Source organism: Flavobacterium cupreum (assembly GCF_003996965.1).
Taxonomy (GTDB): domain Bacteria; phylum Bacteroidota; class Bacteroidia; order Flavobacteriales; family Flavobacteriaceae; genus Flavobacterium; species Flavobacterium cupreum.
The window spans coordinates 1-56151 of sequence record NZ_QWDM01000014.1; the positions used below are offsets into that span (position 1 = coordinate 1).

65 protein-coding genes (1 of these 65 only partly in view) are annotated in these 56151 nt (G+C 36.0%); 20 read left to right on the plus strand and 45 right to left on the minus strand.

Translation table 11 applies throughout. The annotated features are described in order from the left end of the window. Positions 1–83: 83 nt before the first annotated feature. Complete coding sequence (locus tag D0817_RS18780; protein ID WP_127339900.1) at positions 84–374, minus strand: AraC family transcriptional regulator; 291 nt, start codon at positions 372–374, stop codon at positions 84–86. A 363-nt stretch (positions 375–737) separates the two neighbouring features. After that, a complete protein-coding gene (locus D0817_RS18785) occupies positions 738–2198 on the minus strand; it encodes an FAD-dependent oxidoreductase (protein ID WP_127339901.1) in 1461 nt (486 codons plus the stop codon). 135 nt (positions 2199–2333) lie between these two features. Between D0817_RS18785 and D0817_RS18790 the strand changes: the two genes are divergently transcribed. The 4 genes from D0817_RS18790 (at position 2334) to D0817_RS18805 (ending at position 4520) form a co-directional block, all read left to right on the plus strand. After that, entirely contained in the window at positions 2334–2582 is a 249-nt protein-coding gene (locus D0817_RS18790) for a redox-active disulfide protein 2 (RefSeq protein ID WP_127339902.1), read from the plus strand. Positions 2583–2640: 58 nt separating this feature from the next. Continuing rightward, positions 2641–3210 carry a Crp/Fnr family transcriptional regulator gene (locus tag D0817_RS18795; protein WP_127339903.1) on the plus strand — a complete coding sequence of 190 codons (570 nt, stop codon included), beginning with the start codon at positions 2641–2643 and terminating at the stop codon, positions 3208–3210. 80 nt (positions 3211–3290) lie between these two features. Beyond that, a complete protein-coding gene (locus D0817_RS18800) occupies positions 3291–4028 on the plus strand; it encodes an SDR family oxidoreductase (RefSeq protein ID WP_127339904.1) in 738 nt (245 codons plus the stop codon). 48 nt (positions 4029–4076) lie between these two features. Next, positions 4077–4520 (plus strand): VOC family protein, encoded by a 444-nt coding sequence (locus D0817_RS18805; RefSeq protein WP_127339905.1) that lies wholly within the window; start codon positions 4077–4079, stop codon positions 4518–4520. Between the two features lie 58 nt (positions 4521–4578). On the opposite strand, the gene D0817_RS18810 is transcribed toward D0817_RS18805, so the two are convergent. From D0817_RS18810 to D0817_RS18825, 4 genes are read right to left on the minus strand one after another with little or no spacing between them, the layout of a single operon-like run. Further along, the gene (locus tag D0817_RS18810) at positions 4579–4902 is read right to left on the minus strand and encodes a nucleoside triphosphate pyrophosphohydrolase family protein (protein ID WP_127339906.1); all 324 of its coding nucleotides are present in this window, start codon (positions 4900–4902) and stop codon (positions 4579–4581) included. Between the two features lie 3 nt (positions 4903–4905). Further along, the gene (locus tag D0817_RS18815; protein WP_127339907.1) at positions 4906–5820 is read right to left on the minus strand and encodes a helix-turn-helix domain-containing protein; all 915 of its coding nucleotides are present in this window, start codon (positions 5818–5820) and stop codon (positions 4906–4908) included. Positions 5821–5830: 10 nt separating this feature from the next. Beyond that, complete coding sequence (locus D0817_RS18820; protein WP_127339908.1) at positions 5831–6154, minus strand: hypothetical protein; 324 nt, start codon at positions 6152–6154, stop codon at positions 5831–5833. Positions 6155–6166: 12 nt separating this feature from the next. Further along, a complete protein-coding gene (locus tag D0817_RS18825) occupies positions 6167–6973 on the minus strand; it encodes an SDR family oxidoreductase (protein WP_127339909.1) in 807 nt (268 codons plus the stop codon). Positions 6974–7158: 185 nt separating this feature from the next. Between D0817_RS18825 and D0817_RS18830 the strand changes: the two genes are divergently transcribed. From D0817_RS18830 to D0817_RS18840, 3 genes are read left to right on the plus strand one after another with little or no spacing between them, the layout of a single operon-like run. After that, positions 7159–8058, plus strand: a complete 900-nt coding sequence (locus D0817_RS18830; protein WP_127339910.1) for an NAD(P)H-binding protein — start codon at positions 7159–7161, stop codon at positions 8056–8058. Positions 8059–8070: 12 nt separating this feature from the next. Beyond that, positions 8071–8808, plus strand: coding sequence for an SDR family oxidoreductase (locus D0817_RS18835; protein ID WP_127339911.1), 738 nt, complete (start codon positions 8071–8073; stop codon positions 8806–8808). Positions 8809–8838: 30 nt separating this feature from the next. Beyond that, on the plus strand, positions 8839–9753 hold the full coding sequence (locus D0817_RS18840) for a helix-turn-helix domain-containing protein (protein ID WP_127339912.1): 915 nt from the start codon (positions 8839–8841) through the stop codon (positions 9751–9753). 80 nt (positions 9754–9833) lie between these two features. On the opposite strand, the gene D0817_RS18845 is transcribed toward D0817_RS18840, so the two are convergent. The 13 genes from D0817_RS18845 to D0817_RS18905 form a co-directional block, all read right to left on the minus strand. After that, positions 9834–10400: a DUF4256 domain-containing protein gene (locus tag D0817_RS18845; protein WP_127339913.1), complete on the minus strand. Its 567-nt coding sequence runs from the start codon at positions 10398–10400 to the stop codon at positions 9834–9836. Positions 10401–10419: 19 nt separating this feature from the next. Then, positions 10420–10797: a DoxX family protein gene (locus tag D0817_RS18850; RefSeq protein WP_127339914.1), complete on the minus strand. Its 378-nt coding sequence runs from the start codon at positions 10795–10797 to the stop codon at positions 10420–10422. A 7-nt stretch (positions 10798–10804) separates the two neighbouring features. Beyond that, the gene (locus D0817_RS18855) at positions 10805–11272 is read right to left on the minus strand and encodes an SRPBCC family protein (RefSeq protein ID WP_127339915.1); all 468 of its coding nucleotides are present in this window, start codon (positions 11270–11272) and stop codon (positions 10805–10807) included. A gap of 4 nt (positions 11273–11276) precedes the next feature. Continuing rightward, complete coding sequence (locus tag D0817_RS18860) at positions 11277–11594, minus strand: ArsR/SmtB family transcription factor (RefSeq protein WP_127339916.1); 318 nt, start codon at positions 11592–11594, stop codon at positions 11277–11279. Positions 11595–11713: 119 nt separating this feature from the next. After that, a complete protein-coding gene (locus D0817_RS18865) occupies positions 11714–12289 on the minus strand; it encodes a YdeI/OmpD-associated family protein (RefSeq protein ID WP_127339917.1) in 576 nt (191 codons plus the stop codon). 24 nt (positions 12290–12313) lie between these two features. After that, on the minus strand, positions 12314–12727 hold the full coding sequence (locus D0817_RS18870) for a DUF1761 domain-containing protein (RefSeq protein ID WP_127339918.1): 414 nt from the start codon (positions 12725–12727) through the stop codon (positions 12314–12316). Between the two features lie 228 nt (positions 12728–12955). Continuing rightward, positions 12956–13321, minus strand: a complete 366-nt coding sequence (locus tag D0817_RS18875) for a hypothetical protein (RefSeq protein WP_127339919.1) — start codon at positions 13319–13321, stop codon at positions 12956–12958. A 184-nt stretch (positions 13322–13505) separates the two neighbouring features. Then, a complete protein-coding gene (locus D0817_RS18880) occupies positions 13506–14438 on the minus strand; it encodes a transglutaminase-like domain-containing protein (protein WP_127339920.1) in 933 nt (310 codons plus the stop codon). An 18-nt stretch (positions 14439–14456) separates the two neighbouring features. After that, positions 14457–15308, minus strand: a complete 852-nt coding sequence (locus D0817_RS18885) for a substrate-binding domain-containing protein (RefSeq protein WP_127339921.1) — start codon at positions 15306–15308, stop codon at positions 14457–14459. 136 nt (positions 15309–15444) lie between these two features. Then, positions 15445–15918: a DUF4265 domain-containing protein gene (locus D0817_RS18890; protein WP_127339922.1), complete on the minus strand. Its 474-nt coding sequence runs from the start codon at positions 15916–15918 to the stop codon at positions 15445–15447. Between the two features lie 118 nt (positions 15919–16036). Further along, entirely contained in the window at positions 16037–16906 is an 870-nt protein-coding gene (locus tag D0817_RS18895; protein WP_127339923.1) for a nucleoside phosphorylase, read from the minus strand. A gap of 94 nt (positions 16907–17000) precedes the next feature. After that, positions 17001–17333 carry a translation initiation factor gene (locus tag D0817_RS18900; protein WP_127339924.1) on the minus strand — a complete coding sequence of 111 codons (333 nt, stop codon included), beginning with the start codon at positions 17331–17333 and terminating at the stop codon, positions 17001–17003. A gap of 115 nt (positions 17334–17448) precedes the next feature. Then, positions 17449–18399, minus strand: coding sequence for an isopenicillin N synthase family dioxygenase (locus tag D0817_RS18905; protein WP_127339925.1), 951 nt, complete (start codon positions 18397–18399; stop codon positions 17449–17451). A gap of 350 nt (positions 18400–18749) precedes the next feature. Here D0817_RS18905 and D0817_RS18910 point away from each other — a divergent pair, with 350 nt between their 5' ends. Then, positions 18750–20726: an alpha-ketoacid dehydrogenase subunit alpha/beta gene (locus D0817_RS18910; protein WP_127339926.1), complete on the plus strand. Its 1977-nt coding sequence runs from the start codon at positions 18750–18752 to the stop codon at positions 20724–20726. A 47-nt stretch (positions 20727–20773) separates the two neighbouring features. Further along, positions 20774–22516: a DUF885 domain-containing protein gene (locus D0817_RS18915; RefSeq protein ID WP_127339927.1), complete on the plus strand. Its 1743-nt coding sequence runs from the start codon at positions 20774–20776 to the stop codon at positions 22514–22516. Positions 22517–22637: 121 nt separating this feature from the next. On the opposite strand, the gene D0817_RS18920 is transcribed toward D0817_RS18915, so the two are convergent. Further along, on the minus strand, positions 22638–23039 hold the full coding sequence (locus tag D0817_RS18920; RefSeq protein ID WP_127339928.1) for a glyoxalase: 402 nt from the start codon (positions 23037–23039) through the stop codon (positions 22638–22640). A gap of 70 nt (positions 23040–23109) precedes the next feature. Between D0817_RS18920 and D0817_RS18925 the strand changes: the two genes are divergently transcribed. Then, positions 23110–23493 carry an acyl-CoA thioesterase gene (locus tag D0817_RS18925; protein WP_127339929.1) on the plus strand — a complete coding sequence of 128 codons (384 nt, stop codon included), beginning with the start codon at positions 23110–23112 and terminating at the stop codon, positions 23491–23493. A gap of 52 nt (positions 23494–23545) precedes the next feature. Further along, positions 23546–23986 (plus strand): hypothetical protein, encoded by a 441-nt coding sequence (locus D0817_RS18930; protein ID WP_127339930.1) that lies wholly within the window; start codon positions 23546–23548, stop codon positions 23984–23986. A gap of 173 nt (positions 23987–24159) precedes the next feature. Here D0817_RS18930 and D0817_RS18935 read toward each other — a convergent pair whose 3' ends face one another. Together D0817_RS18935 and D0817_RS18940 are read right to left on the minus strand one after the other, a co-directional pair. Next, entirely contained in the window at positions 24160–25416 is a 1257-nt protein-coding gene (locus tag D0817_RS18935) for a mechanosensitive ion channel family protein (protein ID WP_127339931.1), read from the minus strand. Beyond that, positions 25409–25696: a DUF3817 domain-containing protein gene (locus D0817_RS18940; RefSeq protein ID WP_127339932.1), complete on the minus strand. Its 288-nt coding sequence runs from the start codon at positions 25694–25696 to the stop codon at positions 25409–25411. Before D0817_RS18940 ends, D0817_RS18935 begins: the two co-directional genes overlap by 8 nt. A gap of 103 nt (positions 25697–25799) precedes the next feature. Here D0817_RS18940 and D0817_RS18945 point away from each other — a divergent pair, with 103 nt between their 5' ends. The 4 genes from D0817_RS18945 (at position 25800) to D0817_RS18960 (ending at position 30770) form a co-directional block, all read left to right on the plus strand. Beyond that, positions 25800–26330, plus strand: a complete 531-nt coding sequence (locus tag D0817_RS18945) for a DUF6155 family protein (protein WP_127339933.1) — start codon at positions 25800–25802, stop codon at positions 26328–26330. Between the two features lie 111 nt (positions 26331–26441). Next, on the plus strand, positions 26442–27980 hold the full coding sequence (locus tag D0817_RS18950) for a DEAD/DEAH box helicase (protein WP_127339934.1): 1539 nt from the start codon (positions 26442–26444) through the stop codon (positions 27978–27980). A gap of 110 nt (positions 27981–28090) precedes the next feature. After that, on the plus strand, positions 28091–29425 hold the full coding sequence (locus D0817_RS18955; protein WP_127339935.1) for a DEAD/DEAH box helicase: 1335 nt from the start codon (positions 28091–28093) through the stop codon (positions 29423–29425). Positions 29426–29510: 85 nt separating this feature from the next. Continuing rightward, positions 29511–30770: an NAD(P)/FAD-dependent oxidoreductase gene (locus tag D0817_RS18960; RefSeq protein ID WP_127339936.1), complete on the plus strand. Its 1260-nt coding sequence runs from the start codon at positions 29511–29513 to the stop codon at positions 30768–30770. 215 nt (positions 30771–30985) lie between these two features. Here the strand turns inward: D0817_RS18960 and D0817_RS18965 are convergent, their stop codons facing one another. Continuing rightward, positions 30986–32215 carry a multidrug effflux MFS transporter gene (locus D0817_RS18965; protein WP_127339937.1) on the minus strand — a complete coding sequence of 410 codons (1230 nt, stop codon included), beginning with the start codon at positions 32213–32215 and terminating at the stop codon, positions 30986–30988. Positions 32216–32359: 144 nt separating this feature from the next. Between D0817_RS18965 and D0817_RS18970 the strand changes: the two genes are divergently transcribed. Both D0817_RS18970 and D0817_RS18975 read left to right on the plus strand, forming a co-directional pair. Then, a complete protein-coding gene (locus D0817_RS18970) occupies positions 32360–32779 on the plus strand; it encodes a hypothetical protein (protein WP_127339938.1) in 420 nt (139 codons plus the stop codon). A gap of 89 nt (positions 32780–32868) precedes the next feature. Continuing rightward, positions 32869–33252: a hypothetical protein gene (locus tag D0817_RS18975; RefSeq protein WP_127339939.1), complete on the plus strand. Its 384-nt coding sequence runs from the start codon at positions 32869–32871 to the stop codon at positions 33250–33252. A gap of 20 nt (positions 33253–33272) precedes the next feature. On the opposite strand, the gene D0817_RS18980 is transcribed toward D0817_RS18975, so the two are convergent. From D0817_RS18980 to D0817_RS19045, 15 genes are all read right to left on the minus strand, one after another. Beyond that, positions 33273–33695 (minus strand): helix-turn-helix domain-containing protein, encoded by a 423-nt coding sequence (locus tag D0817_RS18980; protein WP_127339940.1) that lies wholly within the window; start codon positions 33693–33695, stop codon positions 33273–33275. A gap of 651 nt (positions 33696–34346) precedes the next feature. Next, positions 34347–34754, minus strand: coding sequence for a hypothetical protein (locus tag D0817_RS18985; protein ID WP_127339941.1), 408 nt, complete (start codon positions 34752–34754; stop codon positions 34347–34349). 127 nt (positions 34755–34881) lie between these two features. Next, complete coding sequence (locus tag D0817_RS18990; RefSeq protein WP_127339942.1) at positions 34882–35109, minus strand: hypothetical protein; 228 nt, start codon at positions 35107–35109, stop codon at positions 34882–34884. Continuing rightward, positions 35102–35959 (minus strand): hypothetical protein, encoded by an 858-nt coding sequence (locus D0817_RS18995; RefSeq protein ID WP_127339943.1) that lies wholly within the window; start codon positions 35957–35959, stop codon positions 35102–35104. Before D0817_RS18995 ends, D0817_RS18990 begins: the two co-directional genes overlap by 8 nt. A gap of 5 nt (positions 35960–35964) precedes the next feature. Beyond that, complete coding sequence (locus tag D0817_RS19000) at positions 35965–36486, minus strand: hypothetical protein (RefSeq protein WP_127339944.1); 522 nt, start codon at positions 36484–36486, stop codon at positions 35965–35967. A gap of 157 nt (positions 36487–36643) precedes the next feature. Further along, the gene (locus D0817_RS19005; RefSeq protein WP_127339945.1) at positions 36644–37189 is read right to left on the minus strand and encodes a hypothetical protein; all 546 of its coding nucleotides are present in this window, start codon (positions 37187–37189) and stop codon (positions 36644–36646) included. After that, a complete protein-coding gene (locus D0817_RS19010; protein WP_127339946.1) occupies positions 37182–37379 on the minus strand; it encodes a hypothetical protein in 198 nt (65 codons plus the stop codon). The genes D0817_RS19005 and D0817_RS19010 overlap by 8 nt, the downstream gene beginning before the upstream one ends. Positions 37380–37395: 16 nt before the next feature. Then, positions 37396–37797, minus strand: a complete 402-nt coding sequence (locus D0817_RS19015) for a hypothetical protein (protein WP_127339947.1) — start codon at positions 37795–37797, stop codon at positions 37396–37398. Between the two features lie 111 nt (positions 37798–37908). Continuing rightward, complete coding sequence (locus tag D0817_RS19020; RefSeq protein ID WP_127339948.1) at positions 37909–38415, minus strand: hypothetical protein; 507 nt, start codon at positions 38413–38415, stop codon at positions 37909–37911. Between the two features lie 2 nt (positions 38416–38417). Then, positions 38418–39137 (minus strand): hypothetical protein, encoded by a 720-nt coding sequence (locus D0817_RS19025; protein WP_127339949.1) that lies wholly within the window; start codon positions 39135–39137, stop codon positions 38418–38420. A 110-nt stretch (positions 39138–39247) separates the two neighbouring features. Next, positions 39248–39418: a hypothetical protein gene (locus D0817_RS25705; RefSeq protein WP_158286334.1), complete on the minus strand. Its 171-nt coding sequence runs from the start codon at positions 39416–39418 to the stop codon at positions 39248–39250. A gap of 3 nt (positions 39419–39421) precedes the next feature. Further along, positions 39422–40615, minus strand: coding sequence for a hypothetical protein (locus D0817_RS19030; RefSeq protein ID WP_127339950.1), 1194 nt, complete (start codon positions 40613–40615; stop codon positions 39422–39424). 85 nt (positions 40616–40700) lie between these two features. After that, on the minus strand, positions 40701–41192 hold the full coding sequence (locus D0817_RS19035) for a hypothetical protein (protein ID WP_127339951.1): 492 nt from the start codon (positions 41190–41192) through the stop codon (positions 40701–40703). Further along, the gene (locus tag D0817_RS19040) at positions 41189–41515 is read right to left on the minus strand and encodes a hypothetical protein (protein ID WP_127339952.1); all 327 of its coding nucleotides are present in this window, start codon (positions 41513–41515) and stop codon (positions 41189–41191) included. The genes D0817_RS19035 and D0817_RS19040 overlap by 4 nt, the downstream gene beginning before the upstream one ends. A 2-nt stretch (positions 41516–41517) precedes the next feature. After that, positions 41518–41826: a hypothetical protein gene (locus D0817_RS19045; protein WP_127339953.1), complete on the minus strand. Its 309-nt coding sequence runs from the start codon at positions 41824–41826 to the stop codon at positions 41518–41520. A gap of 294 nt (positions 41827–42120) precedes the next feature. Between D0817_RS19045 and D0817_RS19050 the strand changes: the two genes are divergently transcribed. Further along, entirely contained in the window at positions 42121–44037 is a 1917-nt protein-coding gene (locus tag D0817_RS19050; protein ID WP_127339954.1) for a DUF294 nucleotidyltransferase-like domain-containing protein, read from the plus strand. Between the two features lie 3 nt (positions 44038–44040). Beyond that, complete coding sequence (locus tag D0817_RS19055) at positions 44041–44637, plus strand: 3'-5' exonuclease (protein WP_127339955.1); 597 nt, start codon at positions 44041–44043, stop codon at positions 44635–44637. Positions 44638–44807: 170 nt separating this feature from the next. Here D0817_RS19055 and acs read toward each other — a convergent pair whose 3' ends face one another. From acs to D0817_RS19090, 7 genes are all read right to left on the minus strand, one after another. Beyond that, on the minus strand, positions 44808–46718 hold the full coding sequence (gene acs / locus D0817_RS19060; protein WP_127339956.1) for an acetate--CoA ligase: 1911 nt from the start codon (positions 46716–46718) through the stop codon (positions 44808–44810). Between the two features lie 505 nt (positions 46719–47223). Beyond that, entirely contained in the window at positions 47224–48693 is a 1470-nt protein-coding gene (gene ilvC / locus D0817_RS19065; protein ID WP_127339957.1) for a ketol-acid reductoisomerase, read from the minus strand. A gap of 44 nt (positions 48694–48737) precedes the next feature. After that, positions 48738–49259: an acetolactate synthase small subunit gene (ilvN, locus tag D0817_RS19070; RefSeq protein ID WP_127339958.1), complete on the minus strand. Its 522-nt coding sequence runs from the start codon at positions 49257–49259 to the stop codon at positions 48738–48740. Positions 49260–49346: 87 nt separating this feature from the next. Next, a complete protein-coding gene (gene ilvB, locus D0817_RS19075) occupies positions 49347–51035 on the minus strand; it encodes a biosynthetic-type acetolactate synthase large subunit (RefSeq protein ID WP_127339959.1) in 1689 nt (562 codons plus the stop codon). 160 nt (positions 51036–51195) lie between these two features. After that, positions 51196–52869, minus strand: a complete 1674-nt coding sequence (gene ilvD / locus D0817_RS19080) for a dihydroxy-acid dehydratase (protein WP_127339960.1) — start codon at positions 52867–52869, stop codon at positions 51196–51198. Positions 52870–53136: 267 nt separating this feature from the next. Beyond that, positions 53137–54255: a 3-isopropylmalate dehydrogenase gene (gene leuB, locus D0817_RS19085; RefSeq protein ID WP_127339961.1), complete on the minus strand. Its 1119-nt coding sequence runs from the start codon at positions 54253–54255 to the stop codon at positions 53137–53139. Positions 54256–54377: 122 nt separating this feature from the next. Then, positions 54378–55553 (minus strand): 2-isopropylmalate synthase, encoded by a 1176-nt coding sequence (locus tag D0817_RS19090; RefSeq protein WP_127339962.1) that lies wholly within the window; start codon positions 55551–55553, stop codon positions 54378–54380. A 155-nt stretch (positions 55554–55708) separates the two neighbouring features. On the opposite strand from D0817_RS19090, the gene D0817_RS19095 reads away from it, so the two are divergent. Next, on the plus strand, positions 55709–56151 hold the beginning of the coding sequence (locus D0817_RS19095) for a hypothetical protein (protein WP_127339963.1). The gene runs 1102 nt beyond the window's last position; the window shows 443 of its 1545 coding nt (coding positions 1–443); the start codon lies at positions 55709–55711; its stop codon lies beyond the right edge, outside the window.

Below are 56151 nucleotides of genomic sequence, written 5' to 3' on the forward strand. Positions count from 1 at the left end.
AAATATAGTTTTTAATCAAAACGGAGGTGCTCACTTTGCACCGGAATTAGGTGGTCATTTTGAACTGGAATCAGGTGCTCACTTTAAAACGGAATGGGGTGATCAATATAACCGGAATTTGCACCATGCTGCAAAGAAAGCTCAGAAACTGACACTTCTCTTTGATGCAAAAGTACGGCTGCCGTTTTTTCTACTCTTTTGCGTGTAATGTATTCGTTCAGGGTTTCGCTGGTAATGGCCTTGAAAATTCTGTGCATATGAAATGGCGAATAAAATCCAATCGCGGCAAGGGTTTCCAGGTTCAGTTCCTGGTCTAAATGCTCATCAATAAAGAGGAATATGTTGTTAATTCGTTTGATGTAATCTTCTTTCATTTATGCGGCGTTAGAAATAGTGCTTAATTAGCAGATAACTGCTTAATTTTTAATTATCCAATCACTTAGCTGATTAACCTAAATGATTTTTGCTCCTGCTAATATAAAATTATTTTTTATTAGAAATAGTACATTCAGTTTTCTGTCAAACGGTGACAAAATTTTAACCGCAAGGCACGCAAAGGTTTTTTGTTTATAGGATTCTATATAAACGCAAAGTTCGCAAAGCTATAACACATAAAGCTTTGCGAACTTTGCGTTTGTAAGCACACTAACAGGATAAAAACCTTTGCGTGCCTTGCGGTTAAATCAATATGTAACGCAAGTCAGAAGTTTGGAATTTGGAATTTTTTTATTTGGAATTTATTTCAGACACCTGCCACGCGGTTCATCACCTTCATGAAGCACAATATCGGAATGCAGGAATTCTGCCGCCTCAGCTGAATCTTTGACTTTAACAGCGCTGCGTTCCAGCATTTCCGATTCAAAATCCCGTAATACACTTTCTCTTATTCCCGTTTTTCTCCATTCTGATAAAGGCCTGCATCCTTTTGAGATTCCACGGGCGAGTGAAAGCGCATCCAGTACCGCCTGATTGGCTCCCTGGCCTTTAAACGGACTCATAGGGTGGGCTGCATCTCCAATTAGTGTGACCTGGTTTCCTTTCTCGAGCAATTCGGAGCGAAGTAATTCACGGTCATAAACCGGATAACCGGAAACCTGAGCTGCGAGCGTTGCGGCCATAATCTGCGGAATCGGATCGTGCCACTGCGTTCTCCGACACGCTTCTTCCTTCAAAGCCTCAGGTCCCTGAGCGCTTAGTATTTTCGCTTCTTCTTCGGACATTGGAAAACTGAGCTGCCACATCACGGAATCAGACGTATAAGGCATCATATAAATACGTTCGTTACCATTGGCGGTTTGAAATACTGTAGCCGAATCCAGCAAAGGACTTTTTATACCTTCAAGGCCTTTCAACGGACAAATGCCCAATATTACAATACAACCGAGGTAGCGTAAAGGCGTAACGTCGTCACCAATCAACAATCGGCGTACCGAACTGCGAATACCATCGGCTCCCACCACAAGATCTGCGTGGAAGTGCTTGATTTCCCCGTTCACCTGAAAACTCAGGTCAACGCCTTTATCTTTATTTTCCTTAAAATCGATTAACTGGTGTCCCCATTGTATCCTATTATCATCGCCAAGCTGCTTCAGCAGTGCTAAGCGTAAAGATTGCCGTGCGATATGTATATTGGAACGTTTCGTAAAATTTTTCACCTCTGACGGTATCCATTTTCTGACTCCCCATTCGCCGATCACTTTTCCGTCGGTGGTGTGAACGAGATGTCTTGTTGAAATCACGCCTTCTCCTAAAGAGAAAATACCCAATCCTTCGATTGCTCTACTGGCTTGCTGCAAGGTGAGTCCATAACCCTGAGACCGGGCTTCAAAGTCAGTATCGCGCTCAAAAAGCGTAAAAGGAATTCCGCGGTGCAGACAGGCTACAGCCAGCGCCACTCCGCCGATACCGCCGCCAATGATAGCAACGTGCGGGTAATTTTCGGTGTCAGCTACAGGGAAACTATCTGAAGGAATTAATCCGGAACCCGAACAGTCCGGACAGGAGTAGAGGTTAGCTTTAGGTTTTATTGGAGGAGTTCCTTCGCCATTTGTCTTTTCAAATTGATCTAATGCGATCTGATAAAGGAGCCGTACTTTTTTGCTGAGTCTGCGGCTTTTTTTACCGCGTCCCTGACATTCGGGACAAATAGTCCAGCTGTTTTTTCCATTTCCTGATTTTTCCAATTCCTCTAACTTCATTCTGATGCTGTGTATAAAAACTTAGCCGTTTGTAACAACTGCGCAAATTTAGGATAAAAGATATCCAGTTTAAAACTACTTTAGAATTTTTGGGCAAATTCTTTTACCTTTAACGGCAACTATACCTATTAACAAATGAAAAACGAAGGACTAAATAAAATGAGTGACGAACAATTACTCAAATACCAGAAAACATTAAGAGTCGTGACTTATATGCTTCTGGTCGCCATCCTGGCCTTACTGGTAATCAATATTTTGAAAGCTATAGAAAAAGGAGTTAATTCTTTCAGTATTATTCCCATTGCATTAGTTCCTATTGCCATCGTCAATTTTAATACGCTCAGAGAAATAAAAAAGGAAATAAAGGTTAGGAACTTAAAATAAAAGACCTTTTTTGTCATAGGACAAATACCTTATAAAAAGATATGCTTAACTTTCCGTCATGAAAGAACTAGTACAATATATTTTGCAGTTTGGCAATTTAAATCAGCAGCAGATTGATTTAATCTCAAAGAAAGCAACCGAAATAAACTTTGGCAAAGACGAATATTTTTCTGAAGCAGGAAAAGTCTCGGTTCAGGTTGGTTTTATTATCGACGGAATCATGAGGGTTTGCTACTACAACAACAAGGGTGAGGAAATCACCAAATACTTCATAGAAGAAAACAATCTGGTCGTAGATCTGGAAAGTTTTAATAACAGCGTTTGCTCTTCGGCATATGTCCAGGCCGTTACAGACTGTACGCTTATCGTATTTTCCAAAGCCGACTGGGAAGAACTTCTGGCTACCATTGTGGGCTGGGACACCATCGTACATAAAATCATTTCAAGGGCCTTAATGCAAAAAGTAGACCGAAGAAGCCCTTTGGTTTCAGAAGACGCTACCACCCGTTATCTGTCTTTTATGGAAAAATATCCGAAAGTTGTTAATCGAATTCCGCTATCTTATCTGGCCTCATATTTGGGAATTACACAATCTTCCTTAAGCCGGATTCGAAAAAACATTCGCTAAAATCGCTTTTTGCCAAATGGCAAATGGTTTTGTTTTTTATCGCTGCAACTTTGTAATCAATAATTTAAAAAGATAACAAAATGAAATCAGCACTAATTACAGGAGCCAATAGAAGCATCGGTCTGGAAACAGCCAAACAGCTTTCAGAAAAAGGATTGTTCGTTTACATCGGGAGCCGTGACCTTGCAAAAGGGGAGGAAGTCGTAAAAGAATTAATACAAGACGGTTTTCAAAACATCAAAGCCATTCAGATTGATGTTACGGATCCCGAAAGTGTTCTGGCTGCCAAAAACATGGTCGAAAAAGAACAGGGAAAATTAGACCTTCTTATTAACAATGCCGGTGTCTTGGGTGCTTTACCTCAGGAACCCTCTACGAATTCGATAGAAAGTATTCAGCAAACCTTTGACACCAACTTTTTTGGAGTAATCACCGTTACCCAGACTTTTCTGGAGCTGCTTAAAAAATCAGACAGTCCAAGAATCAGCAACATCACTTCGGGACTTGGTTCGCTTACTTTGCACAGCGATCCGACCTGGAAATACTACGCTATAAAAGCACTTTCTTATGTTTCATCAAAAGCTGCCCTAAACGCTTTTACGGTTACACTGGCATACGAACTGAGGGATTTACCGTTTAAGGTCAATGCCATCGATCCGGGTTATACTGCAACGGATTTCAATCACTTTAACGGTCCGGGAAGTGTAGAAAGTGCCGCAAGTTTTATTGTAAAACATACTTTAACAGATGAAAATGCGCCTACAGGAAAATTTTTCAGCAACGATATCGAAGACGAAAGCGAAGAAAGTCCGTGGTAAATAAAACGTTCTTTACAGTATGCTTTTCTAAATAAAAAATACATTAAAATGGAAAATCAAATCACGCCCCTAACATTTCCGGAAAAAAATACGGCCAGCGTTTTTAGTGATCTTAAAGCAGGTCACGTGGGGATCCGAACTACAAAATACGATGAAATCCTGCGATGGTATACAGAAAACCTGGACTTCCGCATCATTCATAAATGGACTGTAGGCGATATTAAACTGGCCTTTATTGCTCCGCCAAACGACGATGACTTTATTATCGAAATTATTTGTTACGACAATACTGAAAAGGGCAGCACCGAAGAGAAATCAGGTTACAACCATTTGTCTTTTAGCGTCGATAATTTAGACAAGACGATAGAGCACCTTACAAAGAAAAATATCACGATTAACCGGAGTTTTAGCGTTCCGGCAATTGGCCTGCGGGTGGCTTTTATCGCTGATCCTTTTGGCAATACTATTGAATTTTGCGATGAACTTACATAGTTCATCAGATTAAACCAAAAAACCTCCAAAGTCAGATGATTTTGGAGGTTTTTTACTTTTAATTGCCGATTAATTTTTCTGTTTTGGACAGGAAGCCTTCAACCGCTTCTTCAATATCAATGTTCATTCGTTCTGACAACACCACAAGCCACCAGATCGATTCACCCAGTTTATGGCGTAGTTCTTCATCTGTATTTGTTTTGGGCCATCTTCCTTGTTGTGACATCGTAAGTCTTCCCACCAAACCGGCATCGGTCAGGAAAGCCAAGGCATCTTCTTCTACGGTCCATTCGCTGCCATGGTGCTGCAGTTCTAATTCGTGGTATTGTTTTCTTATTGCCAGGGAGCGCTGTTTTAGCTCTTCTAAATTTATTTTTGCCATACTTTAATTTTTATGAAAGGATTGTTGAAAGGCTATCGGTGTACTGTTGGTTTTTTGTTTGAATAATTTATTAAACGACTGCGGATGTTCAAATCCTAATTTATAAGCAATCTCGGCTATCGAAAAAGTTCCTTTCATAAGGTATTCTTTCGCTTTTTCGATGAGTTTGTCGTGAATGAAGTGCTGGGTGTTCTGTCCGCAGAGATTTCGCAGCAAATCACTAAGGTATCTTGGCGAAAGATTCAATTGTTCGGCTACAAAAGCAACCGTTGGCAAGCCTTTTAATAAGGCTTCTTCATCATTGAAATACGTGTTTAACAAATTTTCCAGCTGGGCCAGGACATCATTGTTTACGGCTTTTCGCGTTATAAACTGACGGTTATAAAACCGGTTACTGTAATTGAGCAAAAGTTCGATCTGCGAAATAATAACATCCTGGCTAAAAGAATCAATCCGTTCCTTCAGCTCATTCTGAATACTGGTATAAACGCCCAAAATCGTGTCTTTTTCATTTTCGGACAAATACAAAGCTTCAGATGCCGTATAATTGAAAAACCCATATTGTTTGATGTTGGCATTTAAAGCATAGGGGCGAATGAAATCTGGATGAATGTGCAAGGACATTCCGCTGTAATCGGCTTCTTCTTCCTGCATTTTCAGGAGTTGACCCGGCGCCACAAACGACATTCCGCCTTCTTCAAAATCGTAAAAACCATGCCCGTATTTGATTTTTCCGTTAAAACTCGTTTTAAAAGATATTTTATAAAAATCCAGCATAATGCCCTGTTCAAAATCCTTCGGATCAAAAACAGCTTCTCCGTAATTGATAATACTGATAAGCGGGTGCAGGGGCTTTGGCAGTTCCATGGCTTTATGCAACTCAGAAAGGGTATGGAATATTTTAGGCTGATTTTTCATGGCAATGATTTTAAATCCCCGATGGATTGAGTTGCAAACTTACGAAATGTTCTATTGGCGCAATATTCCAGCTCACGGTTCGCTGATCAATCATATCGTGTACCACAGAATCGCTCAGTTCGTCCATTAGTACATGCATGGCGTTGGTTCCCTCTGTGGTGCTGTCCCAGACCAGCATATCGTATATGGTACCTTTTAACTCGAAGATTGTTCTGGAACGAAAGCCTTGCTGACGTTTCAAAAAAGCATCAATTTCGGCATTGGCTTCTATGAATTCTGTAATTGTAAACCCTTTTAGTTTAAAGGTAGTCAGTTCTATAGCGTGATTTTTCATCCTTTTATAAAATTAAAAAGTAAACATTGCTTTTATATTGTCAACCTGAACTTCCGCTCCTGATTGAATACGTTCGTTGTATAAGGCTATGGCATCGTTTCCGGCTATATAGCGCATTTGATTTTTACCGTCGGTAGCCGCGTCGTATACAATTTTGGCAACATCTTCCACTTTGGAATAACTGGCCAGTTGTTCTGCGCTGTAGCCTTTGCTGACTTCTGCTGTTAATTTCTCATAAGCGTCGTGCTGGCCTGTTTCCATAGAGCGAATAGCAAAATCAGTCTGCATGCCTCCCGGAGCAATCACTTTGACCTGAATTCCAAATTGCACTAATTCTGACGCCAGACTCTCCGAAAAACCATCAACGGCAAATTTTGTAGCACTGTACACCGAACAGGTCGGGAATCCCATTAATCCAAATGTCGAAGTGATATTCAGAAACATTCCGCTTCTTTTTGCACGGAAATGCGCTGTAAAGGCTTTTGTAACTCGTATAACTCCCATTAAATTCGTTTCGATCTGACGAGAAATCTGTTCATCCGTTAACGCTTCCAGCGCGCCAATTAATCCGTAACCTGCGTTATTCATAACCACATCGACCGTATATTTTTCAGTTACACTTTTTATGGTCTGATCGATTTGTGTAGCATTCGTCACATCTAACGGAAGTACAATTACATTTTCTAATGTATTCAGTTCGTTTTCCTTTTCCGGATTACGCATGGTAGCAATGACCTGCCATCCTTTGCTTTGAAATAAAAGTGCTGCAGCTTTTCCTAAACCTGCTGATGCTCCCGTGATAAAAATTGTCTTTTGCATTTTTTTGTTGTTTTAAAATGATACTGCAAAGTTGTGCCGAAATGCAAAGAGGGAAGTAGCCGATTTGCCTATTGTCTGCGCCAAAATGACGGTTTTCTCAATTTGGCTTTGCATTTCCTCAATTAGGCTACATCGCAACAATAGGGTCTGCTGACCTTTGTACTATAATTCTAAAAACATAAAAAATGAAAATAGTACTAACGGGTTCCTTAGGGAATATCAGCAAACCCCTAACGGAAGAATTAATACAAAACGGACACACTGTAACCGTAATAAGCAGTACATCCGAAAGAAAATCCGCCATTGAGGCATTGGGTGCAAAAGCGGCTATTGGTACGATGCAGGACGTCCATTTTCTGTCGGAAACCTTTAAAGGAGCTGATGCCGTTTACCTGATGGAAACACTGAACCACAGCACTTTTACGGATCCGGATATCGACATTATAGCCGAGATTGCCACAATTGGCCAGAATTACAAACAGGCTATTGAAAATTCAGGTGTAAAACGTGTCGTGCTTTTAAGCAGTGTCGGCGCGCATACCAACACAGGCAATGGAAATCTCGTCATGCATTACAATGTAGAAAACATCTTAAGGGAGCTGCCGGAAGAGGTTAATATAAAAATCATGCGTCCGGTTGGTTTTTTTACGAATATCTACAGATCCATAACAACAATCAGAGAAAAGGGGATTATCATTTTCAATTATGGCGGGGATCAGAAAGAACCCTGGGTATCGCCTTTAGACATTGCGGCTGCAATTGCCGAAGAGTTGGAAAGGCCTTTTGTTGGCAGAGAAGTGCGCTACATCGCCAGTGACGAGGTTTCTCCTAATGAAATCGCAAAAGTTTTGGGTGAAAGTATCGGAAATCCGGAGCTTAAATGGCTTAAAATTTCAGACGAGGAATTACTAGGCGGAATGCTGGCTTTTGGCATGAATCCTCAGATAGCACAAGGTTTTACAGAAATGTATGCCGCTCAGGGAACCGGAGCCTTATATGAAGATTTTTACCGCCATAAACCAATATTAGGCAAAGTAAAACTGGCTGATTTTGCCAAAGAATTTGCTCTTTTTTATAACAAGTAAATAACAGACAAAATGAAAAAAGTACTCATTACCGGAGCCAATAAAAGTATTGGCTTTGAAACGGCCCGCCAGCTTTTACAAAACGGCTATTACGTTTATCTGGGAAGCCGTGATTTAAAAAAAGGCGAGGAAGCCGTAAATCAACTCAAGACAGAAGGTTTTACAGCAGTGGAAGTCATTCAACTGAATGTTTCCGACGCGGAATCTGTAAAAGCAGCAAGAATTGAAATAGGAAAAAAAACAGCCGTTTTGGATGCGCTCATCAATAATGCCGGTATTCATGGCGGAATGCCACAGGCTGCCCTTGAAGCTACTATAGACCAGTTTAAGGAAACTTTTGAAACAAATGTTTATGGTGTGGTGCGAATGACACAAGCCTTTTTTGATTTATTAGAAAAAGCAGAACAGCCCCGTATCGTAAATGTATCTTCCAGTGGCTGTTCGCTCACGCTGCACAGTGATCCTTCCTGGAAATATTATACCCACAAAGCAGCAGTATATCCCGCTTCTAAGGCTGCCATGAATATGTATACGATTGATCTGGCTTACGAATTAAGAGACACTCCCTTTAAAGTAAATGCTGTTTGTCCGGGCTTTGTAGCCACCGATTTTAATAATCACCGCGGAACCGGAACCGTACAGGAAGCCGGTGCAAGAATTGCCAAATACGCGATGATTGGTCCTGATGGCCCGACAGGGAAATTTATCAGTGAAGAACATAATCCCGAAACAGGAGAATGTCCGTGGTAAAATTCAGCTTAATTAATTTAACTTTACAAGATGAAAAAGGAAGAGAATTTACCTCGAAAATTTGAATCTTTATCTGACTTTCACAGGGTGTTCGGACTGCCAAAGCCTTTGCACCCCATGATTAGTTGTACAGATATGAAAGAGATCAATATTGTTCCCAATGAACTGGGCCATTCCTTTATGCTGGATTTTTACAAAATTGCCTTAAAGGAGAATGTTTGTGGTAAAGCCCGTTATGGTCAGAATTATTATGATTTTGGCGAAGGCGGCCTGGTATTTTCGGCACCCGGTCAGTTATTTGAATCTCCTCCTGAAAAAGGAACCTCAGGTTATTTGGTACTGATTCATCCGGATTTATTCCTGGCGTATCCTTTAGCGAAAAAAATCAAACAGTATGGTTTCTTTTCGTATGCTGCGAATGAAGCATTGTATCTATCCGATAAGGAAAAAACGACCATTATTTCGATTTTCAAAATAATTGAAGACGAACTGGAAAGCAGAATAGATGATTTCAGTCAGGACGTTATCATATCGCAGATCGAATTAATACTGAATTACAGCAATCGCTTTTACAAACGTCAGTTTATCACACGAAAAAGCGTAAATAATGATTTGCTGCAAAAATTAGAAGAAATTCTGGACGATTATTTCAACAACGAAAAAACATCCCTAAACGGAATTCCGACAGTGCAGCAGCTTTCGGAACTATTAAATTTATCTACAAGTTATCTCAGTGATATGCTGCGGGCGCTGACAGGCCAGAACGCACAGCAGCACATTCATGCGAAACTTATGGAAAAAGCGAAAGAATTATTATCCACAACCAATTTAACGATAGCAGAAATTGCGTATCAGCTGGGTTTTGAGCATCCGCAATCGTTTAGTAAATTATTCAAAACAAAAGCTGCTGTATCACCACTGGAGTTTAGAAACTCTTTCAATTGATGATTGCAAATACTTTAAAAGCTAAAACCTCCATTATAACTAAATGGAGGTTTTTTTATACTGTTTTGCAAATGTTATTTCTAAACTTTCAGCATACCGCGAAATCCTCTGGCCGCATAATAAGAATCGGCACCGTTATGATACACAAAAACGGTATTATATCGGAAGTCCGAAAAAAGGGCGCCACCCAATTTTCTGATGTCTGCAGGTGTTTTGATCCAGCTCGAGGTTTTGGTATCAAATTTTTCTAATTGCTGTAATTCGCGATATTGTTCTTCGCTTAATATTTCAATTCCCATTTCTTCGGCCATATTAATAGCGCTGTCTTTGGGTTTGTTTTCTTTTCTTTTTTCCAGCGCTTCATGATCGTAACAAATGCTTCTGCGGCCTTTTGGACTTTCCGGAGCACAATCGACAAAAATGTATTCGTCTGTTTTTTTATCATAGCCAATTACGTCCGGTTCGCCTTCGGTTCTTTCCATTTCGTCCAGCGATCCTAATTTTTGAGGATTAGCTTCTAATTTTGACTGGATTTTGTTCCAGTCCAAGTCTTTATGACGATGCGTATTTTCCTCAAATCGCTTTTGCAATACAGTAAGCAACGCTTCCTGCTGATCTTTTGACAACTTATTTTTAGTAGTGCTCATGTTATTTCTAATTTTATAATTATCTGGAAATTATTTTCCGGTCTGCCGGTCTGAAATACCAGGACAGAAGAGTCAGAATAATCAATAATAACGGACCAAAAAGTTCTTTTGCTCCATCACCGGAGAAAAGATGGGAAAAAACAGCTCCCGACATGGCAAAGAAAAACCCTGCGTAAGTCCATTCTTTCAATAAAGCAAATTTAGGAATAAGAATAGCAATTACTCCTAAAATTTTCCAGACACCCAAAATGGTTAAAAAATAGAGCGGGTAGCCCAGGTGTCTCATCATTTCCGTTTCTTCTTTCAACGGAATCAATTGTACAATTCCCGTCGATGCCATTCCTAAAGCAAGCCAAAGTGTGGCAATCCAGTAGATTATTTTGTTTCTCTTTGTCATCCTGTTTTTATTTTAGTTTATTTACAATATCCTGCAATCTGTCGTGGGCCATGTTCAGGCCTTGTGCAAAAGGTAATTTCAGCAGTTGATCTCTGAGGGCAACAGATTTATAAACAATGTGCATGGTGAGTTTACTGGTTTCCGAAGTGCATTCTTCAAATTCCAAAAACTCAAGCTGAACAGGGAAGGGGCTGTTTTCCATTTCAAAAGTGCGCGTAATTTTCTGGTTGGGAACAAATTCATGAATAACGCCATTCGCCTTAAATACCACATTCCCTTTAGGATCACTGGTTTCAAACTGCCAGCTGCCATGCTTTTTATTTTCCAGTTTTATGACTTTTGTTCCCATCCACTGAGCTACAATTTCAGGCGCTGTATACGCTTTGAAAAGTAACTCCAGAGGAAGATCAAATTCCCTTGTAATGATAAGTTCCTGTTTATTGTCTTCCGCATTGATTTTGGTCTTTCTTTCCATGTTCTTATTTTTTATAATTTTTCATGATTGCTTCCAGTTTATTAAAACGTTCGTCCCACATTTTCCGGAAAGGTTCAATAAAACTGTCTATTTCCTTGATCTTTTGAGGATTTAAATGATAATAAATTTCCCTTCCATTTTGGCTTTGATGCAGTAATTCACATTCATTCAAAATCCTGATATGTTTTGAAATGGTTTGCCGTGAAGAATCAAAATTGGCTGCTATTGCACCGGGTGTCATGGCTTGCAGGGCCACTAAGCTTAAGATGGCTCTGCGGGTTGGGTCGGCTATTGCCTGAAAAACATCTCTTCTAATTTCCATTATGCAGTTATTTGACTGCAAATATAATGCAGTTATCTGACTGCGCAAATTTATTTAGCATTATTTTCAATAAAACATTCAAAAAGAATACTTTACGGTTGTCTAGTAGGGTAGTATATTTAAATAATGTGCTTTGGTTTTAAATTTTGGGAGGCAAGTACGGCTACCTCATGGATTCGGTTTTGTCTCGTTTCGGGGCGTTTGGCAGAAACGACCCAGTAGAGGATCATCTTTTTGACCGATTTGCTTAAACCTAAAAAATAGTCTTTCGCACCCGGATTTGCTTCAAAAGCAATTTCCAGGTCTTCCGGTATAAATAATTCCTCTACAGTATCTAAAATAGTCCACGAGCCATTTTGTTTTGCGCGTTCGACACTTTCAAGTCCGGCCTGAAACATAAGGCCTTCGCTAACGAGCCGTTCAATTTTTTCTTTATTTATTTTTGACCAGTTGCTGTTGGGTTTGCGTCTGGTGAAAAATTGTATGAATTTATCAGCATCAATAGATTTGCGCGTGCTGTCAATCCAGCCGAAGCAGAGGGCTTCATCGACTGCATCGCTCCAGCTGATTGTGGGTACATTCACCTTCTTTTTATAACAAACCAGCCAGATTGATTGTTTCACCGTATGGTTTTCTATGAGCCATTCTCTCCAGTCCTGCTTGCTTGTCGGATAAAAAGTTTCTATATCCTCCATTAGTTTTTTTTTGAAAATTATATTTTATTTCATTGAAATTAAAATTGTACTGACGATCAGAATTCCAATTAAATGATACGTGCCGGTTATAATTCCGTATAGTATTGGCCGTGGAATATTCGGGTTAATCGCAATATTTACAGTGTTCGCAAATAAATATCCGATACCGATAAACAAAGAAAACTCCCAGGCACTGCTTATTGTTTGTATCTGCAGCGTGTTAATAAGAACTGCCGTTGCTATTGTAATAATGAGCGAGCATACCGCCGGACCAATAATAAAGATAGGTTTATTTTCTAAAATTTCATTTTTTCGGCCCAGGGAAATTTTATAGGGTTTGCTAAAGAAAGCGGTAAACCAAAGGGCCCCGAGCAAAAAATAGGCTACAAACGCAAGTAAAACACTAATCCAGTTTAAATTTTGTAATTGATTCATCATAAATTGATTTTTAAAAGTTTATACCGCAAAGCTACCCGGGTCGTGTGACAACGGTATGTCAGCAGTAAAATCCTAAATCAAATAAACTGAAAAACCGAAATAAATGTAAAAAGTTCTAATGTTGTATTGTTCTATGCCTTAAGGAGTAAGCATAAAAAAACTCCTTAAAATTAAGAAGTTTTTATTCTTTTGGTGTGGTATTTATTCTAAAGTGTATAAAAACAGGAATTATATTTTCTTAAGTGTCAACTTCATTTCTTTGCTGTCCAGTATCAGTTCATCACTCGTGATGGTGCTCTCGTAAGGATAGGGAGTACCGGTTTCGTCCTTAATAACCAGGCTTTTTCCTCCTTTTGTCAGGGCGTACGTACCGTTTGATATTTCACCCTCCAAATACCCGTTCACGTGCCCGTCTGCTGTAAATGTTAATTTACCCTGGTTCAGAATTACATTTTTAGCCGAATCGGAAAGAGACGCTTTGGCTTCTACTGTCGTAATTTTCCAGGAATTAATCAATTTATTCCGACCCTTGCACGAAAACAAAACTATTGCAGCCAGCGTAATCCCAAAAATAAATAATCTAGATTTTTTCATGATTTTTTTGATTAAAAGTTAAACATGAAACAAGTTACAAAAAAAACTATACCAAAATACTTATAATCAGTTATTTAGAAAAAATGGAATGATTTTGAAGTTTTAACCTGAAAAATTTCAGTCTTTGTATCATTATTGTTAAAAAGCAACCAATCAGCGACTTACTTTCTATTTGCAAAATATATTAATTAAGGGTCAGCGCTCCCAAAATCTCTTCATACATAAAAGGTCCGCCGGGGTATTTGGCGGTATAATCAAGATTCATCCAGACCTGGCCGCGTTCGTCTATATGATAATGCAAAGTCTGTTTATAGCTTTCTTTCACAAAAAGTACATTCTTGATCAGATAGTTGACTTTTTCGAGGTCGATTAAGGATCCAATTAAGATTTCAGGGTAAATATGTCCCTTCGTGTGGATAAGCCTTGGCGTTCCGCCGATAGCACGGATGGCAGCTGCCATCAAAATTGAATGATCGTCACAATCACCGGAAAAATATTGTAAAGATTCGCTTGCCGTTGCAATATAATCGCCCTCCTTCGGGTCATTTACATAATTCCAGCGGCTGTTTATTTCTTTAAAAACGGCAAAACACTGGATGGTTGTCCTGTAATCTGAATATCCTTTTAAGCCTTTAAAATGTTTGGTTGTGGCCATAATGGCAAAATTCCGCACTTTTGGATTCTCATATTCGATAGCGCTCAGAATCTTTGATTTATTCGGAAACGGAAGCAGTTTGGCAACAATAATATCCTGCGGAAAGGGGTTATCCGACATGGTATAAATCATCGAATTGTAGTCCTCCGAAATTTCAGTAAAGCCATAATTGCCTATAATACTTCCGTAAAACAAAACCAGTAAATAGATCACAATGCAAACAATAATAATGGTTCGCAGCAGCATAAGAAGCATGAAAACAGCAATAAAGACAAATATAAAGATGAATACGCGATCTAAATTAAAGGGCCACCTTAAATCAATCAGGTTTTGATGCAGTATGATAAAAATCGGAATCGTAATTAAAAGACTCAACAGCATAATAATAATCCTGTCCCAGGGTGATTTCACCTGTAATCTGGATTTTAATTGCGGAAAGTCGATTTTAGGGAATTTTATCATAAGAATCAAAAGCAGTTTTTATAGTGCTTTTACCGTTTCTACAAAAGTACTTTTTTTATCAATAATTCCCAGATCAAATAATTGATTTTGAATTTTAATAAACGCTTTTTCAGTTAAATGTTTCTGGGACCACTGTGTGAGTTTTAACCATTCCTGAATATCTTCGAGTTTTTGATGAAAAAGCTCCGATAATCTTTTGTCGATATCCGGGATCTGGGTAAAATCGTGTGTGGTTTTGTTGATGATTTCAAGGATTTTCTCCACAATCTTCGGGTTCTTTTTCAAAAACTCATCACGAACCGTAATGACAAAGGAAGGCCAAGGAGTAGGGCAGTCACCAACTCTTCTGAAAATACCGCTGTCTACCAGTGGTTTGGTCATAAAATGTTCCCACATAAAATAATCTGCGGTTCCGTTTGTCAAAGCTTCGACAGCACCATCCAGCGTATTTATAATTTCAAATTGTAAATCATCTGTTTCCCAGCCCTGTTCATTTGCATTGACATAAGCCATAAGCTGCGATCCTGAACCTAATCTGGAAATAGCCACTTTTTTGTTTTCGAGGTCTTTGATGCTCTGGAAATCTGATTTTGCTGCCACATGAATTCCCCAGATCAAAGGGGATTGTACATAAATCTGAACAATTTTACTCGGATTTCCGGCTACAATATCTTTTACAATTCCTTCCGTCAGAATTACGGCCATATCCGCTTCGCCATCGCGGAGCATCTGACACATTTTACCGGTACCTTCAGGAATATTTTTCCACTGCAAATCAATATTTTCTGCTTCAAATTCACCATTTTCAATGCATAGATGCCATGGCAAATTGAAGTGCTCAGGAACACCTACAATTTTTACGGTTTTCATTATAGTTTAAGTTTAAGTTAAGTTTGGTATGCTGTTGTAAGTTTGTTGTTTATGGTCTATTGTTTATGGTCTATTGTTTATTGTTTGTTGTCTATGGTTTGTTGTCTATGGTTTGTTGTTTATGGTTTGTTGCTGATTAATTTTTTAGCAAATCTGCTCTGTGTTTATCTGACAGGCAGGGTTCTCCATAATCGATCACGGAAAGCTCTGCATATTCATCTAATATACTTTTTACGAAAGAATAATCTACTGCTTTAGTTACTTCTACAGCAAAAAGGGTTTCATTCATGCCTTCGGATTCGCAATTGATTTCTTTCAGTTTTTCTCTTATAATTTCCTTATCAAATCCTTTTTCTATGATTACAACCTGCACAATTGAATTTCCTGACGTTTCAATCGTTTCCCTGTAGGTAAGTTTTTCTTCTTTATCATCATATTCGGCAAGGAAAATATCGTCTGTTGCGATCAAAGGCCCGAAAAACGGAATATTATCTAATTTAAAAATTCCCTTCTCCAAATCTATAATTTCTGCCCACATGGTTTCTACAACTGTATCTTCCAATAAATCGCTATAATATCTGAAAAGGATTTTTTTGTGTGTTTCTGCCATTATTTATTTTACATTGGTACACTTAACACATCGTACTTACAATTGAATTAAATGTACCATTAAATTATTTAGTAAAGTCTTAAGGATTATCTAATTTTCAAATTGAAAAATTATCCAATTAATTCCCCGCCAGTTTATTCAACGTATAAGTAATCAATTTGTCTACAGCTCTGTACGGATCCTCACTAAAAGTTCCGGAAGCACGGTTGGCGATAATAGCATTTAATGATAATGCTTTATGCCCTAAAAGTGCCGAAAGACCATAAATAGCCGCGGTTTCCATTTCCAGATTTGTGATTTGGCTGTCATTGAACGTAAAATTATCCATTTTAGCATTCAGTTCCTCATCCTGGATATTTAAACGCAGTACACGCCCCTGCGGACCGTAGAATCCTCCTGCTGTTGCTGTAATTCCTTTGAAAATCTTATCGGATTCGATAATTTTTTCCAGTTCCTCCGAACAGGCAATCGCGTAAGGTCTTCCTTTTCGGATGTCCCAGTTGGTATGTGCAATAAAAGCGTCTTCGATAGCCGCATTCGAAACTTCATCAATTAAGTAGGAGCGAAGCATATTGTCTAATCCTAATCCGAATTTTGATAGTACAAAACTGTCTACCGGAATGTTTTCCTGCAAAGATCCCGAAGTTCCGATCCTGATAATATTCAGGGAAGTCAGATTTTCTTTTGGCTGACGCGTTTTCAGGTCAATATTGACTAAAGCGTCTAATTCGTTGATAACGATATCAATGTTGTCAGGTCCGATTCCGGTTGACATTACCGAAATACGTTTTCCTTTGTAAATCCCGGTTTGGGTTTTGAATTCTCTTTTTTGAGTTGAAAATTCGATGGAATCAAAAAACTGGGTAATTTTTTCTACTCTGTTCTGGTCGCCGACAAAAATTATATCGTTGGCTATGTGTTCCGGAAGAAGGTTTAAGTGATAAACACTTCCGTCAGGGTTTAGTATTAATTCTGATGCTTGTATCATTTTTTTTGAGGTGCTAAGGTTTTGAGGTGCTAAGGTGCTGAGTTTTTTTCTGAAATTTTAAATCTAAACTCTAAAATCAGAAATCTAAAATCTCCTATCCTCCAACTCTTTTGGTTTTAAATCCTTTTTCTTTTAAAATGGCCATAATCTTATCGCGATAATCCCCCTGAATAATAATGGAATCATCCTTGAAGGTGCCGCCGACGCTTAGTTTCGTTTTGATTTCTTTCGCTAAAATTTTAAAGTCCTCGTCACTGCCTTCATAACCTTCGATTATGGTGGTTGCTTTTCCTTTTCTTTTTTCGAATTTGCAGATCATGGGCTCTTTCTGAACATAAAGCACGTGATCTTCCTGCTGAACTTCTTCCGGTTCAGTGGATTCGATATGATCGGGAAACAAATTTTTTAACTGATCTTGTAAATCCATAAATTTTTTATTGTAAAAAAATAAACTTCAACTATTAAGGTTTTTAAAAATTAAATTCCAAATTCCAATGGAATCTTGGAATTTGGAATTTTAATATTGGAATTCATTTAAGTTTTTATTTTTTAATCAAACCTAAATCTACTAAACGTTCATATAAGTAGTCTCCTGCCGTAATATCTTCAAATTTCTTGGGATTTTCAGCATCAATGCAATTTTCTAAACAATCCAGGCGCATATCGCTTACAGGATGCATAAAAAACGGAATCGAGTAACGTGAAGTGCCCCATAATTCTCTTGGCGGGTTCACCACCTGATGAATAGTCGATTTTAATTTGTTATTAGTATGCCTAGAAAGCATATCTCCAACATTGATCACTAATTCATCATCCTGCGCGATAGCATCAATCCATTCGCCATCATGATTTTGAACTTGTAATCCTTTACCCTGGGCACCCATTAAAAGTGTGATCAGGTTAATATCTCCGTGAGCCGCAGCACGAATGGCATTTTCAGGCTCGGAAGTAATAGGCGGATAGTGAATTGGTCTTAAAATAGAATTTCCCTCTTTCGCATACTGGTCAAAATAAAACTCATCCAGACCTAAATGCAAAGCCAGCGCTCTTAAAACATAAACACCTGTTTTTTCAAGCATTTGATAGGCTTCTTTACCCACTGCATTAAAACGAGGTAATTCTTTTACTTCTACGTTATCCGGATATTCTGAAGCGTATTTGGAATCTTTGTCAACGTATTGACCAAAATGCCAGAACTCTTTTAAATCTCCCTCTTTTCGCCCTTTGGCATGTTCTTTTCCAAAAGAAACATAACCTCTTTGGCCACCAATTCCGGGAATTTCATAATTATGCTTGGTTGCTACTGGCAAGGCGAAAAATTTTCTTATTTCACCATAAAGTTCGTCTACTAACTGATCATCTAAGAAATGACCTTTTAAGGCTACGAAGCCAATGTTCTCAAATGCACTGCCGATTTCATTTACAAATTTTTGTTTACGTTCCGGGTCGCCCGAAAGGAAATCACGTAAGTCTACACTAGGAATGTTTTGCATACTTTACATTTTTTATTTAAAGATAAAAGACATAGAAAAGTCTTTCAATAACAAAGGTAGATAATATTTTATATTTCAATTTTAAATTTTTAGATAAAATTCATTTGTTTATTTGATTCCGAATATATCCATGCCTCGTATTTCACTGTCTAAACAGTACATTTGAATACCAATCCTGTGATTAAGAATAAAAAATGTACTTTTCTAAAGAAAAAGAATCCGGCAGTTATTAAATTTTATATTTTTATTTCTGCTAAACAAAAACTTTAAAAATATTTAATTATTTAACAAATACTGTTAAAATTGTTATATTTTTATATATTTGAAGACTATAAAAAACACCCTGAAAAATGATCTTTTACAGACAAAACTTAACCGATTCGCAACTTTTAGATTTATATAAAAAAATACTAAAACCGAGATTGATAGAAGAAAAAATGCTCATCCTGATCCGTCAGGGTAAAGTATCCAAATGGTTTTCCGGAATAGGGCAGGAAGCAATAGCCGTAGGAGTTACCGCTGCTCTGGATGAATCAGAATATGTATTGCCGATGCACCGTAATCTGGGTGTTTTCACGACCAGAAATATTCCGTTGTACCGACTATTCTCGCAATGGCAGGGAAAAGCAAACGGTTTTACCAAAGGAAGAGATCGCAGTTTTCACTTCGGAACCCAGGAATACAATATTATTGGTATGATTTCGCATCTCGGTCCGCAATTGGGGATCGCAGACGGAATTGCACTGGCCGACAAACTTAAGGACAACAAAAAAGTAACCGCCGTTTTTACCGGTGAAGGCGCTACAAGCGAAGGGGATTTTCACGAAGCACTGAATATTGCAGCCGTATGGAAGTTACCCGTAATGTTTATAATTGAAAACAATGGTTACGGTCTTTCTACACCAACCAATGAACAATATCTTTGCGAAAATCTCGCCGACAAAGGCATTGGTTATGGCATTGAAAGTTATATTATCGACGGTAATAATATTGTTGAAGTCTACAATAAACTGACGCAGCTTAAGGCTGAAATGATTGAAAACCCGCATCCGGTTTTACTGGAATTTAAAACCTTCAGAATGCGCGGCCACGAAGAGGCGAGTGGTACCAAATATGTTCCTCAGGAATTAATGGACGAATGGGCTGCGAAAGATCCGGTGGCCAATTACAGGGCTTATTTAACAGAAGCCGGGATTCTGACAGCCGAATTTGACGAAGCTTTGCACAGCGAAATAAAACAGGAAATAGACGAAAATCTGGCTATTGCCAATGCAGAACCTGAAATTGTACCTACCTATAGCGGAGAATTAGATGATGTTTACAAACGGTATCAACATGAGGAAGTTAACCCGTCATCTTCCTCTGAAAACATCCGCTTTATTGATGCCATACGCAATGGTTTGAATCAATCCATGCAGCGTCATAAAAACCTCGTTATTATGGGGCAGGATATTGCAGAATACGGCGGGGCATTTAAAATTACAGATGGTTTTGTAGAACTCTACGGAAAAGGACGCGTCCGTAATACGCCTATTTGCGAAAGTGCCGTAGTTTCGGCCGGAATGGGATTATCGATTAATGGTTATAAGGCCATTGTAGAAATGCAGTTTGCCGATTTTGTTTCAACAGGTTTCAATCCAATAGTCAATTTACTGGCAAAATCGCATTACCGCTGGGGAGAAAATGCCGATGTAGTGGTTCGTATGCCTTGTGGTGGCGGAACTCAGGCAGGACCTTTCCATTCACAGACCAATGAAGCGTGGTTTACTAAAACTCCGGGATTAAAAGTGGTGTATCCGGCTTTTCCTTATGATGCCAAGGGTTTATTAAATACTTCGATCAATGACCCGAATCCGGTTTTGTTTTTTGAACATAAACAATTGTACCGCAGCGTTTATCAGGATGTTCCGGAAGATTATTATACAATTCCGTTAGGAAAAGCAGCATTATTGAAGGAAGGAAGTGCCGTTACGATTATTGCTTTTGGAGCTCCGGTACACTGGGCTTTGCAGACGTTGGCTCAAAATCCTGAAATACAAGCCGACCTAATCGATTTAAGAACTTTGCAGCCGTTGGACACTGAAGCTATTTTTGCATCTGTTAAAAAGACCGGAAAAGTAATTATTTACCAGGAAGATACTTTGTTTGGCGGAATTGCAAGTGATATTTCAGCTTTGATTATGGAAGAATGTTTTGAATATCTGGATGCTCCGGTAAAAAGGGTAGCAAGCCTTGATTCTCCTATTCCTTTCACAAAGGCTCTTGAAGATCAGTTTTTACCTAAAAATCGTTTTGAAGAAGTTTTATTGGCATTATTAGAATATTAAACTTATTTTACAGCACCTTAAACCTTAGTATTACCAAATAATAAATTATGAAAAAACTGCTTATTCCACTTTGCGCTGTAACATTACTGGTTTCCTGTAATAAAAGTGCAAATAGTACTGCCGATACTTCTGTAGATAAAAAATTCGATCACTATAAAGATGGTTTTGTCAGCGCATTATGGGAAGTATACCCAGGCTGGGCATCGAGCGTAGGCTACCATAAACTGGATAGTGTTTTGGTCATTCCGGATAGTAAAGACGAAAAAAAGCAACTGGATTTTGTTGCTGCGCAATTAGATTCCTTGAAACAATATGACATTGACGATTTATCCGATAAGAATAAAACGGATTTCTACATGATCAAGAATCAAATGGATGCTATTATTTTCAGTACAAAAAAAATGAAATCTTCCCAATGGAATCCTTCTGAATATAATGTCTGTGGTTCTTTTGCGGAAATACTGAACGGAAGCTATGATACCCTGGAGATTCGTTTGAAAGCTTTTAATACGAAGATGAACGGAATTCCTGCCTACTATGAAGCTGCAAAAAAGAATATCAAAAACCCAACCCTGGAGCACACGGAACTTGCCATAGCACAAAATTTAGGCGGATCGTCTGTTTTTGAAGGTGAACTGAACGCTGCTCTGGATAAAAGCAAACTGACTGCTGCCGAGAAAAAAGAAATATTGGACAAAGCCAAAGTTTCCGTTAAAGCAATTGCAGATTATGTAGACTGGCTGAAAAAATTACCGAACAAAACACCGCGTTCTTTTAGATTGGGAACGGAATTGTATGCTGAGAAATTCGATTTGGACATTCAGTCGGGTTACAATGTAGATCAGATCTATAAAATAGCAGTTGACCATAAAAAAGACCTGCACGACAAGATGTTCGTACTGGCAGATAAACTTTGGAATAAATACAAAGGAAGTGCGCCAAAACCAGCGGACAGGTTAGATTTAATCAAACAGGTTATTGATAAAATTTCATTGCAGCATACAACACCTGAAAAGTTCCAATCTGAAATTGAAAAACAAATTCCGGAACTGACCGCTTATGTAAAAGCAAAAGATTTACTGTACATCGATCCGTCAAAACCACTTGTAGTGCGAAAAGAACCTGCATATATGGCGGGAGTAGCAGGAGCATCGATCTCTGCACCGGGACCTTATGACAAAAATGCGAACACCTATTATAACGTAGGAAGCATGTCGGGCTGGACAGCAGAGAATTCTGAAAGCTATTTACGTGAATACAATGATTATATTCTTCAGATCTTAAACATACACGAGGCAATTCCGGGACATTATACCCAATTAGTCTATAGCAATCAATCGCCAAGTATTATAAAATCAATTTTAGGAAATGGCGCAATGGTAGAAGGATGGGCGGTTTATGCCGAAAAAATGATGCTGGAAAGCGGTTACAAGAATTCAGATGAAATGTGGCTGATGTATTATAAGTGGAATTTAAGAACTACCTGCAATACCATTTTAGATATCAGTGTTCATACCAAAAATATGTCCAAAGCAGACGCTCTTGATTTATTGACTAAAGAAGCCTTCCAGCAGCAGGCTGAAGCTGATGGCAAGTGGAGACGCGTTACCTTATCACAGGTTCAGCTTTGTTCCTATTTTACCGGATACACTGAAATCTATAATTTAAGGGAAGACCTTAAAAAGCAACAGGGAAAAGACTTTAACCTGAAAAAATTTCATGAAAAATTCCTAAGTTTCGGAAGTGCTCCCGTGAAGTACATTAAGGAACTGATGCTGTCTAAAGAGTAATTTTTCCAAAAAAAAAAAGAGGCTTTTTCCGTAGTGGAAAAGCCTCTTTTTTTTTTAGTATTCAGTCTCAGTGTTAAACTTGAAACTTGAAACCTGAAACCTGAAACCTGAAACAAAAAAACTACCCCGCCTGCACTTCAAACAACTGCACCTGGCTTTTCAAACGGTCGATCAGTAAATTCATCATTCTTTTGTTCAGGCTTGATGAATTCTGAATATAGGTATTGTATTCTTCAACAGTAAAAAGCGCTATTGCCATTCCTTTAAGGGAATTTCTGAATTTAATGTCTTTCTGGATTGAATTTTCGATGGTTTGTAATTTTTTTTCAACGGTATACGAATAGAAATCGGCTTTGTTTTTATTGGCATAGTTGATAAAAGCGGCGATAAAGAGGTCATTCTGAAGTTTTAAAACCGGTCGGATCGTCTGATTTTGGAACAACTCATCTGCCGAAGACTGAGCACTTACAGTTCCTAAAGTTTCGCCTCTGAATTCTTTTAAAAAAGTGTCTCTGTCTGTCATGTTTTTTCTTTAAAATTAAAGAAAAAATCCCATAGTAAAAACCTATTTTTGTTTTATATAAAATAAAAATATGCGATTTCATACCAGAAAGTGGGTTAAGCCTCAGGACTTAAATCCAAACGGAACTTTATTTGGCGGACATTTATTGTCCTGGATTGATGAAGAACTGGCATTGTACAGTATTATTCAGTTGCAGAATCAAAAGGTGGTGACCAAATACATGTCAGAGATTAATTTCAAAAGTTCCGCCAGACAGGGAGACATTGTTGAAATCGGAATTGATGTGGTAAAATTCGGCAACACTTCCCTGGTACTCAAATGTGCCGTGAGAAACATGATGACACGTGAAATTATTATTACAATTGACAACGCTACAATGGTCAATTTAGATGAAAGCGGCAAACCGCTCGCACACGGAAAAACACAAATTGAATTTGTAAAAGACCGTTTGTAAACGTTAATGCTTCTTTAAGCGTAAATTGTTTTAAAAAACAACAAAAGTAAAAATGCAAAAAGTCCTTACAACTATACTTTCGTTTATCCTCTTCATTATTATATTTTCCTGTAATTCCAAAGAAGGAAAAGAAAAATACCAAAGGGCTTTATACCGTGCCGTGAATCAAAAAGACACTGCCATTCTTGAAATCAATATAAACGACAAACGTTTTTTTGGCCGATATGAAATCTCGCATTATGGAGTAGGGAAGGACTCCGGAGAGGTACGTGGGGACATAAAAGGCGATACTTTACGCGGAGATTACCATTACCTGACTTTCGGAGGAAGCTGGAAAAGAGTGCCGTTAGCGCTCCTGAAAAAAGACAGTAAATTATTTTTGGGAAAAGGGGTGGTGGGAACCTATTTTAATCTTCCGTGTTTTGTTCCGGACGTTCCCATAGAATACCATAATTCAGCCTTCATCTTCGAAGAAATCAAAACTGAAAAATAAAAATAAACCATATAAGGGATTTAAGTTCATGTAAGTTTTATTTTATATGCACTTAAATTACTTATATGGTAAAAAAATATTCCAATGGGTCAATTAAAACTAAGAAACAAACCACACAGCCAGTTTAAAGCAAAGCTTAAATGAACTCAAATGATTTATATGATAAAAAAAAATCAATCCAATCGGCCAATTTGCGATGGCAGTTCAAATATATCGAGATCAAAATAGATCACTGAAGCCATTACATGATCAAAGATATCGGCCATGATGTATTCGTAGTTTGCCCACCGTTTATCACTTGAAAAAGCATAAATTTCCAAAGGCACTCCGTGTTCTGTTGATTGTAACTGACGGCACATGATATGCATATCCTTATTCAATCCCGGATGCGTTAACAAATACTGCATGATATATTTTCGAAACAGGCCCAGATTGGTCATATTTCGGCCATTTAGAGCCAGTGATTTATCAATTCCCCGCAAATCGTTGTATTTTTCAATTTCAGCCTGCCTGCTTTCTATATAGGAACTGATAAGCTGCACTTTTTTCATCAGATTCAGATCTTCGTTATTTAAAAAACGAATGCTGCTGCTTTTTATCAAAATGTGCCTCTTAATACGACGCCCATCCGATTTTTGCATACCGCGCCAGTTCTGGAAAGAATCGGAACTCAAAGCATAGGTTGGAATCGTGGTAATCGTATTGTCAAAATTTCGGACTTTTACTGTCGTGAGGTTAATTTCGATGACATCTCCGTCCGCGCCAAATTTATCCATCGTAATCCAGTCGCCAATTCGGACCATATCATTTATGGCCACCTGTACGCTGGATACAAATCCAAGAATAGTATCCCTGAAAATTAAAATTATAATAGCTGAAAGCGTTCCTAAAATAGTTAACAGTTCGCCTTGCTTGATACCGAATAATTTGGATATAATAATGGCAACACCAAATATCCAAAGGATAATCATGATAACCTGAACGAAACTGTCGATAGGTTTGTCGCTGTATTCCGGTTTCTGTTTTAAATAATCGCGCAAAGAATTAAAAATCGTACGGACAATCCATAATCCAAGCAAAACAATATAAACACCTACTATTTTTCCAAAAATCAGTTCCCAGTATTCATATTTGTCCAAAATCACCGGAACCGCTTTGTAAATAAAGAAAAACGGAATTAAATAAGCCGTATATCGGGTGGTTTTATTCTGAATCAGGTAATCATCAAATTTTGTTTTGGTACGTTGTGCAAAAACAGCCGTCAACGTCACCAGCAGAAATTTGGCGGCATAATAAATAATATACGCCAGGGCGATTAAAATGGCAATATTGAAAATCAGGCTGAAATAAGATGCAAAATTACGGCTCATGCCCCAATCCCTGAAAACCGGATACAAAAAGTTAAATATTTTATCCAAAAACTTATGCATTAGTCTCTAAGTATTTTTTCTCGATGTAAAAAGTTCCAAACGGAATAAGGGAAGCGATTAAAATGATTCCAAAAGTTTTTAAATCCCAGTTTTGAGATTTTTTCAGTAAAAAAGCCAGTACAATATACCCAATAAACAATACGCCGTGCGTCATTCCTAACGGACGCAATAAAGTATGATAAAGTTCCGGATTGTTGGTTTTAATAATAAGCATATTAGCAAATAAAACTAAGTATGAGATTCCTTCTAAAATTGCTGTAACTTTAAAAATCTTGAGCATGTATTTATTTTTTGAGTTTATAGCCGCAAAATTAAGTATTATCGACGGCATTTTGAGTATGAATGCCAAAAGTAATTTACTTTTGTAATCTTAAACTTTGATAATGAGTAAGCGCGATTTAAAAAAATATTTAGCCCAATTAAATAAAGAACAGCTCGAGGAACAAATTATCGAATTGTACGAAAAATTTAGTCCGGTAAAAGTCTATTATGATTTTGCCTTTAACCCGAAAGAAGATAAACTTTTGCAGGAATGCAAGGTGAAGATATCACATGAGTATTTCCCCATTAAAAAGCCCGGTTCAAAATGGCGTCCGAAAGCAAAAATGCGCCGCTCTGTGGCTCAAAAATATATCAAACATTTTATTTCACTTGGAGTCGATCCATTTGTCATTGCCGACGTCATGTTGTTTAACCTCGAAATTGCCCAGACCTTCTCGTCTCAAAACTTCATAAAGCAGGAATTGTTCTACAAAAGCATGCTTAATTCTTTTGAACAGGTCGTAAATTTTACCATTTCAAACGGAATTTTAAATGAATTTAAGGAAAGAATACTGGCTGTTGAACAACAAACAATTCAACAAAAATGGAAAAACAGGTATGATTTTGAAACAATTTTAGACAAAATCACCTAATTAAAACACTTCCCTTAAAAAATCTTATTAAAAAGAATCATTTATTTTAGGTTAAAATAAGACGAATAACTGTTTTTTAGGTGTACTTTTGCAAAAATCCAAAAATTTACAATGTCTCAAAACACTTTAGAAATAGAAAGAGAAGAGAAAAAAGAACTTTATGCATACCAAAAAGGCGACATTGACGCCATTTTTGATCGTTTAGACAATGCTCCAGCTCAACATCATTTATTATATCAACTACCAACCGGTGGAGGAAAAACAGTTATTTTTTCCGAAATCGTTCGTCGTTATTTAGCTAATAATGACAAAAAAGTAGTGGTATTGACGCACCGCATCGAACTTTGTAAGCAAACTTCAAAAATGCTGAAAGGTTTTGGTGTTTCTAATAAAATAATCAATAGTAAGGTAAAAGAATTACCGGATCAGAACGAGTTCTCTTGTTTTGTGGCCATGGTTGAAACTTTAAAAAACCGTATCAATGATGAAAAATTACATCTGGATAATATCGGTTTGGTTATTATTGATGAGGCGCATTACAATTCATTCCGTAAATTATTAAACTCATTCAAAAATGCCTTTATTCTTGGAGTAACAGCAACACCTTTGAGTTCGAATATAAAATTACCAATGCACCAAAGTTATGATGAACTTATTGTAGGAGATACAATTAGTTCCTTAATTGACAAAGGATTTTTGGCGCGTGCTACAACCTACAGTTATGATGTGGGCCTAACCTCACTGAAAGTAGGTATTAACGGGGATTATACCGTAAAATCATCAGACGATTTATATACGAATACCATCATGCAGGAAAAACTGCTGCATGCTTATACAGAACGTTCATTAGGTAAAAAAACACTGATTTTCAACAATGGTATCCATACATCTTTATATGTATATGAAACCTTCAGGGAAGCCGGTTACGATATCAGACACCTGGATAACACCAGCAGTGCCGAAGAACGTAAGGATATTTTGCAATGGTTCAAGAAAACTCCCGATGCGATTTTAACTTCGGTTGGAATCTTAACCACTGGTTTTGATGAACCTACTGTGGAGACTATTATCTTAAACAGAGCGACGAAATCATTAACTTTATACTATCAGATGATTGGTCGCGGATCTCGTAAATTACCTGGTAAAGATGAGTTTACAGTGATTGATTTAGGAAATAATGCCGCACGTTTTGGATTGTGGAGCGAGCCGGTTAACTGGCAGCACATTTTTAAATCACCGGAATTTTATTTAGAAAATCTTCGTGATGATACTGAAATCGAATTGTACTTCAAATACAGCATGCCACCGGAATTACGTGCCAAATTCAGTAAAACTGCCGACGTTACTTTTGATGTGGATGAAGAACACAAACTTATTATTAAACAAAATTTACGTTCTAAAGTGGTATTAGACAAATCATTAGAGCAACATGCCGCAATGTGTGTGGATAATACTGAAACGTTACAAGAAGCTAAATCTCTTGGTAAAGAACTGGATGATGATATCGAATGCCGCATCAAGCGTTATGCAAAGTGCCTGAGCCAGTGCAGTAAAAATTACCGCGAATGGCTTGTCGACGATTATAAATTAAAAATGGTTCTGCTAATCGGTAAAAAATACCGTGAGAAAATCATGAACGAGCCGGATTGATCCCAGAAAGAGTAAAAAAGTTTCAGGTTTCATGTTTCAGGTTATTGGAAGCTACATCTGACTTGAAACATCAAACCTGAAACAAAAAAAAATAATAACAAAAACAAAAAATGTCTAAACCATTCTCAGCATTAGGAATTTCAGCACCCATTTTAAAAGCGTTAAGCGAATTAAACATTGTTGAACCAACAGAAATTCAACAAAAAACAATTCCGCTTCTTTTAGCTGAGACTCATGACGTAGTAGGTTTAGCCAAAACAGGAACCGGTAAAACAGCAGCTTTCGGATTGCCTTTACTGCAATTAATCAATACAGAATTACCAATTGTGCAGGCCATTATTCTGGTTCCTACCAGAGAACTTGGACAGCAGATTTTTAGAAATTTAGAAGATTTCGGAAAACATATTCCAAATATCTCCATTGCTTCCACTTGTGGCGGTATTCCAATAAAACCGCAAATAGAACGCCTTACACAGCCCACTCATATTGTGGTTGCGACTCCGGGACGTTTAATTGATTTGATTCAGCGTAAAGCCATCGATTTAAAACAAACTGAATATTTGGTTTTAGACGAAGCCGATGAAATGGTTTCTATCCTAAAAGAAAGCCTGGATGAGATCGTCGCTGAACTTCCTAAAAAACACCGCACTTTATTATTCTCCGCTACTTTGCCGGGAACTATCAAACAATTGATTCAGAATTACTTAGACAAAAATGTAGTTCAGGTGAGTGCGAATATGGAAACAGTTGGAAACCAAGGAATCGATCACGAATATATTGTTGTGGATCCGATTGAAAAACTGGATGTTTTAATGCATTTCCTAAACTCTAAGGAAGGCGAGCGAGGTATTATCTTCTGTAAAACCAAAGCCGCAGTCAATAAACTGGCTAAAAATCTTGCCATAAACCGTTTTTCTTCAGGAGCGTTGCACGGTAGTTTATCACAGGGAATTCGTGACAGAATCATGGAGCAATTTCGTGAAGGACACATTAATATTCTTGTTGCTACAGATTTGGCTGCCAGAGGAATAGACGTAAAAGAAATTTCGTATGTTGTGAATTACCATTTGCCGGATACGTATGAAAATTATGTACACCGCAGCGGAAGAACAGCAAGAGCAGGAGCAAAGGGACTGTCCTTAACAGTGCTGCAAGAGGAAGAAACAATTGAAATTCCGGAATTTGAAAAAGAATTAGGGATTAAATTCACTAAGTTTCAGAAACCTTCCGTAGTAAGTTTAGAAGAAAATAATACACTATTGTGGGCGAAACAGATTTTTAAAACAAAGCCCAACCAAGAGATTTCTGCCGATTTAAAAACAAAGGTAAAAACCGTTTTTCACCATTTAACAAAAGACGAACTGATCGAGAAATTGTTAGCCAATTACGTTTTGCAAAACAAAATCGATATAGTGGAAAAACCTGTTAAAAAATTCAAAAAGTAACTTCCAATGACTTTGTAACTGTTAAATTATGTTGTACTTTTAAGGTGATTTAAAAGAAAATAATCTTATTCGTAAAACAATATATATGAAAATAGTCATTATTGGAGGTGGTTTTGCAGGTTTGAATCTCGCGAAAGAACTTGTTGATCAGCCTCAGATACAAGTAACGCTTGTAGACAAGAACAATTATAATTTTTTTCCACCACTTATATATCAGGTCGCCACCGCTTTTTTAGAACCTTCAAGTATCAGTTATCCGTTCAGGAAATTTTTTGCAGGTAAGAAGAACCTTCAATTTCGTCTTGGCGAATTGGTTTCTGTAGTTCCTGCAGAAAATAAAATAGTGCTGAACAACGGAGAGCTTACCTATGATCATCTTGTTTTTGCCACAGGTGCCGAAACAAGTTATTTTGGAATGGAAAACGTAATGAAAAACGCTATTCCGATGAAAACCTTAAATGATGCCATCGAAATGCGAAATACACTGCTTAAAAACCTTGAAAAGGCAGCAATCACCAAAGATATTCGTAAACGCCGTAAATTATTAACGATTGTTGTGGCCGGTGGGGGACCTACCGGAGTGGAAGTTTCGGGAATGTTTGCCGAAATGCGAAAAAATATTCTGCTGAAGGAATACCCCGAACTGGAAACATCGGCAAGTAATGTTTATTTGGTCGATGGAGGAGATGCTTTATTGGCTCCAATGAGCGAAGCTTCCCAAAAAGATACTTTAGAGGCACTTACCAAATTGGGTGTTGTGGTGAAATTACACAGCCGTGTTACCGATTATATTGATGATACCGTACATTTCGAAAATGGCGAAACCATCAAAACCAAAAACTTAATTTGGGCTGCAGGAGTTTCAGCTAAGATTTTCGACGGAATTCCAAAAGAAAGTTATGGCCGTGGCCGTCGTATGGCAACGGATCAGTTTAATAAAGTAAACGGTCTCGAAAATATTTATGCCATTGGTGATACCGCAATTTTAGCCGGAGATGCAAAATTTCCTGACGGACATCCGCAGGTAGCACAAGTTGCCATTCAGCAGGGACTTAACTTAGCTAAAAACTTTAAAGCAGTTATTAAAAATAAGCCTCTTAAACCTTTTGTTTACAATGACAAAGGTTCAATGGCGATTATAGGAAAAAACAAAGCAGTGGTAGATTTACCAAGTCCAAAATGGCATTTCAAAGGATTTTTTGCCTGGATTATCTGGTTGTTTATCCACCTGATTTCGTTAATAACGTATCGAAACAGAATTAACACTTTTTATAACTGGATGGTCGCCTATTTTGCAAGTGATCAGTCGCTTAGAATGATTATCAGACCGGATAAAAGAAGTTAGAAAAATAAATTTTCAATTTTTTAAAATTCCAAAATCCAAACGTGTTATGGAAATTGAATGCATAAAAGCCAGAATTTAATAATTCTGGCTTTTTCCGTTAACATTTGTTATTTCAATCAAAGATATATTTAAAATTACAAGTCACCAGAGTTGGAATTTGGACTCGAGCGCCAGCGAACAGGCGAAGCAATTTTTTAAAAATTGGAATTTAACTTTTAATGTCCAGCCAAAACATCATCATTTTCAGAGACTTCTATTTTATCCTTAATAAAACGTTTACCGACATTTAAAACAACAAAAGCAATAATCGTAGTTGTTGTCATAATCAAAACCATTGGCGCTACGGAATCTTTTACAAAAACTCCCACAGCAAACGAAGCCAAAGCGCCCAATCCTAACTGGATAGCGCCCATTAAAGCGGAGGCACTTCCTGCATTTTTAGCAAAAGGAGCCATAGTAAGCCCGGCAGTATTTGGATTTGAAATTCCCAAACAGCCCAGGAATAAAAAAAGCATTATTATAGTTTCATATAGTCTTAGCAGACCATTGAGGGAAAGAATAAGAAAAACAATACTAACGACAGATTGCAGAATTAAAGCTGCAAAAATCATTTGTTCACTCGAAAACTTCTTCAGCAAAAGTGAATTCAACTGACTTGAACCAATAAAACTTACCGACATAAAGGCGAAAATCCAGCCGTACGTTTTAGCATCGACATGGTAGATATCCATAAAAATTATAGGGGAGGCCGCTACATAAGTAAATAAGCCGGAAAAAGCAATTGAACCCGTAAAAGCGTAGGTATAAAACTGCGGTTCCTTAAGCACCTTGAGAAAGTTAGAAATGATTGGTTTCGGTTTTAAAGAAATTGAAGGATCCGGCTTGTAACTGTTCGGTAAACCAATTTGCGAAGCAATTAAAACAGCAATTCCCATAAACATCAGTATCAAAAAGACAATGTGCCATCCGTAATCTTCTGTTACATAACCGCCAATTGTAGGCGCTAGCATTGGCGAAAGACCAAGGACAAGCATCAATAAAGAAAATACTTTCGGAATGTCTTTCACCGGAAATAAATCCCTGACCATCGCTACAGAAGCTACTGTAGCAGCACAGCTTCCGACAGCCTGAATAAAACGTAAAAAGATAAAGGAATCAATATCGCTCACATAAACGCACCCCAATGAAGCAAGTATATAAATCATCAAACCTATAAACAATGGTTTTTTGCGTCCAAAACGATCTAGTAAAGGTCCGTAAAGAAGCTGTCCGGCAGAAATTCCAATAAAATAACTTGATAAACTCATTGAAACTTTAGCTACAGTCGTATGAAGGTCTTTTGCAATACCTGAAAAACCAGGCAAATACATATCGATCGAAAAAGGACCAAGTGCTGTTAAAGAACCTAAAATAAGAATAAGTTTGATGTATCTTTTTGTTGTCATTTTCTTAAAACTTTGCTTTTTATTTCGTGCAAAGATAAATATTTAGTACCTTGTTATAGATAATAATCACTTTTAATATAAAAAATGGTTATTATGTAAGTTTTCAAAAATGTTTTGAAACTTTAAACCTTAAAATTTAAATTTATGAAAAAATTCGCCTTATTATTAGCTCTGACTTTTACAACAATTTCATTTGCACAATCTATTACAACAAAAATTGAAGATGCAAATGCTGACCAATATGCATTACTTGAAATGGTAAATAAATATTATCCGGACATTACCCTAAACAAGTCCGTTACCAATTTTTATGCTGATGGTAAAATCATCGATACACAACAGGAATTTAATTTGACGACTTCAAAATTTTCAAGCTATAAATTAGGAATCGAACCAGATAATAAAAAATTATTATTTGAATACGTTTCAGATGAAACCGGAAAAGTTTGGGGAGATGTTCAAATATTTAAAGGAAATGCTCTAAGAACAACTTTCTCTGAAAAAAATAATGAAATCAATGTTTCGCTAAACGGAAAATCAGTTTACCTGAAAAAAATCAAGTAATATTTCTTTTGAAACACGAGAAAGCATCACGAAAGTGATGCTTTTTTCTTTTATATTTGAAATCCAATTATTCTAAAGTTTTCCTTCCAATGAGAAAAATTATCCTGTTTATATTATTTATTTCTTTTTCAGCATATTCCCAAACCAATCAGTTTAACGGAACCTGGAGTAATGAAAATTGTAAAAGCTGTAGTAAGGAATATATTTTAAATTTGAATATAGCACAGTCCAACAATAAAATTTACGGAACCGCTGAAGTGACCAGCAAAGACGAAAAACTAAATTCCGGAATTATGGAAATTACCGGATACGTTTATGTTCTTGGAGATAAAGCACAGATTACAATAAAGACAAAAGACGGAGCTTCAGCCACTGCGGTTTTACTTGTCAATGACGGCGTTATACAGTTGAGCAAAAGAGGCGGATCTGATCTGATTCCAAAAGAAGCGATTCTGACGAAGTTATCCGAGTAGAAAAGCTACCAACCTTAAGACTATTTCTCCCGAATCAATTTCTCCAATCTGTCTATCATTTCCTTTTGCTGTTCAAGCATACGCTCGTAAAGCTCGACCATTTTATCTAAAGGATTGAAGGTACAATTGAAGTTTGCCTGCGCAGAATCTGTAAAAGTACTCGCAACAGCACTATCGTGGAAAGTATTTGCTATGAAATTAATTGCAGAATCTTCGTCAAAATTCTCGATAGCCTTAACAGGCACTTTAAGAATTTTAGCAACCTGGTCTAAAATATCATTTTCAATCAATTCTTTCTGCTCCAAAAGAGAAATTTTCTTTTGATTCCAGTCATCACCCAATTCATAGGCCAGGGCTTCTTGTTTTATACCCAGCATTTCACGGAAACGCTTTATATTTCGACCTTGATGTATTTTCTTTTCTAGCATATTAGTATTTATCATAAATGTCAAATATAAGATTTTTACCTAGAATAATTAAGCGATATTGAAAAGAATACTTTAAAGTAATTTTTTAATTGTACTATTGCAATCGCATTCTTGTAAAAAAACTTTGGTTGATGTTAGTACCCATTTCAAGAAGAATGACTCTCTTCAAATAGAGAAACATCATTTAATGAGTATTTTTTACAAACTGAAAGATGGCATTTGTTTCAAATGGATTTTTCGAAAGGCGCGTTTTAGAAACGGTAGAAAAGAAATAGCACCGCAAGGTCGTGTCTTTACTATACCAATCGAGATAGTCGAATGTCATCACTGTAATTCTTGCGAACAATAGTAACAAGAATGCTTAGAGTAATGTTCCATCATTACTCTTTTTTTTGTTTAAAAATTTAATTTAAAATTACTTGTATAATTCGGGTAAAGTGTATACAATTACAAAATGAAAGTTCTATGATAGAAAGGAATAACAAAGCGTTGAAACCCAAAAATTTAATAGCTTCAAAATCTATATAACATGAACTATAATTTATAATTAGCAAAATAAACCGTCCAATAATTATAAATAAATTGTTAATAAGTACAAAAAAAATATTTGGAACATAAAAAAACCCCGTTTTATTGGGGTTTATTTATTAGAATTTTTAATAAATTTTATTCAGCAGACATTAAAGAATAAGTCAATATTTGCGACAAAGCAAGAGAATAAGCGGAAAGAATAGGAGCATCCCAGAGATTCAACTGATATTTATATTTTTCTTCTAATTGAGAATCACCAATAGGAATACACAAATAATATCTATTACCCCATCCTAAAGAATGAGCAATAACCATTATACAAGATGTTTTTTTAGTTCTATCATTGGTTAGAGACTGAAAAAGAAAATCATAATTGGAATCAGTATAGTGATAAACCTCAGTTAAAGAATAACCTTTTTTTAAATCCAAACCCTTAGAAATTGTCTCAGCATAACCCTTAGTAACATAATTATATTCCTCTACAGTAGTCTGAGAATAAGACAAAGAAAAAGTCAAAAGCAATAATAAAGTAATTTTTTTCATAAGATTTATTTTTGTGGGTTTATAGTTATTAAAGTTTTTCAAATATAGTGCCAATAATTTTAATTTCACTTTGTCAATTGTTATAAAAGAATAAATAATTATACCTTAAAAAAAAAACCTTTGTAATTCAATACAAAGGTTTATCTATTACAAAATCATTACAATATTGGCGAGAAATATATTTACCTGTTTTTCGGTTATAAATATTGATATAGTGATAATCAAATCCGATATCTTTTAACAACCAATTATGCAAATAAAATATAGACTTGCAAAACTCTATTTTAATAGGCTGAATGTTTTTGTCTTTATTAAAAGCAGTACAACTGTAAGGCGTTGGAGTAGTATTAGCCATAAATATTTGTGATTTGAACCTCTACATCCTGCAAGATATTTTTAATTTTAAAACCACCATTTACACAAACAAACGTGTCAATATCAAATTCACCTTTAGTTATTACACTTGTAGAAGCGTCTATATAATTAACATAAAGCCAAAATTCATTGGTTCTAATATCGCTAAATATAAAAATACTTAAACCATACGGATAAGATGATTTTTGAGTAGTCACTTTTACATAATAATCACCAAACTGAACAATATTACCGTTATTCTGAACAGGAAAAGTATAAGTTCCTGCATAACCATTAATAACATTACCAGGAGGTTGACCTTGAAAATAAAGGTTATCAATATCGACGTGATTCCTATAAGTAGAATGCAAAGCAGTATAAAACTTATTATCTCCCTGAATAGTACCAAGTTTAAGCATTGAATAAACCCTATCATCAACAGCATAGCCAGAACCTTGCATCCAACGACCGTCTAACCTAAATTGAGGGAGTTTATACTCCTTTAAATATCTTAAAGGTTTAGTCTGGAAATCACTAAAGTTTGAAATTTGTATTCCAGAAATAAGACCAGCAGAAGAAACAGATAAAAATATTTCAGTATAAGCAGTAGCAAAATGATTTTCAGGAATAACGTTTAAATCAACATTACCCATATCATTGATAACCGACAACATAGAAACACTATCATAATTAAGCAACGACACACCATTTACACGCTTATTATCGATATATAACGATAATATGAAAAACGGTGTTTCAATATCTTTTACAAGATAACCCTGTTCATCATAGTAAGGGATTTCTTTGACTTTGACAGCATAGCTATCGTCAATATATTGTATAAAAGCCATATCTTTTAATTAAATAACGGAACTGTTTTTAATTCCGAAGTTGATAAATATTTTTTTAAATCAGCCTTCAAATCGCGTCTTGTAATAACATAATAAGCAGCAATAACTAAAGGAACTGTAGTTGGTTGTTTAACTTTTAACAACTCATTAATTGTCTCTTTTTCATTTTCGAAATTAGACATAGGCTCAGTTAACCAGGTATACCAAGGAGAATTTTTTGTTTGCTTATTTGTTCCTAACCATACAGCCAAAGACTCTGCAATATCATGAACTTCTTTACGAGGTGTAATTTTATTTAATTCAATTTCTTTCGTAATTGGGTTAGAAACTGCAATTTTTAAATCCTTTTCAGAATCTTCCAAAGCCTTTTCCTCAGCATCCTGAGCAAATTTATCGTACCACTTTTTTAATAACGGATAACACACTATAATACCAACAAGCAAAAGCCAGTATTTTTGCAGAAAGTCAAAGAGCCAAACTGTATTGGCTTGGCTCTTTGTTCTATTATTTATTTCTCTTTGAGCCATAATTATTTTTTCTTAAATAATTTATAAGCTAAGAATCCACCTAAAGCAACTAAGACAACATTTGCAATAGTTTTATTGTTTGCGTAAAAAAGTTTGATTTTATGTAACATTTTGTTTAAATTTTGAATTAATAATTTTTATCGTTTTGTACGTTTGTTTAGACTGTAACGCTGTAAACAGTATAAAAAAAAAGCAATACAGGAATAATCAAATAATTAAATTTGAAATTCTTTTTAGATGTTACTGTAACACTTGAAAGATTGTAATCCCCAATAATGTCAATTGCGTCCTGTATATCTGAATCGTTAATTAAATTATGATCTGGACTACATTCATGTTTAATAATTGCACGTGCAATCACTAAATAAAACTTTGCATCTACGATTTTGATTGTTTGGTCAGGGTCTAAACCAACAGCCTTTGCAATTAACTGGATATACTTTTGAGTATCATTTTCAAATGGAGGCGCATATTCAGTTATAAGCTTTCTAACCGTGTTTTTACCCTTATCAATATCATTTGTCAAATCTCGCAACATGGCACGGATACCAAATTTTATTTCTGTAAACTGCTCAAAATGTTTATCAGTATTCTGACTGTTTGGGATTTTACCCTGCCAAGCGATAGTAGTTATAACCAAGTTACCCGGATTGTTATTTCGTATACCTCTGGTCAAATCTTTTCGACCTAAAAAACTACTCATGTTCCTCTGAAATTAAAGTTTCAGTTTGAACGTGCAAAGGTCGGGCAGAAGCTTTAACATCCTCTTTTCCTAAATCAAGTTTTTCCAATTCATCAGATACAACCTGAATCCCTTTTAAAATAGCAGTAACTACTGCTCCATACTTAACGATAATACCAATTACCGATAAAATTGTTTTCAAACTTTTCATATTTTGTAATTTTTAATTAGTTAGAACGTAAAAAAGTACCAGCATAACCGCCGTTTTTAGCACGTGGATTGATTACAAATGCCATGCTATCAATTACGACCTTGCCACCGTTTTTTTGCATTGTACCCCAATGAAATGAAGTAACACCACTCTTAGTATTTGTAAAAGTACATGCGACAGAACCAAACCAGCCCTTTTCTGAAAGATTAGACTTAGAAGTAGTCACACATTTTATGGCAATTAATTCACCTTTGGATAATCTCCAACCAGTTGTTAAATGCTGTTCAATACCTTTATTAGGACCAGAAACAGGTGTATAAGTAGTAGCCTTAGCACCTGAATGTTTAGGAGCCTGATTATTATTGTTATTGTTATTATTCTGATTGTTTGAATTATAACTTTTTTTATTTTGTGCCATTAGTTTATAATGTTTTTAATTATTAATATTATTTCAGCCATTTTTTTTAATATAATTACAGCCGAATCTACCAAGAATACTAAAAGATAGATTCGATTGTAATTCCTTGGATTATCGTCTTTTAGCAACTCTCTGACCTGAATGATTATTGCCACGTCTTAGAAACCATATCAAAGCAATAAGACCAGCAACAGCACCAACAACAATTTTCCAATTTCTCTCAAACCAAACCTTAATAGTAGAACTTACTACAGTAGCACCGATTTGACCGCTATTTTGGATGATACCAGAACTTAAACCATCGTTAACACCTGTAACAATAGCTTTACCGAAAATATTAGCACCAGCACCAGCGACAGCACCTGAAGCATCAGCCAACTGTTGCTTTAACTGTTGAGCCTTGATAGCCCAAGCATTAGCCTCATCAACTTTACCCTCCGCTAAAGCTCTTTTTTCCTGTTTATTAGCTTCAACAGCGTCCGTAACTTTTTCAATAGCTTGCTGAGCAATACCACCAAAGCCCGGAACAAAACCTACGGCAGTAGTAGCAACTTTTACCAAGTTTTTGAAAGAAACATTTTTCTTTATTGCAGTTCCAATTTTTTTAAAAAAACCCATAATTATACAGTTTTTAACGCCCTAACGACGAAATTAATAACATAACCCTGAGATTTATTAATTTCAAGACCAACAACACCAACCAAAGGCAAAGTCAATCTATCAATTAAACCCTGAACAACAGTTCCGTTCTGAGATAAAGCCTGAATAGGGTCAATGTCTCTACTTAAAGTTTGCAATTCAAATGGAAGATATTTTACAACCTGACCATTTGAGTACTGATAAGACAAATCACTTACAGTAGCATCTACCGTCATAATAGCCAAATCAAAGCCCTGAACATCAATTTTTTTGTTGAACTCCTCAGAAGCAACAGTTTTTTGCTCGAAAAAATATAAATTGTTAGTTGAGACAGGTTCTTCAATACCATGCAAATCGTAACGCATATCTTCGTCAAGGTCTTCAAGAACAATTTTAATACTCTCCTTTTCAGCTAAATAAACAGAACCTTCGTCCGCAATTTCACACAAAGCAATAAAACCGTTATTTGAATCTGATTGAGTAGCCTCAGTTCCATAGGTACTAGCTAAAATGAAATCTTTAAGCAAAACCTTATTTGCTAAAATGACATTAGAACCGTTTCCACGTTCAATGTAGATAGTTATTTTTTCAGTAGTTAATTGACCCAAGGCCAAACCACTTGAAATAATAATAGAACCAATTGACTTTGTTACGGTTAATTCCTGCGTTTTTGTAACGCCTGTAATAGTTGCAATTTTCATTTGTTATAAATTTTATTTGTTTAAATTCTTTCACAAAGGTTATTACAACTAATATTTGACGTTTTACAATTCTTTACATTTCTTTATAATTCTTTATATTTTTTTACACTTTAAGAGAGTATTTTATATGTAATTAAATCGGAAATCATTAAATAATTTCTTTTTAACTGTAAACTATCTAATATAATTTGATACTCTTTTAATGCAGTTGGATAGCTTACACCAAGCAAATGCATTAATTCTGTTTTGGAAACTTTTTGACTTGTATTTTGTGTTTTCATGGCTTATAAAAATAACAGTTGATGTTCATGGAATAATTCAGAATCAAAATCATTTACTATTTTTTCCTTTGTTCTAAACTCATGCAGATAAAAATGTAACTTATTTTGAAACCAAATCAAAAGCGGATTTTCGGTAGTCATATCCATATCTTCAAGCAAAAGATTTAGAGCAACGATATAAGATATATCCTGATTGTTTGCGTAATATTCTCTAAATAAAGACTTCGCAAGACGCTTTTTAATTGTAGTACTGGAAAGAGTTACTTTCTTAAGACGCTTGATTATAGGATTGAATTTTGATATTTGAGACTGCAAATAATCAAAATCAAACAAAGTAATAAGCTTTTCTTTATTGACCTCTGATTTACCTGTATTCTCACGTAATTCAAAAAAACCTTTGTTCGCTATTTTCAACAATTCATAAAGATTTGCTTTATCAAAAATACCCCAAGTCATTGATTGACTAACATTTATATCAGCGTTTGAATGCTCGTTTAAACCCCTAAAAAACGCTGAATTTAACTGATATTCAAAACGCCAAACATTATCATTTTTCAAACCATTGTTAGAGTAATACTGATTTATATATGGCTTTTCAGTTAATTGCAATGACAGCGTTTTATTATAGCATCGAATTATTTTATCGGAAGTTCTTTTCCCAATCTGAAAGCCGTTAAGAATCGACTTTCCTTTATAAGTCTCAAAATACGACTGCATATTTTTGGGACGGCCTGAAATAAGGTAGTGACCTCCAACAATATTACTATATAAATTACGGTAAGAATTGTTGATATCAGACTTATCAAGGCATATATCCAATCTATTAACTGACTTAAAAATGTATTGTGTTTCATCGCAAAAAGTATTTATGATACATTTTAAAGTATCGTTTGTTAAAGTGTAAAAAAGATTGTTTTCTATCTGTAATTGAGCCAAGTTATCACTGATGATTGCGCTACGAGGTTTTGCAGTATAAATGCCAATTTTTAAATCTTCATAATAAAGATCGGAACGAATTTCAAAAATTTTAGTTCCGTAATCGTATGGTTTTAATCTGAATTTTGAGTTTTCGGGGAACTCTCCAAAAGGTTGACCCTCGAGATTAATAATTAAATAGTCAATATTTATAAGAGTAGTTTTTAATTTGTTGATTTTAAATTTAGTCTTGGTTTGGTGTCGTTCTTTGTATGTAATCATGTTTTTGGTTTAAGATTTAGTTTGAGTCCAACTCACTCAAAAAAGAAGAAAAATCTTTTTTGAGCGAGTTGGTTGCCGTTATACCCTACGGCAACGATATTTTATTTTGCACAGAATTAATTAACCAGGTCGCAAAGGGTAAAACAGTTATCGACCTATGAGACTTATCAATTCTTTGAACAGTTTTAGTAGGAGGAAAGAATATTTTAGGTAATTCTAAAGGAATACATTCATTAAAATATAAAGAAGTTCTTTTTTGAGCAGGAAAACCCCACCAACTTTGATCTACTATAATAGTAGGTTTAATACCAGCTTCTTTAAAAAAAGATGAACCATGAGGATGCTCCAATATTCCACCATTTTTTTGAATTTTTTCCAAGCAAAAAAAAGCCAATTCCTTTTCAAGTTTATTATAAGCAGCAAAATGTTTTAATTTACTCCATTGCTGGCAAGGTGGGTGAGCAATTACGAGGCCACAGCCATCATAGGTATAAGCATCTTTATTTTTGTCATAAACATCAATACCAGGTATTTGATGATAAACAGATTTTTCCAAAGCACACAAAACTGTAATCATAAATCAGAATTATTAAACATTAAAAAATGAAGTTTCGGTAAATCTTTTACAGTAAATAAAAATGTAGAAGTAGCTATGTCAGTAAGTTTTTTTAAATCTCTATTCTTTAAAGCCAAAGACAAAGACTGTTTATTAAATAAATCATAAATCTTTGTATCAATGCGACGAATTTCCTTAATGATAAATTCATACTGATAATGAATTTGCTGAATAGATACAGTCTCAACAGGATGAGTTATATAATCATTTATATCATTTTGAATACAAGCAAGTTGAACAAGTAAGGCATCTTTTTTAGAGAATAATTTTTGAATTTCCGTCATAATTAAGGTATTAAAAGATTATGTTTAAGAAGTTTTTTAAGTAAAACCTTACAAGAGTCACAATAAAAAATAAACTCATGTAAAGCATGATTTTGACGAACTACAAAACAATCTTTTTGTATATCAATTGAAATACCTAAATTCGAACCTCTAATACGTATATGAAGTATTTTAAAACCCAAATGCTCAGTTTTACAGAAAGGACGAATTTTTTTTAAAAATGTTTTTGGTTTAAATTTTGTAAAACTCATTGAATCAACATAGAGCATAAGCAAAACATAATTTTCTAAAGAACTTCGTTTTAAAGCCATATTTATCGGTTTTTAGTTAATAACTAGAGCACAAAGATGAACTATAATTTATATTATGTAAAATAGAATATTTAAAAACTTCGTTAAAGTAGTTACTTATTGCTTCTCAGAAATAAAAGAATCAGAAAAATTATGCAATACTTCATTATCAGTGATTTGAAATAATAAAAAAAGAAAAATATGCTTCTCAGATACCATATTCCTAGTTTTACTTAAAATCGCACAGATGCTTTCATTGTAAGAGTTTATTTTATTATTTTTACATTCGATACTTTAAAAAAATTATCAAAATCTATGAATACAATTGCCGAGCATATCGCGGATTTTTTAAAAGAATATCAGCCATTTAAAAATCTGACTTTTCAGGAACTGTCTGATATTGCAACTAATATTCGTGTGATCAATTTAGAAAAACACGCAGTATTATTTCAAAATAACGACATCCTGCATGATAGTTTTTATGTGGTCGCTTCAGGCGTTATAAATCTGACGACAATTGCTGATGCTGAAGAAACGATTATAAACAAATGTCACGAAGGTGATATTTTTGGCTTGCGTCCGTTTTTTGCTAAAAATAACTACATGATGACCGCCAAGGCGCGTGAAGAAAGTATTGTGTATGCAATACCTATCGCTGTTTTCAGACCTTTTGTGGCTAATAATTCTGATGTTTTAAACTTTTTACTGGAAAGTTTTGCAACAAACTCAAGACATACCAAGGACAGCGTAAGCTCTAACGGAAAACTGATTTCTGATACTTCTTTTTACGTTGATCAGCAATCAGAAATGCAGTATATCCAATCTCTTACTTACAATAATTCGCCACTAAAAACAGAAGCACATCATATTGTAAAAGATGTTGCTATTTTAATGACTGAAGCAATGGTAGATAACATTGTTGTTTGCGAAAAAAATCATCCGATTGGTATTGTAACAGATGCAGATTTATCATCAAAAATTGCTACAGGCCGCTATCCTATTACGGAAACCATTGATAAAATCATGTCATCGCCCGTTGTAACAGTATTGGAAAATGTTTCTTTGGCCGAGGCACAATTACTAATGCTGAAATATAATGTAACGCACTTATGTGTTACTAAGGACGGTACCAGTAAATCTGCCGTGAAAGGAATTATATCCGAGCACGATTTAATTGTTGCCCAAGCCAGTAATCCGGGAGTTTTGATCAAAGAAATCAAACGTTCGCAAATTCCAAAAGATTTAAAACAAATTCGTGATCGTTTGTCTGATTTAATTCAGAATTCGATCCAGAAAAATATTCCAATTTCACATGTCAGTAATATTGCGAGTGAAATAAATCTGGCCATTATAAAACGTTCAGTAGAGTTGTCCATTTTAGACTTGGGCTCACCTCCTGCCCGATTTGCGTGGTTAAGTATTGGTAGTCAGGGACGTAAAGAACAGCTTTTACTAACAGATCAGGACAGCATCTTAATATTTGAAGATGTCACTCCGGAAAAATACAGGGATGTGAAAGATTACTTTTTACGATTAGCCAAAAGAACTACGGCAATCTTAGAAAAAGTGGGTTATGAACTTTGCCCAAACGGCCATATGGGAAGCAATATGTTATGGTGTAAATCATTGACTGACTGGACAAAACAATATAACAGCTGGATGAATACTCCAGGTGAAAACAGCAATGATTTAAGTAGTATTTTCTTTGATTATGAGATTGTTTTTGGAGAGCCGAAAATAGAAGAAGCCATAGAGAATGTTATTTTTAAAAATGCTGTGAATAACACTTTATTCTTTGATTTTCTGGGCAATGACGCCTTAAAGAAAAATTCTCCCCTTAGTTTTTTCAAAAAATTCCTTGTGGAAGAAGATGGTCCTCATAAAGGAAAATTTGACATTAAAACCCGCGCTTTGATGCCTCTGATTGATGGTGCACGTTTACTGATTTTGAATTCAAATATTAAAGGCATACAAAATACTTACTTAAGATTCAAACAGTTAGCAATTACTGATTCTAAAAATGCAGAGATCTACCTAAGTTGTGCAGAAGCTTTTTTAATATTATCAAAATTCAGAACTGTCGAAGGATTAAAAAATGATGATTCCGGGCAATTTATCAATCTGAGAGAAATGTCAAAAAATGATAAAGAGAAAATGAAAAATGCTTTGACACCAATGAAAGACCTTGAAGAATTAATTAAGAACAAATTCCAACTTACACAATTTTCCTAAAATATGCTTGACTGGATTAAAAATATCAATAAGGAACATCCTGATTTCTGGAAGGATTACCTGACCAAATTCGAAACAAAACCCAATAGATTTGTAGTGCTGTCTACAGAAACTTCCGGTTTGAATCCGAATAAGGATGTGATTTTATCTTTAGGTGCTTTTTCTGTAGTTGATGACAGTGTTATTATCAAGGATAGCTTTGAATCTGTTTTGCTGCAGTATAAATTCCTGGAGGACAATGGGCTTTCAAATGAATTTATTATTGAGAGCAAAATGATAAAAATGGAAGAACCTAAAGCCATTGAGGCATTTATCAACTTTTTGGGCAATTCCGTTTTAGTGGGCCATCACATTAATTTTGACGTCGAAATGATCAATAGTGCCTTAGAACGCCTGGACTGCGGAAGATTGAAAAATGAAGCTTTGGACGTTGACATGATGTACAGAAAATTAATGGATATCAATGACAAACAGTTTTCACTCGATGATTTATGCGATATTTATAAAATTCCAAGGAGTGACCGGAATTCATCTTCTGAAGATGCTTACCGGATTTCTTTATTATTCCTGAAATTAAAATCCCGTTTGGGAATTAAATAAAATAACACAATGTTCAACTAAGCGAAGTCGAAGTCACTGCAAAATGATTCTGCATGACAGACTTCGACTTCGCTCAGTCTGACAGGGTTTTCAGTTTTGGAAGCTAATTATATAAAAAATGCCTCTTAAAACTAAGAGGCATTTTTATTTTTATAAGTTTAAATTACTTTTTAAGCAATCCTGTCTTTCGTTATTTCTTCCACAACTTCCGGGTTCAGCAAAGTCGAAGTGTCACCAAAATTAGAAAAATCGCCTTCTGCTATTTTACGTAAAATTCTACGCATAATTTTTCCTGAACGTGTTTTAGGTAATCCGGAAACGAATTGAATTTTATCCAATTTTGCAATCGGTCCGATATGATCTGAAATATACTGATTGATTTCTTTTGATAAATTTTCTTTGTTTCTTACTTCTCCTGTTTCTTTTAGAATTACATAACCATACAGTGCATTTCCTTTGATGTCATGTGGAAAACCAACAATTGCAGATTCTGCAACGGCAGGATGTTCGTTAATCGCATCTTCGATAGGAGCAGTTCCCAGATTGTGTCCTGAAACAATCACAACATCATCAACCCTTCCTGTAATTCTGTAGTAGCCTACTTCATCTCTCAAAGCACCGTCACCGGTAAAATATTTACCAGGGAAAGCAGAAAAATAAGTGTCTTTATAGCGTTCGTGATCTCCCCAGATTGTTCTGGCAATTCCCGGCCATGGAAATTTAATACATAAACTTCCAACCACTTGATTTCCTTCAATTTCATTGCGTTTTTCATCCATTAAAACAGGCTGAATTCCAGGCAATGGTAAAGTGGCATAGGTTGGTTTTGTTGGCGTGACAAATGCAATTGGCGAAATCATGATTCCACCGGTTTCTGTCTGCCACCATGTATCTACAACAGGACATCTTTTATCTCCGACATGGTCATTGAACCAGTGCCATGCTTCTTCGTTGATTGGTTCTCCAACAGATCCAATAACTTTAAGTGATTTCAAAGGATATTTCTGAATATAATCCAGACTTTCTTTTGCTAAGGAACGGATTGCCGTTGGTGCAGTATAAAATTGTGTGATTTTATGTTTTTCAATAATCTCCCAAAAACGGCTAAAATCCGGATAAGACGGAACACCTTCAAAAATTACGGTTGTTCCCCCGTTTAATAATGGTCCGTATAAAATATAAGAGTGGCCTGTAATCCAGCCAATGTCTGCCGTACACCAGAAAATGTCATTTTCTTCGTGACTAAAAACATTTTTAAAAGTATAAGCTGTATAAACCATATATCCGGCAGTGGTATGTACCATTCCTTTCGGTTTTCCTGTTGATCCTGAAGTATACAGGATAAACAAAGGATCTTCAGCATCCATAATTTCAGCAACACTATTATCTATAGCAGCATCTAATAAAGGTTGCAACCACATGTCACGACCGTCTTTCATTTTAACTTCAGTCTGAGTTCTTTTAACGACCAAAACTTTAGAAACAGACGGACAAGTATCCAATGCTTCGTCTACAATTCCCTTTAGGTCAATGGTTTTGTTTCCTCTGTAACCACCATCTGACGTAATTACCATTTTACACTCGCAATCGTTAATTCTTGCCGATACAGCAGATGCTGAAAATCCTGCAAAAATCACAGAGTGAATGGCCCCGATTCTGGCACAGGCCAATACAGCAACTGCCAATTCCGGAATCATTGGTAAATAAATACAAACCCGGTCTCCCTTACGAACTCCCTGCTCACGCAAAACGTTGGCCATTCTTGACACTCGTTCGTAAAGTTCATTATATGTTATATGCAAAGCAGTTTCAGAAGGATCGTTTGGTTCAAAAATGATTGCCGTTTTTTCTCCTCTTTTGCTTAAATGTCTGTCGATGCAATTTTTGGTAATATTTACTTTTGCTTCTGTAAACCATTTTACTTCAGCATCAGCCATATTGAAATCTACAACTTTTTCCCATTGTTGGTACCAGGTAAAATTTTCTTCTGCTATTTTCCCCCAAAATTTCCTTGGTTCCCTTATTGACTTATTGTAATGTTTAAAATATTGTTCTAAATTTTCAATTTTATAATAACTCATATGTTTTTGGAATTTTTTTATAAATGTATTAAATATCAGCGTATTCTTAAAATTATTTAATTCATAAATTTTAGCATAAAAAAACATATATTAAAAAAAATGTCCTTTTTTTATGAATTTAATATAAAAATATCTGTTTTATGATAAAATGATTATTACAAAAAAGGCACAATAAATAAATATCATGCCTTTCTGCTTTTAACAATTTCAATAACAATTAATTTTCTTTTTAATACTGCATTACTATGCTTTTTGTTCTATTTTGAAAATAGCAGCATCATTATTAATTCCTATAGAAATCGATACAAGTACATTTATTGCTAAACATACCCCATTATTCGGGATTACCTTCACTTAACTTACAACCTCACAAGAAGTTAAGTGAATACAATATGCATCTATATCCATATTATCTTAATAAGTGCTTACTAATTCAAAATATTACATAAAACAGAGATACAGTGCAAATCCCATCACAGTCGATTGTGTGGTAATTCCCAATTTATTATCCAATTTTTTTCATTGCAGTCATAGACGCTCTCAACCATGCCCCTACTTCTTCGATAGGATGTTGGCGGATTTCTTTGTTTACTGCAATTAAAACAGCATTATCTACTCCGTTTGAAGTCGAGAATGGTTTTCCTATTACGTTTGTTTCTACTTTTTTCATGAATTCTGTCAATAACGGTTTACAGGCATGGTCAAATAAATAGCAGCCATATTCTGCCGTATCCGAAATAACACGGTTCATTTCAAATAATTTCTTTCTGGCGATGGTGTTAGCAATCAAAGGCAATTCGTGTAATGACTCATAATAAGCCGATTCTTCGATGATACCTGCTTCTGTCATCGTTTCAAAAGCCAATTCAACTCCGGCTTTCACCATTGCGATCATTAAAACTCCATTATCAAAATATTCCTGTTCAGCAATTGGCGCTTCCTGAGGAGCTGTTTTCTCGAAGTTTGTTTCTCCTGTTGCAGCTCTCCATTTTAATAAATTCACATCGTCATTTGCCCAGTCAATCATCATGGTTCTTGAGAACTCTCCTGAAATGATATCATCCTGGTGTTTTTGAAATAACGGACGCATAATATCTTTCAGTTCATCTGTCAGTTCATAAGCCTCAATTTTTGCAGGATTTGAAAGGCGGTCCATCATATTGGTAATCCCACCATGTTTCAAAGCTTCTGTGATGGTCTCCCATCCATACTGAATTAATTTTGAAGCATAGGCAGCATCAATTCCCTTTTCAACCATTTTATCAAAACACAAAATAGAACCGGTTTGCAACAAACCGCAAAGAATAGTTTGTTCTCCCATTAAATCTGATTTTACTTCAGCCACAAATGAGGATTTTAAAACTCCTGCTTTGTGACCTCCGGTTGCTACAGCATATGCTTTTGCCTGATCTAAACCAAAACCGTTTGGATCATTTTCAGGGTGTACGGCAATAAGGGTCGGTACACCAAAACCTCTTTTATATTCTTCACGAACTTCAGAACCCGGGCATTTTGGAGCACACATGATTACTGTAATATCCTTACGAATCTGCATTCCTTCCTCAACAATATTAAATCCGTGGGAATAGGCTAATGTAGAACCGTTTTTCATTAATGGCATAATCGCAGTTACCACTGCAGTATGTTGTTTATCCGGCGTAAGGTTGCAAACTAAATCAGCGGTTGGAATTAATTCTTCATAAGTACCCACTTTAAAACCATTTTCGGTAGCATTTTTATAGGAAGCTCTTTTTTCAGCGATGGCATCAGCGCGAAGTGCGTATGAAATATCCAATCCAGAGTCTCTCATGTTTAAACCTTGATTCAAACCTTGTGCACCACAACCTACAATCACAACTTTTTTTCCGGCCAAAGCTGCAATTCCATCTGCAAATTCCGATTGCTCCATAAATTCGCAAACGCCTAATTGTTCTAATTGTAATCTAAGTGGTAGTGTGTTGAAATAATTTGCCATTTTTTTTAATAATATTTAATGAATGTGTAATTTAATAATTGATACTATTTAAGTGTTTCCAGCATTGTTGAGATTTCCATTTTCTCTTTAGAAACCGATATTCTTCCTGAACGTACAAACTGCATAATGCCGTACGGTTTGAATTTTGCATATAATTCTTCAATTTCAGAGCGTCTTCCTGATTTTGAAATCACAAAGAAATCGCGGGAAACCGTCACAATTGTCGATTGACTGTCTTTGATGATATTCTGAATTTGTTTCTCATCAAACAACAAACTTGAGGCTATTTTAAATAAAGCATTTTCTAAATAAATAGTCTCTTCATCGGTGTGATAAAATGCTTTTATAACTTCAATTTGTTTTTCAATCTGGCCAACAATATTCTGAACCCATTTTTCTGTTGTTTCTACAACAATTATAAATCTTGAAACATTTTCTATTTCTGATTCTGAAACGTTTAGGCTTAATATATTAATGTGACGCTTTAAGAATATTCCTGATATTCTGTTCAACAGTCCCACGTTATTTTCCGAGTATACCGATATGGTAAATGTTTTATCTTCCATGTTTTTTTTAGTTTTTTCTGTTTCAGGTTTCACGTTTCAGGTTGTCGAACTTGAAACAAAATAAACCTGAAACCTGAAACTTTTTTTTTAGCTTAATCTAATTTCCGAAACACAGGCTCCTGTTGGAATCATTGGGAAAACATTATTTTCCTTTTCTACCATAACTTCCAGAAAATAAGAATCTTTCGAAGCCATCATTTCGGCTACGGCAGCATCTAAATCTTCTCTTTGGGTTACTTTTTTGGATTTGATATGATAGCCTTCTGCAATTGCCGTGAAATTTGGATTAATCATTTTTGTTGATGCGTATCTGTTGTCAAAAAACAATTCCTGCCATTGACGCACCATACCTAAAAACTCATTGTTTAAAATGACAATTTTTACCGGAACCTGAGTCTGGAAAATTGTTCCCAGTTCCTGAATTGTCATCTGAAAGCCTCCATCACCTATTATAGCCACCACTTCGCGATCCGGTCTTCCCATTTTAGCTCCGATGGCAGCCGGCAAAGCAAATCCCATAGTTCCTAAACCACCGGAAGTAATATTGCTTTTGGTAGTATTGAATTTCGCATAACGACACGCAAACATCTGGTGCTGACCCACATCTGAAACTATTATTGCATCACCTTTTGAATGTTTGTTGATCATTTCCATGGTTTCTCCCATTGAAATTCCTTTACCATTCGTTGGATTTAACTCTTCGTTTATAACAGACTCTACTTCTATTTTATGCAATTCTTTAAACTCGTTATGCCATAAATCATGTGATTTTGCATCAATTAAAGGCAGCAACGCATTCAGGGCTTCCTTTACATCTCCCAAAACAGCCACTTCTGTTTTTACGTTTTTATCTACTTCTGCAGGATCAATTTCAAAGTGAATTACTTTTGCCTGTTTGGCGTAAGTAGCCAGTTTTCCGGTAACACGGTCGTCAAAACGCATTCCTAACGCAATTAAAACATCACATTCGTTTGTCAGCATATTAGGGCCGTAATTTCCGTGCATTCCTAACATCCCCACATTTAAAGGATGATCTGTTGGAAGCGCTGAAAGACCTAAAATTGTCCATCCTGCCGGAATTCCTGATTTTTCGATAAAGGCTTTTAACTGTTCTTCGGCCTGACCCAGAATAATTCCCTGACCAAAAACGATAAAAGGTTTTTTTGCACTATTGATGATTGCAGCTGCTTCTGCCACTTTATCTAATTTTAATTTCGGAACCGGTACATAACTTCTGATTCCTGTACATTTTTCATAACTAAACTCGAACTCATCAAACTGAGCGTTTTTAGTAATATCAATCAGTACAGGTCCCGGACGACCGGAACGTGCAATATAAAATGCTTTGGCAATGATTTCCGGAATTTCTGAAGCTTCCGTAATCTGGTAATTCCATTTGGTAACAGGAGTTGAAATTCCGATAATATCGGTTTCCTGAAACGCATCAGACCCCAGTAAATGTTTTCCCACCTGCCCGGTAATACAAACCATTGGGGTTGAATCGATCTGAGCGTCTGCAATTCCTGTAACTAAATTCGTTGCTCCCGGTCCTGAAGTAGCGATTGCTACCCCCACTTTTCCTGTAGCTCTTGCATATCCCTGAGCTGCATGGGTTGCACCCTGCTCGTGACGTACTAAAACATGGTGTAACTGATCCTGAAATTTATATAATTCGTCGTAAACCGGCATTATGGCTCCTCCCGGATATCCGTAAACCAGGTCTACTCCTTCTGCTAACAAACATCTTATAACGGCTTCTGCCCCTGATATTTTCATAGTATATTTTGTTTTCAAAAATCAATTTCAATTTTCAAAATTCAATGGCAATGGTAAAAATCAATTTCAATTATAAATTTTAAATTGATCTTTTTATTTTATTGCTATTAAATTTTTGATATTGTCATTGTCATTGATTATTGATATTGTTATTGTAAAATTATTTATCGGTAACGCAACCTGTTGAGGCGCTTGAAACCGATCTGGCGTATTTAAGTAAAACTCCTTTTGTAACTTTTAGCGGTGGCTGAACCCAGGCCGCTTTTCTGGCTGCAAATTCTTCGTCGGAAATTTTCAGATCGATAGTGTTTTTGACGGCGTCAATAGCAATTAAATCACCATCTTTAACCAGTGCAATACCACCACCATCATAAGCTTCTGGTGTAATATGTCCTACGACAAAGCCATGTGAACCCCCGGAGAACCTGCCGTCTGTAATAAGAGCACAGCTGCTTCCCAATCCGGCACCAATAATGGCTGATGTAGGTTTTAGCATCTCAGGCATCCCCGGACCACCTTTTGGTCCACAATACCTGATGACGACTACACTACCCGGTTTTATTTTTCCAGCCTCAAGACCCGGAATTACTTCGAATTCACCTTCAAATACTACTGCAGTACCTTCAAAATACTCGCCTTCTTTACCGCTGATTTTCGCAACAGCACCTTCAGAAGCCAGATTTCCGTACAAAATCTGAATGTTTCCGGATGGTTTCAGTGCTTTTTGGATTTCATGAATCACTTCCTGACCATCTTGTAAATCCAGCGTTGACGCTAAATTCTCGGCTACTGTTTTTCCGGTTACTGTCAGACAGTCTCCGTGAATTAATCCGACTTTTAATAAATATTTCATTAACGAAGGAATTCCTCCCACCTCATGAATATCTTCCATCATGTATTTACCACTCGGTTTCATATCGGCAAGTACCGGTGTTTTATCACTTATTGCCTGAAAATCGTCGAGTGTGATTTCGATATCAACCGCATGAGCCATTGCAATTAAGTGCATAACTGCATTGGTAGAACCTCCTAAAACTGCTACAATAGTAATAGCGTTTTCGAAAGCTTTGCGAGTCATAATATCTCTTGGCTTAATATCTTTTTCTAATAAAATTTTGATCGCTTCTCCGGCTGCCAGACATTCGTCCCTTTTTTCCTGACTTAAAGCCGGGTTTGAAGAACTGTATGGTAAACTCATTCCTAATGCTTCAATGGCAGAAGACATGGTGTTTGCCGTGTACATTCCTCCGCAGGCACCAGCTCCGGGGCAGGCATTCTGAATGACACCCTTAAAATCTTCCGGAGTAATTTCGTTTTTAACTTTTTTTCCTAAGGCTTCAAAAGCAGAAACAATATTTAGAGATTCTCCCTTCCATTTTCCGGAGTGAATTGATCCTCCGTAAACCATAATAGACGGGCGATTTAAACGTCCCATTGCGATTAACGCTCCCGGCATATTTTTATCACAACCCGGAATGGCAATTAAACTGTCGTACCATTGTGCTCCCACTACAGTTTCAATAGAATCTGCAATTACATCGCGGGACACCAATGAAAAACGCATTCCTTCCGTACCATTTGAAATTCCGTCACTTACACCAATGGTATTAAAAATAAGTCCGACCAGATTTGCATCCCAAACACCTTTTTTAACATCTTTTGCCAAATCATTCAGGTGCATGTTACAGGTGTTACCATCGTAACCCATGCTCACAATCCCTACTTGTGCTTTTTTCAAATCTTCTTCAGTTAAACCAATACCGTACAACATCGCTTGCGCCGCAGGTTGTGTCTGATCTTGAGTGATGGTTTTGCTGTACTTATTTAATTCCATTATTGTATTATTTATTTTAATTTTTATTCAAAAAAAAACCTTCCAGTATTTGGAAGGTTTGTAATATAGTTTTTCAATTATATTTATACCATTCCCGATGCAGATGTGCTAAACACATTGACAACAACGACAGAAGTAATAATAATTGAGATTTGCATCATTTATTTTTTAGTGTTACAAAAGTATAAAAACTTTAAGAACCAAAAAAATAAAATCTCAACATTTCCAATACTTCTTGTTATTTATTTCATTGTTTTAATAAAAACTTTAAACAATCGTCGATTGTCCGATATGAACGTTATCATTATTGAAATACAGTAAGTCGTCTTTACTGAAAATAAAATTGGAAACAAATTCCCCTACTTCATTCGTACCGAATTTTGAATCTGATTTTAAATCTGTTGTCACTACTTTAAATTCTATCGCTTTTTCAACAGCCTGATACACCACATTTGCTTCCTTAAACAATCCGAAATGTTCCAACAGCATTGCTGCTGATAAAATGGAAGCAATTGGATTGGCAATATTTTTTCCTTTTGCCTGAGGGTAAGAACCGTGAATTGGTTCAAACAAAGCATTTTTTTCTCCCAAAGATGCCGAAGCCAATAAACCGATTGATCCTGTAATCACGCTGGCTTCATCTGACAGAATATCTCCAAATAAATTCTCTGTCAAAATCACATCGAATTGTTTTGGATTTAAAATTATCTGCATGGCTGCGTTATCTACAAATAAAAAGTCTAAAGCTACATCCGGATAATTTTCACTCACTTTCTGAACTACTTTTCTCCATAATCTTGAAGTTTCCAAAACATTTGCTTTGTCTACCATTGTCAGCTTTTTGCGTCGGTTTTGTGCCGATTTAAAAGCCAGATGTGCAATTCTTGTAATTTCTTCTTCTGAATATTCACATAAATCCGAAGCATGTGTTCCTTCTTCATTTAATGTTTTGGCTCCAAAATAAGCACCGCCGGTTAATTCTCTGAAAATAGTAAAATCAGCTCCTTCGATAATTTCTCTTTTTAAGGGAGAAGCATCCAGTAATGATTTATAGGGTTTTATCGGACGAATGTTCGCAAACAAACCCAATTCTTTACGCAGTTTTAACAATCCCTGCTCCGGACGAACTTTCGCATTTGGATTATTGTCATATTTAGGGTCTCCGATGGCACCAAACAAAACCGCATCTGTGTTTAAGCAAAGATTCAGCGTTTGTTCCGGCAAAGGATTCCCTGTTTTATCAATGGCGACAGCTCCCATGAGGGCTTCTTCAAAAACAAATTCATGATTGTACACTTCTCCAATCGCATATAATGCTTTTTTGGCTTGTAAAATTACCTCTGGTCCAATTCCGTCTCCCGGTAAAACTGCTATTTTCAAATTCATAACGTCTCGTTCTTTATGTATTTAAATCTCTATTTTTCTCTCTTCTTTGTTCTACTCTCTATACTCTATACTCTATACTCTATACTCTATTCTCTATTCTCTATGCTCTATTCTCTTTCCAACTAGCTTCTGATTAATTCGTCCTGAATCTTAGAGGCTTCAATAATCTGATGAATATCTGCATCTAAGACCTCTTTTTTAATATCGGCGAATCTTAAAAACTCAATGTATACAATATCCAGCTGTACTTTGGTAAGCTCGTAACCTACTTTTTTAGCACGGTAAGCCAAAGCAGCTCTTCCGCTTCTTGCTGTAAGGATGATAGAAGATTCATTTACTCCAACATCAAGCGGATCCATGATTTCGTATGTTGCTCTGTTTTTGATTACACCATCCTGGTGAATTCCTGAACTGTGTGCAAAAGCATTTGCTCCAACGATTGCTTTATTTGGCTGCACGATCATTCCCATGCTTTCAGAAACCAGACGGCTCATTTCGTTTAATTCCCTTGTATTGATATTGGTATCCAAATTTAAGTAAGGGTGCTGCTTGAAAATCATTACCACTTCTTCAAGTGCTGTATTTCCGGCTCTTTCACCGATACCATTAATAGTACATTCTATTTGTCTCGCTCCGTTTATGGCTCCTGCGATTGAGTTTGCGGTAGCCATTCCTAAATCATTATGGCAGTGGCACGAAAGGATTACGTTTTCGATACCTTTTACGTTTTCTTTTAAATATTTAATTTTTGCTCCGTATTCTTCCGGCAGGCAATATCCTGTCGTATCCGGAATATTCAAGACGGTTGCTCCGGATTTGATTACTTCTTCACAAACTTTTGCAAGGAAAGCATTATCTGTTCTACCGGCATCTTCTGCGTAAAACTCAACATCTTCTACATAGGATTTTGCGTGTGCTACAGCATATTTTGCTCTTGCAATAATATCTTCTCTGGTGGTATTTAATTTATGGAGTATATGAGATTCAGATGTTCCGATTCCCGTGTGAATTCTGGGTCTTTTAGCATGCTTCAGGGCAGCAGCAGCCACATCAATATCGTTTTTTACGGCTCTTGTCAGTCCGCAGACGGTTGCATTTTCAACAATTTTACAAATCTCAGAGACCGATAAAAAATCGCCCGGACTTGACACAGGAAAACCTGCTTCGATAACGTCAACTCCCATTTTATCAAGTCGTTCTGCGATAACTAATTTTTGTTTCGTATCTAACTTACATCCCGGAACCTGCTCGCCGTCGCGCAAAGTCGTGTCAAAAATTTGAACTTTCTCTCTATTCATATTCATTTATTTAATGTAATTTCACATCTTGATAACAAATATATATTGTACTACTTCAGTATGAAATTCATTTTAATGAAATTATACTGTTCATAAAACAATTTATACGCTATTAAACTACTAAAAACCAATAAGTTACATTATTATATTTTACAATGGCTAACCATCAAAAAGATTTCTTATTTGTTCTGATAAAATCGCTTTCAAAATCTGAAAAAAGACAGTTTAAAATTTTTGCAAGTCGTTTGGAGACGAGTTCAAATACAAAATTTATTGAATTGTTTAATATTTTGGATAAGTCTGAAAACTACGATGAAAAGCTTATCCTGAAGAGCGGAATTATTAAAAAAGTACAGTTATCTAACTTAAAATCATACCTGTATAAACAGATTCTGGTAAGCATACGATTAAATATTCCGAGTCAGAACATTCGATACCAGCTGCGGGAACAAATCGATTTTGCCGTTATTCTCTATAATAAAGGATTGTACAAACAGAGTTTGAAAATTCTGGACAAGACAAAAATCATTGCGCTGGAAAATGATGAAAAATATATGGCGTATGAGATTGTGGAATTCGAAAAACTAATAGAATCACA

Excerpts from the sequence above, each read along its gene's own strand:
- D0817_RS18780 (WP_127339900.1), bottom strand. The coding sequence starts at position 374 with ATGAAAGAAGATTACATCAAACGAATTAACAACATATTCCTCTTTATT.
- D0817_RS18785 (WP_127339901.1), bottom strand. The coding sequence starts at position 2,198 with ATGAAGTTAGAGGAATTGGAAAAATCAGGAAATGGAAAAAACAGCTGG.
- D0817_RS18790 (WP_127339902.1), top strand. The coding sequence starts at position 2,334 with ATGAAAAACGAAGGACTAAATAAAATGAGTGACGAACAATTACTCAAA.
- D0817_RS18795 (WP_127339903.1), top strand. The coding sequence starts at position 2,641 with ATGAAAGAACTAGTACAATATATTTTGCAGTTTGGCAATTTAAATCAG.
- D0817_RS18800 (WP_127339904.1), top strand. The coding sequence starts at position 3,291 with ATGAAATCAGCACTAATTACAGGAGCCAATAGAAGCATCGGTCTGGAA.
- D0817_RS18805 (WP_127339905.1), top strand. The coding sequence starts at position 4,077 with ATGGAAAATCAAATCACGCCCCTAACATTTCCGGAAAAAAATACGGCC.
- D0817_RS18810 (WP_127339906.1), bottom strand. The coding sequence starts at position 4,902 with ATGGCAAAAATAAATTTAGAAGAGCTAAAACAGCGCTCCCTGGCAATA.
- D0817_RS18815 (WP_127339907.1), bottom strand. The coding sequence starts at position 5,820 with ATGAAAAATCAGCCTAAAATATTCCATACCCTTTCTGAGTTGCATAAA.
- D0817_RS18820 (WP_127339908.1), bottom strand. The coding sequence starts at position 6,154 with ATGAAAAATCACGCTATAGAACTGACTACCTTTAAACTAAAAGGGTTT.
- D0817_RS18825 (WP_127339909.1), bottom strand. The coding sequence starts at position 6,973 with ATGCAAAAGACAATTTTTATCACGGGAGCATCAGCAGGTTTAGGAAAA.
- D0817_RS18830 (WP_127339910.1), top strand. The coding sequence starts at position 7,159 with ATGAAAATAGTACTAACGGGTTCCTTAGGGAATATCAGCAAACCCCTA.
- D0817_RS18835 (WP_127339911.1), top strand. The coding sequence starts at position 8,071 with ATGAAAAAAGTACTCATTACCGGAGCCAATAAAAGTATTGGCTTTGAA.
- D0817_RS18840 (WP_127339912.1), top strand. The coding sequence starts at position 8,839 with ATGAAAAAGGAAGAGAATTTACCTCGAAAATTTGAATCTTTATCTGAC.
- D0817_RS18845 (WP_127339913.1), bottom strand. The coding sequence starts at position 10,400 with ATGAGCACTACTAAAAATAAGTTGTCAAAAGATCAGCAGGAAGCGTTG.
- D0817_RS18850 (WP_127339914.1), bottom strand. The coding sequence starts at position 10,797 with ATGACAAAGAGAAACAAAATAATCTACTGGATTGCCACACTTTGGCTT.
- D0817_RS18855 (WP_127339915.1), bottom strand. The coding sequence starts at position 11,272 with ATGGAAAGAAAGACCAAAATCAATGCGGAAGACAATAAACAGGAACTT.
- D0817_RS18860 (WP_127339916.1), bottom strand. The coding sequence starts at position 11,594 with ATGGAAATTAGAAGAGATGTTTTTCAGGCAATAGCCGACCCAACCCGC.
- D0817_RS18865 (WP_127339917.1), bottom strand. The coding sequence starts at position 12,289 with ATGGAGGATATAGAAACTTTTTATCCGACAAGCAAGCAGGACTGGAGA.
- D0817_RS18870 (WP_127339918.1), bottom strand. The coding sequence starts at position 12,727 with ATGATGAATCAATTACAAAATTTAAACTGGATTAGTGTTTTACTTGCG.
- D0817_RS18875 (WP_127339919.1), bottom strand. The coding sequence starts at position 13,321 with ATGAAAAAATCTAGATTATTTATTTTTGGGATTACGCTGGCTGCAATA.
- D0817_RS18880 (WP_127339920.1), bottom strand. The coding sequence starts at position 14,438 with ATGATAAAATTCCCTAAAATCGACTTTCCGCAATTAAAATCCAGATTA.
- D0817_RS18885 (WP_127339921.1), bottom strand. The coding sequence starts at position 15,308 with ATGAAAACCGTAAAAATTGTAGGTGTTCCTGAGCACTTCAATTTGCCA.
- D0817_RS18890 (WP_127339922.1), bottom strand. The coding sequence starts at position 15,918 with ATGGCAGAAACACACAAAAAAATCCTTTTCAGATATTATAGCGATTTA.
- D0817_RS18895 (WP_127339923.1), bottom strand. The coding sequence starts at position 16,906 with ATGATACAAGCATCAGAATTAATACTAAACCCTGACGGAAGTGTTTAT.
- D0817_RS18900 (WP_127339924.1), bottom strand. The coding sequence starts at position 17,333 with ATGGATTTACAAGATCAGTTAAAAAATTTGTTTCCCGATCATATCGAA.
- D0817_RS18905 (WP_127339925.1), bottom strand. The coding sequence starts at position 18,399 with ATGCAAAACATTCCTAGTGTAGACTTACGTGATTTCCTTTCGGGCGAC.
- D0817_RS18910 (WP_127339926.1), top strand. The coding sequence starts at position 18,750 with ATGATCTTTTACAGACAAAACTTAACCGATTCGCAACTTTTAGATTTA.
- D0817_RS18915 (WP_127339927.1), top strand. The coding sequence starts at position 20,774 with ATGAAAAAACTGCTTATTCCACTTTGCGCTGTAACATTACTGGTTTCC.
- D0817_RS18920 (WP_127339928.1), bottom strand. The coding sequence starts at position 23,039 with ATGACAGACAGAGACACTTTTTTAAAAGAATTCAGAGGCGAAACTTTA.
- D0817_RS18925 (WP_127339929.1), top strand. The coding sequence starts at position 23,110 with ATGCGATTTCATACCAGAAAGTGGGTTAAGCCTCAGGACTTAAATCCA.
- D0817_RS18930 (WP_127339930.1), top strand. The coding sequence starts at position 23,546 with ATGCAAAAAGTCCTTACAACTATACTTTCGTTTATCCTCTTCATTATT.
- D0817_RS18935 (WP_127339931.1), bottom strand. The coding sequence starts at position 25,416 with ATGCATAAGTTTTTGGATAAAATATTTAACTTTTTGTATCCGGTTTTC.
- D0817_RS18940 (WP_127339932.1), bottom strand. The coding sequence starts at position 25,696 with ATGCTCAAGATTTTTAAAGTTACAGCAATTTTAGAAGGAATCTCATAC.
- D0817_RS18945 (WP_127339933.1), top strand. The coding sequence starts at position 25,800 with ATGAGTAAGCGCGATTTAAAAAAATATTTAGCCCAATTAAATAAAGAA.
- D0817_RS18950 (WP_127339934.1), top strand. The coding sequence starts at position 26,442 with ATGTCTCAAAACACTTTAGAAATAGAAAGAGAAGAGAAAAAAGAACTT.
- D0817_RS18955 (WP_127339935.1), top strand. The coding sequence starts at position 28,091 with ATGTCTAAACCATTCTCAGCATTAGGAATTTCAGCACCCATTTTAAAA.
- D0817_RS18960 (WP_127339936.1), top strand. The coding sequence starts at position 29,511 with ATGAAAATAGTCATTATTGGAGGTGGTTTTGCAGGTTTGAATCTCGCG.
- D0817_RS18965 (WP_127339937.1), bottom strand. The coding sequence starts at position 32,215 with ATGACAACAAAAAGATACATCAAACTTATTCTTATTTTAGGTTCTTTA.
- D0817_RS18970 (WP_127339938.1), top strand. The coding sequence starts at position 32,360 with ATGAAAAAATTCGCCTTATTATTAGCTCTGACTTTTACAACAATTTCA.
- D0817_RS18975 (WP_127339939.1), top strand. The coding sequence starts at position 32,869 with ATGAGAAAAATTATCCTGTTTATATTATTTATTTCTTTTTCAGCATAT.
- D0817_RS18980 (WP_127339940.1), bottom strand. The coding sequence starts at position 33,695 with ATGATAAATACTAATATGCTAGAAAAGAAAATACATCAAGGTCGAAAT.
- D0817_RS18985 (WP_127339941.1), bottom strand. The coding sequence starts at position 34,754 with ATGAAAAAAATTACTTTATTATTGCTTTTGACTTTTTCTTTGTCTTAT.
- D0817_RS18990 (WP_127339942.1), bottom strand. The coding sequence starts at position 35,109 with ATGGCTAATACTACTCCAACGCCTTACAGTTGTACTGCTTTTAATAAA.
- D0817_RS18995 (WP_127339943.1), bottom strand. The coding sequence starts at position 35,959 with ATGGCTTTTATACAATATATTGACGATAGCTATGCTGTCAAAGTCAAA.
- D0817_RS19000 (WP_127339944.1), bottom strand. The coding sequence starts at position 36,486 with ATGGCTCAAAGAGAAATAAATAATAGAACAAAGAGCCAAGCCAATACA.
- D0817_RS19005 (WP_127339945.1), bottom strand. The coding sequence starts at position 37,189 with ATGAGTAGTTTTTTAGGTCGAAAAGATTTGACCAGAGGTATACGAAAT.
- D0817_RS19010 (WP_127339946.1), bottom strand. The coding sequence starts at position 37,379 with ATGAAAAGTTTGAAAACAATTTTATCGGTAATTGGTATTATCGTTAAG.
- D0817_RS19015 (WP_127339947.1), bottom strand. The coding sequence starts at position 37,797 with ATGGCACAAAATAAAAAAAGTTATAATTCAAACAATCAGAATAATAAC.
- D0817_RS19020 (WP_127339948.1), bottom strand. The coding sequence starts at position 38,415 with ATGGGTTTTTTTAAAAAAATTGGAACTGCAATAAAGAAAAATGTTTCT.
- D0817_RS19025 (WP_127339949.1), bottom strand. The coding sequence starts at position 39,137 with ATGAAAATTGCAACTATTACAGGCGTTACAAAAACGCAGGAATTAACC.
- D0817_RS25705 (WP_158286334.1), bottom strand. The coding sequence starts at position 39,418 with ATGAAAACACAAAATACAAGTCAAAAAGTTTCCAAAACAGAATTAATG.
- D0817_RS19030 (WP_127339950.1), bottom strand. The coding sequence starts at position 40,615 with ATGATTACATACAAAGAACGACACCAAACCAAGACTAAATTTAAAATC.
- D0817_RS19035 (WP_127339951.1), bottom strand. The coding sequence starts at position 41,192 with ATGATTACAGTTTTGTGTGCTTTGGAAAAATCTGTTTATCATCAAATA.
- D0817_RS19040 (WP_127339952.1), bottom strand. The coding sequence starts at position 41,515 with ATGACGGAAATTCAAAAATTATTCTCTAAAAAAGATGCCTTACTTGTT.
- D0817_RS19045 (WP_127339953.1), bottom strand. The coding sequence starts at position 41,826 with ATGGCTTTAAAACGAAGTTCTTTAGAAAATTATGTTTTGCTTATGCTC.
- D0817_RS19050 (WP_127339954.1), top strand. The coding sequence starts at position 42,121 with ATGAATACAATTGCCGAGCATATCGCGGATTTTTTAAAAGAATATCAG.
- D0817_RS19055 (WP_127339955.1), top strand. The coding sequence starts at position 44,041 with ATGCTTGACTGGATTAAAAATATCAATAAGGAACATCCTGATTTCTGG.
- acs (WP_127339956.1), bottom strand. The coding sequence starts at position 46,718 with ATGAGTTATTATAAAATTGAAAATTTAGAACAATATTTTAAACATTAC.
- ilvC (WP_127339957.1), bottom strand. The coding sequence starts at position 48,693 with ATGGCAAATTATTTCAACACACTACCACTTAGATTACAATTAGAACAA.
- ilvN (WP_127339958.1), bottom strand. The coding sequence starts at position 49,259 with ATGGAAGATAAAACATTTACCATATCGGTATACTCGGAAAATAACGTG.
- ilvB (WP_127339959.1), bottom strand. The coding sequence starts at position 51,035 with ATGAAAATATCAGGGGCAGAAGCCGTTATAAGATGTTTGTTAGCAGAA.
- ilvD (WP_127339960.1), bottom strand. The coding sequence starts at position 52,869 with ATGGAATTAAATAAGTACAGCAAAACCATCACTCAAGATCAGACACAA.
- leuB (WP_127339961.1), bottom strand. The coding sequence starts at position 54,255 with ATGAATTTGAAAATAGCAGTTTTACCGGGAGACGGAATTGGACCAGAG.
- D0817_RS19090 (WP_127339962.1), bottom strand. The coding sequence starts at position 55,553 with ATGAATAGAGAGAAAGTTCAAATTTTTGACACGACTTTGCGCGACGGC.